At 63.1% G+C, this 54,540-nt stretch carries 56 protein-coding genes (1 of these 56 running past the window's edge); 26 read left to right on the top strand and 30 right to left on the bottom strand.

The window, feature by feature from the left end:
- Nucleotides 1–12: 12 nt before the first annotated feature.
- On the top strand, nt 13–783 hold the full coding sequence (locus NKI46_RS00860) for an isocitrate lyase/PEP mutase family protein (RefSeq protein WP_352744295.1): 771 nt from the start codon (nt 13–15) through the stop codon (nt 781–783).
- 1 nt (nt 784) lies between these two features.
- Here NKI46_RS00860 and NKI46_RS00855 read toward each other — a convergent pair whose 3' ends face one another.
- The 4 genes from NKI46_RS00855 to NKI46_RS00840 form a co-directional block, all read right to left on the bottom strand.
- Nucleotides 785–1,840: a succinylglutamate desuccinylase/aspartoacylase family protein gene (locus NKI46_RS00855; protein ID WP_352744292.1), complete on the bottom strand. Its 1,056-nt coding sequence runs from the start codon at nt 1,838–1,840 to the stop codon at nt 785–787.
- Nucleotides 1,841–1,931: 91 nt separating this feature from the next.
- Nucleotides 1,932–3,110 carry an MFS transporter gene (locus NKI46_RS00850; protein WP_023737782.1) on the bottom strand — a complete coding sequence of 393 codons (1,179 nt, stop codon included), beginning with the start codon at nt 3,108–3,110 and terminating at the stop codon, nt 1,932–1,934.
- Between the two features lie 115 nt (nt 3,111–3,225).
- Entirely contained in the window at nt 3,226–4,617 is a 1,392-nt protein-coding gene (locus NKI46_RS00845; protein ID WP_023737783.1) for an FAD-containing oxidoreductase, read from the bottom strand.
- The gene (locus NKI46_RS00840; RefSeq protein ID WP_023695827.1) at nt 4,614–5,075 is read right to left on the bottom strand and encodes a membrane protein; all 462 of its coding nucleotides are present in this window, start codon (nt 5,073–5,075) and stop codon (nt 4,614–4,616) included. Before NKI46_RS00840 ends, NKI46_RS00845 begins: the two co-directional genes overlap by 4 nt.
- Nucleotides 5,076–5,229: 154 nt before the next feature.
- Here NKI46_RS00840 and NKI46_RS00835 point away from each other — a divergent pair, with 154 nt between their 5' ends.
- Complete coding sequence (locus NKI46_RS00835; RefSeq protein WP_023683657.1) at nt 5,230–5,787, top strand: sugar O-acetyltransferase; 558 nt, start codon at nt 5,230–5,232, stop codon at nt 5,785–5,787.
- A 15-nt stretch (nt 5,788–5,802) separates the two neighbouring features.
- On the opposite strand, the gene NKI46_RS00830 is transcribed toward NKI46_RS00835, so the two are convergent.
- On the bottom strand, nt 5,803–6,252 hold the full coding sequence (locus NKI46_RS00830) for a hypothetical protein (protein WP_023713959.1): 450 nt from the start codon (nt 6,250–6,252) through the stop codon (nt 5,803–5,805).
- A gap of 35 nt (nt 6,253–6,287) precedes the next feature.
- Entirely contained in the window at nt 6,288–6,893 is a 606-nt protein-coding gene (locus NKI46_RS00825; protein WP_023683658.1) for a hypothetical protein, read from the bottom strand.
- A 179-nt stretch (nt 6,894–7,072) separates the two neighbouring features.
- Between NKI46_RS00825 and NKI46_RS00820 the strand changes: the two genes are divergently transcribed.
- Both NKI46_RS00820 and NKI46_RS00815 read left to right on the top strand, forming a co-directional pair.
- The gene (locus tag NKI46_RS00820; protein ID WP_156939272.1) at nt 7,073–7,285 is read left to right on the top strand and encodes a hypothetical protein; all 213 of its coding nucleotides are present in this window, start codon (nt 7,073–7,075) and stop codon (nt 7,283–7,285) included.
- Between the two features lie 226 nt (nt 7,286–7,511).
- A complete protein-coding gene (locus NKI46_RS00815) occupies nt 7,512–8,468 on the top strand; it encodes an SEL1-like repeat protein (protein WP_023713957.1) in 957 nt (318 codons plus the stop codon).
- Between the two features lie 73 nt (nt 8,469–8,541).
- Here NKI46_RS00815 and NKI46_RS00810 read toward each other — a convergent pair whose 3' ends face one another.
- A complete protein-coding gene (locus NKI46_RS00810) occupies nt 8,542–9,531 on the bottom strand; it encodes a helix-turn-helix domain-containing protein (RefSeq protein ID WP_023683660.1) in 990 nt (329 codons plus the stop codon).
- A gap of 128 nt (nt 9,532–9,659) precedes the next feature.
- Between NKI46_RS00810 and NKI46_RS00805 the strand changes: the two genes are divergently transcribed.
- The gene (locus NKI46_RS00805) at nt 9,660–10,295 is read left to right on the top strand and encodes a cysteine hydrolase family protein (RefSeq protein WP_023683661.1); all 636 of its coding nucleotides are present in this window, start codon (nt 9,660–9,662) and stop codon (nt 10,293–10,295) included.
- A 73-nt stretch (nt 10,296–10,368) separates the two neighbouring features.
- On the opposite strand, the gene NKI46_RS00800 is transcribed toward NKI46_RS00805, so the two are convergent.
- The 3 genes from NKI46_RS00800 to NKI46_RS00790 all read right to left on the bottom strand — a co-directional run bounded on the left by NKI46_RS00800 (nt 10,369) and on the right by NKI46_RS00790 (nt 14,806).
- Nucleotides 10,369–12,048 carry a formate--tetrahydrofolate ligase gene (locus NKI46_RS00800; protein WP_023683662.1) on the bottom strand — a complete coding sequence of 560 codons (1,680 nt, stop codon included), beginning with the start codon at nt 12,046–12,048 and terminating at the stop codon, nt 10,369–10,371.
- A 312-nt stretch (nt 12,049–12,360) separates the two neighbouring features.
- Nucleotides 12,361–13,485 (bottom strand): DUF2333 family protein, encoded by a 1,125-nt coding sequence (locus NKI46_RS00795; RefSeq protein ID WP_023705931.1) that lies wholly within the window; start codon nt 13,483–13,485, stop codon nt 12,361–12,363.
- 16 nt (nt 13,486–13,501) lie between these two features.
- Complete coding sequence (locus NKI46_RS00790; protein WP_023683664.1) at nt 13,502–14,806, bottom strand: DUF6638 family protein; 1,305 nt, start codon at nt 14,804–14,806, stop codon at nt 13,502–13,504.
- A gap of 127 nt (nt 14,807–14,933) precedes the next feature.
- Here NKI46_RS00790 and NKI46_RS00785 point away from each other — a divergent pair, with 127 nt between their 5' ends.
- Complete coding sequence (locus tag NKI46_RS00785; protein ID WP_023701543.1) at nt 14,934–15,071, top strand: hypothetical protein; 138 nt, start codon at nt 14,934–14,936, stop codon at nt 15,069–15,071.
- A gap of 68 nt (nt 15,072–15,139) precedes the next feature.
- On the opposite strand, the gene NKI46_RS00780 is transcribed toward NKI46_RS00785, so the two are convergent.
- From NKI46_RS00780 to NKI46_RS00755, 6 genes are all read right to left on the bottom strand, one after another.
- Nucleotides 15,140–17,050, bottom strand: coding sequence for an ATP-binding protein (locus NKI46_RS00780; RefSeq protein ID WP_023695821.1), 1,911 nt, complete (start codon nt 17,048–17,050; stop codon nt 15,140–15,142).
- Between the two features lie 24 nt (nt 17,051–17,074).
- Complete coding sequence (locus tag NKI46_RS00775; RefSeq protein ID WP_023751264.1) at nt 17,075–18,220, bottom strand: hypothetical protein; 1,146 nt, start codon at nt 18,218–18,220, stop codon at nt 17,075–17,077.
- Between the two features lie 27 nt (nt 18,221–18,247).
- The gene (locus tag NKI46_RS00770) at nt 18,248–19,336 is read right to left on the bottom strand and encodes a hypothetical protein (RefSeq protein ID WP_023669990.1); all 1,089 of its coding nucleotides are present in this window, start codon (nt 19,334–19,336) and stop codon (nt 18,248–18,250) included.
- Nucleotides 19,337–19,635: 299 nt separating this feature from the next.
- Entirely contained in the window at nt 19,636–20,019 is a 384-nt protein-coding gene (locus NKI46_RS00765) for a c-type cytochrome (protein ID WP_023737794.1), read from the bottom strand.
- 86 nt (nt 20,020–20,105) lie between these two features.
- The gene (locus tag NKI46_RS00760; RefSeq protein WP_023691608.1) at nt 20,106–21,284 is read right to left on the bottom strand and encodes a glycosyltransferase; all 1,179 of its coding nucleotides are present in this window, start codon (nt 21,282–21,284) and stop codon (nt 20,106–20,108) included.
- Between the two features lie 14 nt (nt 21,285–21,298).
- On the bottom strand, nt 21,299–21,910 hold the full coding sequence (locus NKI46_RS00755; RefSeq protein WP_023669993.1) for a thymidine kinase: 612 nt from the start codon (nt 21,908–21,910) through the stop codon (nt 21,299–21,301).
- Nucleotides 21,911–22,147: 237 nt separating this feature from the next.
- On the opposite strand from NKI46_RS00755, the gene NKI46_RS00750 reads away from it, so the two are divergent.
- The 3 genes from NKI46_RS00750 (at nt 22,148) to choV (ending at nt 25,252) form a co-directional block, all read left to right on the top strand.
- Nucleotides 22,148–23,083: a choline ABC transporter substrate-binding protein gene (locus NKI46_RS00750; protein ID WP_023686157.1), complete on the top strand. Its 936-nt coding sequence runs from the start codon at nt 22,148–22,150 to the stop codon at nt 23,081–23,083.
- 136 nt (nt 23,084–23,219) lie between these two features.
- Nucleotides 23,220–24,074, top strand: a complete 855-nt coding sequence (gene choW, locus NKI46_RS00745) for a choline ABC transporter permease subunit (RefSeq protein WP_023669995.1) — start codon at nt 23,220–23,222, stop codon at nt 24,072–24,074.
- On the top strand, nt 24,071–25,252 hold the full coding sequence (gene choV / locus NKI46_RS00740; RefSeq protein ID WP_023737796.1) for a choline ABC transporter ATP-binding protein: 1,182 nt from the start codon (nt 24,071–24,073) through the stop codon (nt 25,250–25,252). The genes choW and choV overlap by 4 nt, the downstream gene beginning before the upstream one ends.
- 97 nt (nt 25,253–25,349) lie before the next feature.
- On the opposite strand, the gene NKI46_RS00735 is transcribed toward choV, so the two are convergent.
- Nucleotides 25,350–27,380 (bottom strand): transcriptional regulator, encoded by a 2,031-nt coding sequence (locus tag NKI46_RS00735; protein WP_050593095.1) that lies wholly within the window; start codon nt 27,378–27,380, stop codon nt 25,350–25,352.
- A gap of 202 nt (nt 27,381–27,582) precedes the next feature.
- Between NKI46_RS00735 and NKI46_RS00730 the strand changes: the two genes are divergently transcribed.
- Complete coding sequence (locus tag NKI46_RS00730; protein WP_023825370.1) at nt 27,583–28,668, top strand: PLP-dependent cysteine synthase family protein; 1,086 nt, start codon at nt 27,583–27,585, stop codon at nt 28,666–28,668.
- Nucleotides 28,669–28,687: 19 nt separating this feature from the next.
- On the top strand, nt 28,688–30,163 hold the full coding sequence (locus NKI46_RS00725; RefSeq protein WP_352744283.1) for a pyridoxal phosphate-dependent decarboxylase family protein: 1,476 nt from the start codon (nt 28,688–28,690) through the stop codon (nt 30,161–30,163).
- A gap of 18 nt (nt 30,164–30,181) precedes the next feature.
- Here the strand turns inward: NKI46_RS00725 and NKI46_RS00720 are convergent, their stop codons facing one another.
- From NKI46_RS00720 to NKI46_RS00710, 3 genes are all read right to left on the bottom strand, one after another.
- The gene (locus NKI46_RS00720) at nt 30,182–30,586 is read right to left on the bottom strand and encodes a YciI family protein (protein ID WP_352744280.1); all 405 of its coding nucleotides are present in this window, start codon (nt 30,584–30,586) and stop codon (nt 30,182–30,184) included.
- A 93-nt stretch (nt 30,587–30,679) separates the two neighbouring features.
- Nucleotides 30,680–32,089, bottom strand: a complete 1,410-nt coding sequence (locus NKI46_RS00715) for an ATP-binding protein (RefSeq protein ID WP_023670001.1) — start codon at nt 32,087–32,089, stop codon at nt 30,680–30,682.
- A complete protein-coding gene (locus NKI46_RS00710) occupies nt 32,086–32,802 on the bottom strand; it encodes a response regulator (RefSeq protein ID WP_023670002.1) in 717 nt (238 codons plus the stop codon). Before NKI46_RS00710 ends, NKI46_RS00715 begins: the two co-directional genes overlap by 4 nt.
- A 258-nt stretch (nt 32,803–33,060) precedes the next feature.
- Between NKI46_RS00710 and NKI46_RS00705 the strand changes: the two genes are divergently transcribed.
- The 4 genes from NKI46_RS00705 to clpS all read left to right on the top strand — a co-directional run bounded on the left by NKI46_RS00705 (nt 33,061) and on the right by clpS (nt 34,574).
- Nucleotides 33,061–33,363, top strand: coding sequence for a hypothetical protein (locus NKI46_RS00705; RefSeq protein ID WP_023705925.1), 303 nt, complete (start codon nt 33,061–33,063; stop codon nt 33,361–33,363).
- A gap of 39 nt (nt 33,364–33,402) precedes the next feature.
- Complete coding sequence (locus NKI46_RS00700; protein ID WP_023670004.1) at nt 33,403–33,633, top strand: hypothetical protein; 231 nt, start codon at nt 33,403–33,405, stop codon at nt 33,631–33,633.
- Between the two features lie 154 nt (nt 33,634–33,787).
- Nucleotides 33,788–34,135, top strand: a complete 348-nt coding sequence (locus NKI46_RS00695) for a hypothetical protein (RefSeq protein WP_023728268.1) — start codon at nt 33,788–33,790, stop codon at nt 34,133–34,135.
- Between the two features lie 133 nt (nt 34,136–34,268).
- The gene (gene clpS, locus NKI46_RS00690; RefSeq protein WP_023705923.1) at nt 34,269–34,574 is read left to right on the top strand and encodes an ATP-dependent Clp protease adapter ClpS; all 306 of its coding nucleotides are present in this window, start codon (nt 34,269–34,271) and stop codon (nt 34,572–34,574) included.
- 44 nt (nt 34,575–34,618) lie between these two features.
- On the opposite strand, the gene NKI46_RS00685 is transcribed toward clpS, so the two are convergent.
- The 4 genes from NKI46_RS00685 to NKI46_RS00670 all read right to left on the bottom strand — a co-directional run bounded on the left by NKI46_RS00685 (nt 34,619) and on the right by NKI46_RS00670 (nt 41,651).
- The gene (locus NKI46_RS00685) at nt 34,619–36,703 is read right to left on the bottom strand and encodes a hypothetical protein (protein ID WP_352744276.1); all 2,085 of its coding nucleotides are present in this window, start codon (nt 36,701–36,703) and stop codon (nt 34,619–34,621) included.
- A gap of 207 nt (nt 36,704–36,910) precedes the next feature.
- Nucleotides 36,911–39,736, bottom strand: a complete 2,826-nt coding sequence (locus NKI46_RS00680; RefSeq protein WP_352744274.1) for a DUF4159 domain-containing protein — start codon at nt 39,734–39,736, stop codon at nt 36,911–36,913.
- Nucleotides 39,733–40,647 carry a DUF58 domain-containing protein gene (locus NKI46_RS00675; RefSeq protein WP_352744271.1) on the bottom strand — a complete coding sequence of 305 codons (915 nt, stop codon included), beginning with the start codon at nt 40,645–40,647 and terminating at the stop codon, nt 39,733–39,735. Before NKI46_RS00675 ends, NKI46_RS00680 begins: the two co-directional genes overlap by 4 nt.
- On the bottom strand, nt 40,647–41,651 hold the full coding sequence (locus NKI46_RS00670; protein WP_023670009.1) for an AAA family ATPase: 1,005 nt from the start codon (nt 41,649–41,651) through the stop codon (nt 40,647–40,649). Before NKI46_RS00670 ends, NKI46_RS00675 begins: the two co-directional genes overlap by 1 nt.
- Before the next feature lie 144 nt (nt 41,652–41,795).
- Here NKI46_RS00670 and NKI46_RS00665 point away from each other — a divergent pair, with 144 nt between their 5' ends.
- Genes NKI46_RS00665 through NKI46_RS00655 form a run of 3 tightly spaced genes read left to right on the top strand, consistent with a single transcriptional unit; the run spans nt 41,796 to nt 44,325 of the window.
- The gene (locus NKI46_RS00665; RefSeq protein WP_352744627.1) at nt 41,796–42,425 is read left to right on the top strand and encodes a DUF1285 domain-containing protein; all 630 of its coding nucleotides are present in this window, start codon (nt 41,796–41,798) and stop codon (nt 42,423–42,425) included.
- Entirely contained in the window at nt 42,425–43,057 is a 633-nt protein-coding gene (locus tag NKI46_RS00660; protein WP_023683684.1) for a CoA pyrophosphatase, read from the top strand. The genes NKI46_RS00665 and NKI46_RS00660 overlap by 1 nt, the downstream gene beginning before the upstream one ends.
- On the top strand, nt 43,054–44,325 hold the full coding sequence (locus NKI46_RS00655) for a CCA tRNA nucleotidyltransferase (RefSeq protein ID WP_031199225.1): 1,272 nt from the start codon (nt 43,054–43,056) through the stop codon (nt 44,323–44,325). Before NKI46_RS00660 ends, NKI46_RS00655 begins: the two co-directional genes overlap by 4 nt.
- A gap of 6 nt (nt 44,326–44,331) precedes the next feature.
- Here the strand turns inward: NKI46_RS00655 and NKI46_RS00650 are convergent, their stop codons facing one another.
- The 3 genes from NKI46_RS00650 to hemF all read right to left on the bottom strand — a co-directional run bounded on the left by NKI46_RS00650 (nt 44,332) and on the right by hemF (nt 46,162).
- Nucleotides 44,332–44,517 (bottom strand): DUF1059 domain-containing protein, encoded by a 186-nt coding sequence (locus NKI46_RS00650; protein ID WP_023670013.1) that lies wholly within the window; start codon nt 44,515–44,517, stop codon nt 44,332–44,334.
- Between the two features lie 231 nt (nt 44,518–44,748).
- Nucleotides 44,749–45,009 carry a DUF1344 domain-containing protein gene (locus tag NKI46_RS00645; RefSeq protein WP_023691597.1) on the bottom strand — a complete coding sequence of 87 codons (261 nt, stop codon included), beginning with the start codon at nt 45,007–45,009 and terminating at the stop codon, nt 44,749–44,751.
- A 238-nt stretch (nt 45,010–45,247) separates the two neighbouring features.
- On the bottom strand, nt 45,248–46,162 hold the full coding sequence (gene hemF / locus NKI46_RS00640; protein ID WP_023695814.1) for an oxygen-dependent coproporphyrinogen oxidase: 915 nt from the start codon (nt 46,160–46,162) through the stop codon (nt 45,248–45,250).
- Between the two features lie 275 nt (nt 46,163–46,437).
- Here hemF and NKI46_RS00635 point away from each other — a divergent pair, with 275 nt between their 5' ends.
- Complete coding sequence (locus NKI46_RS00635; RefSeq protein WP_023683688.1) at nt 46,438–46,695, top strand: hypothetical protein; 258 nt, start codon at nt 46,438–46,440, stop codon at nt 46,693–46,695.
- Here the strand turns inward: NKI46_RS00635 and soxR are convergent.
- A complete protein-coding gene (soxR, locus tag NKI46_RS00630; RefSeq protein WP_023691595.1) occupies nt 46,692–47,138 on the bottom strand; it encodes a redox-sensitive transcriptional activator SoxR in 447 nt (148 codons plus the stop codon). The two genes, NKI46_RS00635 and soxR, sit on opposite strands and share 4 nt — an antisense overlap.
- A gap of 146 nt (nt 47,139–47,284) precedes the next feature.
- A complete protein-coding gene (locus NKI46_RS00625) occupies nt 47,285–47,743 on the bottom strand; it encodes a tRNA (cytidine(34)-2'-O)-methyltransferase (protein WP_023670018.1) in 459 nt (152 codons plus the stop codon).
- Nucleotides 47,744–48,188: 445 nt separating this feature from the next.
- Here NKI46_RS00625 and NKI46_RS00620 point away from each other — a divergent pair, with 445 nt between their 5' ends.
- Genes NKI46_RS00620 through NKI46_RS00600 form a run of 5 tightly spaced genes read left to right on the top strand, consistent with a single transcriptional unit; the run spans nt 48,189 to nt 53,203 of the window.
- Nucleotides 48,189–48,596 (top strand): hypothetical protein, encoded by a 408-nt coding sequence (locus tag NKI46_RS00620; RefSeq protein ID WP_352744268.1) that lies wholly within the window; start codon nt 48,189–48,191, stop codon nt 48,594–48,596.
- Nucleotides 48,597–48,623: 27 nt separating this feature from the next.
- The gene (locus tag NKI46_RS00615; protein ID WP_352744266.1) at nt 48,624–50,519 is read left to right on the top strand and encodes an ABC transporter ATP-binding protein; all 1,896 of its coding nucleotides are present in this window, start codon (nt 48,624–48,626) and stop codon (nt 50,517–50,519) included.
- 10 nt (nt 50,520–50,529) lie between these two features.
- Nucleotides 50,530–52,413 (top strand): ABC transporter ATP-binding protein, encoded by a 1,884-nt coding sequence (locus NKI46_RS00610; protein WP_023806006.1) that lies wholly within the window; start codon nt 50,530–50,532, stop codon nt 52,411–52,413.
- A gap of 3 nt (nt 52,414–52,416) precedes the next feature.
- Nucleotides 52,417–52,893, top strand: a complete 477-nt coding sequence (locus tag NKI46_RS00605) for a GNAT family N-acetyltransferase (protein WP_023737805.1) — start codon at nt 52,417–52,419, stop codon at nt 52,891–52,893.
- 1 nt (nt 52,894) lies between these two features.
- A complete protein-coding gene (locus tag NKI46_RS00600) occupies nt 52,895–53,203 on the top strand; it encodes a DUF6665 family protein (protein ID WP_023670023.1) in 309 nt (102 codons plus the stop codon).
- 20 nt (nt 53,204–53,223) lie between these two features.
- Here NKI46_RS00600 and NKI46_RS00595 read toward each other — a convergent pair whose 3' ends face one another.
- Entirely contained in the window at nt 53,224–53,568 is a 345-nt protein-coding gene (locus tag NKI46_RS00595; protein WP_023670024.1) for a cupin domain-containing protein, read from the bottom strand.
- Between the two features lie 314 nt (nt 53,569–53,882).
- Here NKI46_RS00595 and petA point away from each other — a divergent pair, with 314 nt between their 5' ends.
- Both petA and NKI46_RS00585 read left to right on the top strand, forming a co-directional pair.
- A complete protein-coding gene (gene petA, locus NKI46_RS00590; RefSeq protein ID WP_023670027.1) occupies nt 53,883–54,443 on the top strand; it encodes a ubiquinol-cytochrome c reductase iron-sulfur subunit in 561 nt (186 codons plus the stop codon).
- 16 nt (nt 54,444–54,459) lie between these two features.
- Nucleotides 54,460–54,540, top strand: the 5' end (the start) of a protein-coding gene (locus NKI46_RS00585; protein ID WP_352744263.1) for a cytochrome b. The gene runs 1,263 nt beyond the window's last position; the window shows 81 of its 1,344 coding nt (coding positions 1–81); it begins with the start codon at nt 54,460–54,462; its stop codon lies beyond the right edge, outside the window.

Genomic DNA, 54,540 nt, shown 5'->3' with positions numbered 1-54,540 from the left:
GGGAAGACAGCAATGACCGAGCAGATCGAGCGCGCACGCACGTTCCATGCCCTTCATGTCAAGGGCAACCCGATCGTTCTCTACAATGCCTGGGATCCGGGCTCGGCCAAGATCGTCGAGAGGGCGGGCGCCAAGGCGATCGCCACCGGAAGCTGGCCGGTCGCGGCTGCTTTTGGTTATGCCGATGGCGAGAAAATTCCGCTGGAGCTGGCGCTGGACAACATCAGGCGCATCGTGGCGGCAGTCGACCTGCCGGTGACCATGGACCTCGAAGGCGGCTACGGCGTCGAGCCGGAGACTGTCGCCCAGACGGTGACACGTGCCCTGCAGGCCGGCGCCATCGGTTTCAATTTCGAGGACCAGATCGTCGGCGGCGCTGGTCTGCACGACATCGCGGTACAGGTGAAGCGGATCGAGGCGGCAGCGGCGGCGGTGAAGGCTTCCGGCATTCCCGCCTACATCAACGCCCGTACCGACATTTTCCTCAAGGCCAAGCCGGATGCGCATGACAGCGTGCTGCTCGACCAGGCCATCGAGCGGGCGCACGCTTATGAAAAGGCAGGAGCTAGCGGCTTCTTTGCGCCGGGGCTCGGCGACGAGGGTCTGATCGAGGCGCTGTGCAAGGCGACGGCATTGCCGGTCAACATCATCGCGCTGGCGCATGTGCCGCCGCGCCAGCGCCTGGCCGAGCTTGGTGTCGCCCGTGTCAGCCACGGCCCGGTGCCGTACCGGCAGATGGCCGAATGGCTGGAGGCCAAGGCGCGGCTGGCGATTTCGGGTTAGCTCAGTCCTCCAGCGTGCCTGACCTCGCGTCGGCGCTCTTCTTGTCGCCGACCAGCTTCAAGAGATCCTCGCCGGCGCGGATGATGCGGCGCGAGCGGCGGGTCAGGATGACGCCGTCCTGCGGCGCCAGCACTTCGGTGCGGCCGCCGGCCTCGCCCGGTGTGTGGACGATGGTGGCGAGGCGCGCGCCCTTGGCGACTCGGTCGCCGGGCTTGACGTCGTAGAGGATGGCGCCGGCCCGGGGCGCCGGCATCATGTCGATGTTCTCGAGCGGCGCGACGAGGCCCTTGAACGCGCCGGGTGCGGGAAGGGAGGTATCGGCGATGACGCCGCGCGCCGCCAGCAGCCGGTAAAGGCCTTCGGCATCGGAACTTGCCAGCGCGCCGTCGACATCCAGCATGCCACGGTATTCTACCGTGGTGGCAACGCGGCGGTCGAGCTTCGCCACGTTGGCGGGGACGTTCTGGTAGGGCATGATCGTGGCGCCCTCGAAGGTGCCGTCGGTGTCCTCGCTCCACAACACCACGGCGTCGATACCCATGGCGGCGGCGCAATCGGCCATCGCCGGCCACAGGCTGGCGTGGACGTAGAGATAGGCAAGGCCCTCGTCATCGCAATGCAGGTCGAGCACGATGTCGTGGCCGAGCGACAGCTGCACCAGACGGGTCTTCAATCGCTGGTCGGGGGTGCCAAGCGTGGTGTCGGGCAAAAGCTTGGCGTCCGGTGCTGCGAGCAACGGAAAGCCGCGGTTGAAATTGTTGCGGGTGCCGAGATGAAAGCGGCCCTGGTGCTCGCCGAAATGATATTGCGCGCGGCCGATCGGATTGGCCCAGGGCACGACCGTGATGCTGCCCTTGATGCGGCCTTCCGCTTCGGCCTTGTTCAGCGCCGGCATCAGCGCGTCGATGGCGACGACACCAGGCAATTCACCGGCGTGGAGTGCTGCCTGCAGATAGGCCGAGGGTGCGGCCTTATCAGTGCCGGCGAAGCGGAACACCGGGAATTCGTAGGAAACGCCTTCGGTGTCGCCGGCGATGCGTTCGATCGATTTCTGCATGGGATGCCTCCAGGATAAGAGGCAGAACACATGCACTTTTGCCGAAGGGCTGTCGATTGGTCCAGTTCGCGCCGCCATGGGCGCAATGGAATTATTCGGCGGCGGCCGGAACCGTCGTTATCGGCGCCGATCCTTCGAGCGCCTGCGAGACAACGGCTACGCTGACCGCCAGCAGGGCCAGCACCGCGCCGACCAGCGGCAAATGAGCATAGGAAACGCCGGCCGACAGAGCCACGCCGCCGATCCAGGCGCCGCTGGCATTGCCGATATTGAATGCGCCCTGGTTGAGCGTGGCGGCGAGGTTCGGCCCTTCCGAAGCCGCTTCGACGACGCGGATCTGCAGCGGCGGCACGACGACGAAGATCAGCAGTCCCCACAAGAAGACGACGCCGATGGCGACGCTGGCGATAGCGCCGAACTGCATGAAGCCGACAAACAGAACTGCCATCAAAAGCAGCGTGCCGATGACCGTCGGCATCAATTTCCAGTCGGCCAGCCGGCCGCCGATGATGTTGCCTATGGTCATGCCGGCGCCGAACAGCAGCAGGACCCAGGTGACCGCGGAGGTCGACAGGCCGGAGACATCGGTAAGGTAGGGCTTGATGTAGGTGAAGACGGCAAACAGGCTGGCCGAGGCCAGCGAGGCGATCAGCATGGCGAGCCAGACCTGCAGCTTGCCCAGCACGCGCAGTTCGCTGCGCAGGCCGCCGCCGCTCGGTTCGACGACATTGGATGGCACCAGCCAGGCGATGGCGGCAACAGAGATCAGGCCGATGCCGACGACGGCGAAGAAGGTGGAGCGCCAGCCGAAGGCTTCGCCAAGCGCGGTGCCGGCAGGAACGCCGAGAATGTTGGAGAGCGTCAATCCCGCGAACATCATCGCCATGGCGCTGGCGCGCTTGTTGCGCGGCACCAGGCTGGCGGCAACGACGGAACCAATGCCGAAAAAGGCGCCATGACCGAACGCGGTGAAGACGCGCGCGGCCATCAGAAGCCAGTAATTGGGCGCAATGGCGCAGAGCAGATTGCCGACGACGAACATCGCCGTCAGCGCGACCAGCACCGGCTTGCGCGGCAGATGCGCGGTGGCCATGGCGACGATGGGTGCGCCGAAGACGACGCCCAGCGCATAGCCGGTGACCAGCAGGCCGGCCGAGGGGATCGACACGCCGAGATCGGCCGCAACCTCCGGCAACAGGCCCATGATGACGAATTCGGTGGTGCCGATGCAAAAGGACGCAATGGCAAGCGCAAGGATCGGCAAAGGCATGGAAAATCCAGACTGAATCGGTTCAATTCAGACTGAACGAGAAGCCTTGCCGCGCGCAATGCACATTGCTGCAACGCACCAATGCAGAAAGCGCTGAGCTTGACGCGGAGCTATGTCAGGCGAGCGGCTTCAGCTCCTGGGCGATGGTTGGCAACAGCTCCGAGACGTTGGGGTGGATATGCACGGCGCGCGCCAGCGTATCGACCGGCGCCTTGGCGTACATCAGGTCGAGCACGCAGTGCACCGCCTCGTCGCCGCCGGGGCCGAGCACGGAGCAGCCGAGGATTTGCCTGGTGTCGGCATCGACCAGGATCTTCATGAAACCTTGCGTCTCGCCCTTTTCGATGGCGCGGCCGACGCGGGTCATTGGCCGCTGGCCGACCAGCGCCTTGCGCCCGGATTTCTTCACCGCCGCCTCGGTCATGCCGCAGCGGCCGAGCGGCGGATCGATGTAGAGCGCATAGGCCTCGATGCGGTCGCTGACCTTGCGCGGATCGTCGTCGAGCAGATTGGCGGCGACGATCTCATAATCGTTGTAGGAGGTGTGGGTGAAGGCGCCCTTGCCGTTGCAGTCGCCCATTGCCCAGATGCCGGGCACGCTGGTGCGCAGCTGGTCGTCGACGGTGACGAAGCCGCGCAGATCGACCGCGACGCCGGCCTTATCGAGGCCAAGATCGTCGGTGTTGGGGGTGCGGCCGAGTGCCAGAAGCACATGCGAGCCGACCGCCGGCGGCTTGCCGGATGAGAAGGTCACGGCGATGTCCTTGCCCTGTCTGGCAAAGCGGATGTCGTCGGCGCCGACATGGACTTCTATGGCTTCGTTTTCGAGGATCGATAGGATGGCCGCCGACACGTCCTCGTCCTCGCGGCCGGTCAGGCGCGAACTCTTCTCGATGACGGTGACTTCAGAGCCGAAGCGGCGAAACATCTGCGCGAATTCAAGAGAGATGTAGCTGCCGCCGACGACGATGAGATGGCGCGGCAAAACATCGAGATCCATCATCGAGGAGTTGGTGAGGTAGTCGACGTCGTTGACGCCCGGCAGGTCGGGCACCGAGGCGCGGCCGCCGGTGTTGAGGAAGATCTTTTCGGCGGTCAGAAGGTCGTCGCCGACACGCACGGTGTTGGCGGATTCGAAGCGGGCATGGCCGCGATAAAGCGTGCAGCCCTTCATGCCGGCGATCCACGTCTCCAGATTGCTGCGGGAGTCGTTGGTGACCTTGTCCTTGCGCGCCTTGATCCTCTTGTAGTCCACGCCGACAGGGCCTGAGAACGTCACGCCGTAGTCCGCGGCACGCCGCGCCAGATGCGCGGCATAGGCGCTGGCGACCATGGTCTTGGTCGGCATGCAGCCGGTGTTGACGCAGGTGCCGCCGACCAGCTTGCGCTCGATCAGCGCCACGCTCATGCCGGCTGACGTCAGCCGGCCGGCGAGAGGAGGGCCGGCCTGTCCGGCGCCGATGATGATGGCGTCGTATGTCTTGGCGTCTGAGGCTTGGGCAGTCATACCACCGCCGCCACGATCAGCAGGCCGCCGATGATCGCCACCGCGTCCTCGATGAGGGCGGCAGGCAAATCCTTGCCGAAGGCGGCGGCCAACCGGCCGCGCGCTTCGGCGCCGCCATAGGTGCCGATGACGGCACCGATGGCGCCGGCAATCAGGCCGCCAATGGTGGAACCGGCAGTGGCGCCGATCACCGCGCCGCTGAAGGCGCCAAGCAGGATGCGGGCGCCGAATTGCTGCGGCACCTTGCGGCTCGGCGTCGAGGGCAGCTGGTCGGTGACCAGTTCGACGATGGCGAGGATGGTGAAGATACCGACGGCGGCCCAATGGCCCATGAAACTTGCCCAGGTGCCGGCCACCGGCAGCCAGCCGAGATACGCGCCCCAGGCGATCGCGGCCGGCGCGGTCATGGCGCGAAGACCGGCAATGACGCCGATCAGAAGTGCAAGCAAATAGAGCATGTAGATCCCCTCGAAAGCAGGCCCGGGACTGGCCCACGAGGGCAAGCTAGCATAGGTCCTGCGTTTGACGAGAGTAGGCGATGGTGCTTCTTCCATCAGTGAGCATTGTACTTTGGTAAACAGTCGAACACGACGAGGGGACGGAGTCGCTGTGATGGCCGGAAGCGAACGCACAAGGATGATTGCAGGCGAATGGTACACCTGCATCGACGACGAACTGGAGGCGCTCCGCGTGATCGCGCTCGATGCGGTGTTCGAGCACAACGCGCTGCCGCCCCAGCAACGCGGCAATATCGGCCCGACGCTATTGGCGCTGCTCGGCAGCGCGGGCGCAGGCTCCCGGATCGAGGCGCCTTTCCACTGCGCCTACGGTTTCAACATCCATCTCGGCGACGGCGCCTTCCTCAATGCCGGCTGCACCATCCTCGACCCCGCGCCGGTGCGTATCGGCAGGCGGACGCTTCTCGGCCCCAATGTGCAGATCTACTGCGCCGAGCACCACAAGGAGGCCGCGGGCCGTCAGTCGGGACTGGAGATTGCCCGGCCGGTCACCATCGGCAATGACGCCTGGATCGGCGGCAGCGCCATCATCCTCGGCGGCATCAGCATCGGCGATGGCGCCATAGTCGGCGCCGGCGCGGTGGTGACGCGCGACGTGCCTGACAACACCACGGTGGTCGGCAATCCGGCGCGGATGGTCAGGCACGGCTGAGTTTGTGGCCAATTGTTATTTTGGGAGTTTATCGACGGATCGAGCGACAGCGCCGGGCGGAGTTGCGGACGAGAATTCTCCACAGTTACCGCTCGACGGAGCTAAGCCGCTGGCTTTGAGGGGCGTTGCTTCCCAATCGGTCAGAAAGCATTTCTGCTGCTCCTGGATAATCAGGGCGTCAGACCGCAAGCCGAGATCGGAGTACAGAACGGCCGCTTCTGAGGGCATCTTGGTGGAAGCCTTCACAACGATCACAGGGAGCAATGGATGCCCTACTTCATAACACCAAATCGCTATGCCGCCGAGAATGTCGCCCCAGCCTCTTGTAGCCACGCCGAACTTTCTGGAAAGTTCGCCGTAGGTGATTGTCCCCTTCCCTGTTGCCACTGCGGCGAGGAAACTGGCCACGTCTAAGCGAAACTTCGTTTTCATCTTGGCATAGTGCGCTTCAGAAATTTGCCCCATCCTCTGTCCTCCCGTGGTTTGGCAGCTATGTCGAGCTACTCGAATTCGAGGTCTCCGGCACCCCAGCTCAAATGCCCTCTTCGAGCTGCCTGAACCGGCTCGAAATCGGCTTCGCCCTCGACCTCGGGATTGCCAGGCACAATAAGGTCCTCCCTTTTCAAAGGAGTCCACCTCGGCATCGAACCAAACGTCATTGCGTCCAGAGATCCGATTTCGATGCCGGCGGCAGGGTAGCGCTCAGGATGCGGCAAGTCGTTGCGAAGCCGGCGGTCTTCCTCCTTGGTCACCGTGACCAGGGGGCACTTCTGAAGCGTGTCGGTGAAGTATGACACAATCTGCTCAAAGCTCACCTGGCTACCCAACGTGAGCATTTCGGCATACATCGCTTTCAGCGGGAGCATGTGCTCCAAGATGGTTCCCTTGCTGAATTCTGCCCTATTGGAAACAGCCATCAACTCTGCTGCATGCCGACTTATTGTCAGGTTGATGCCCTTTGCGAGCGTGCTCGCATAATACCGTCCAGAGAAGTGAAAGGCCTCTGTGGTGGTCCGCATAAGCCGGGCGACTCTGGACGTATAAGGAATGCGGGCCGAAACGAACGCATGAATGGCCCGAAGTTCGATTTCAGTCACAGGGTCCATATCGCCTTCCTGTTCTCTCCATGTCCAGATATTAGCGTTCGCTAAATCGACTGACAACAGGAACAGACCGCATCCAGTCGGCACATCGCCCCTCCGCTAACGCAAAGTTGATCTCCATCTTGGATTGACTTCAAAGAGGCGAAGCAAGTTCCTTCTAATCACGAGAAATGGAGGAAGGAATGGCTGAAGAGGTCAGTCCGAATAATCCTGCTGAGGCTGGGGCTGAAGTTACCAAGACCGACGGTATTACGCATGGTACCATTACTATCGATCAATTCTGGGATGATAACCCGTTCATTATGCCTTGGATGACACAATACCTCCCACGAAATCGTATGTGGAAAGATGGCATCTTTGTCATATATAATTGCTTTTCTCCGTTGTCGTACTAGTGATATTATCAAAGATAATTTTACTGCCGGACAAAGTTGTTTTTGCTCCCGGAATTATTTTGATAATTTGGGATTCGTATCTTTTGGCAAAGTTTAATACGAGAATGGCCCGTGCACAGGGAAGATTTATTAGAGCCAAGCTGAATGAGAGACCTTTTTCCGAGAGGATTCGGATCGGAGTGAAGGGAATCAAAGAATGGTTGAATCCTTAAATCGGAGGCCCACAATGCAGAGGTTTTCGAAGTCGCTTTGTTTCGTCTCCGGCATGCTTATGGCCGGCGTCGCCCATGCTGGACAAGCGGAACAGGCCTATAAAAGAGGAGATTACGCAACGGCTGTCGAATTGTGGAGCGTCATGGCTAAGACCGGTGATGCCCAGGCGGAGGACAATCTTGGCACCGCTTACGCCGAAGGGCATGGTGTCGTCCAGGATTACGTTCAAGCTGTCGCCTGGTATCGTAGGGCAGCGGACCAGGGCGATGCTCAAGCAGAGCACAATCTCGGCTCTCTTTACGACCGTGGGCTAGGCGTCAAGCAGGACTATGCCGAAGCTGCAATTTGGTTTCGTAAAGCTGCCGGTCAAGGATTAGCGGTCGCTCAGACCAATCTCGGGCTGCTGTACAGAGATGGAAGAGGCGTCCCGCAGGACTATAGAGAAGCTGCCACGTGGTTCCGTGAGGCCGCCGGCCAAGGAACGCCCATTGCCCAATACTTTCTGGGTTTGGCTTACGCCAAAGGTCAGGGCGTCGCCCAGGATTATGCCGAGGCAATCGCATGGTATCGCAAAGGGGCAGAGCAGGGAAACGCACTGGCGCAGCATGATCTTGGCGTGGCTTATGCGGAGGGTCTCGGAGTTACGCTTGACTATGCGCAAGCCGACTCGTGGTTCCAGAAGGCTGCGGACCAGGGGAATGCTGGTGCTGAGTACGACCTAGGTGTTTCGTACTACAAAGGGCTAGGGGTTCCTTTAGACTATGTGCAGGCCGTTGCCTGGCTGCGGAAGTCTGCCGACCAAGGGAACGCTAAAGCCGAGAATAGTCTTGGAGTAGCTTACCTGGATGGCCATGGTGTGAAGCAGGATACTGCCCAAGCTCTCATTTTGATTCGCAAGGCCGCTGATCGAGGAGATTCCACTGCCAAGGCCAATCTTATCAAGTTGGATCCGCCGGCAAAAAAGGCCTAAGATTCGCTATTTCTGAGAATTTCGAAGCTCATAACTGGTGGGCAACACCTGTTGAATACGTGTCCGCCGATGATCAATGAGACAGGGCGGACATCGCCTGCTCGCCGGTCCGCCTGGAGAATTCGCGCCGGTACTGCGCCGGCGAGGTCCGCAGTCGTGCGGCAAAATGTTGGCGCAGCGAGGTGGCGCTGCCGAAGCCGGCCTCGAAAGCCACCATGTCCATCGATTTCTCGGTCGCCTCCAGCAGCCGTTGCGCCAGTTCGATGCGCTGGCCGGCCAGCCACTCGCCAAAGCTGGTGCCCATCGATTTCTGGAAACGGCGGGTGAACGTGCGCCGGCTCAAGCCGGCGGCCTCGGCGACGCGGTCGAGGTTGTGGGTTTGTCCGAGCGTTGCCCGCACCGTGTCGAGCGCCAGGGTGAAGCGGTCGGTGGCTGGGGTTTTCGCCAGCGGGCGCTCGATGAACTGCGCTTGCCCACCCTGCCGGTGCGGCGACAGCACGATGTGCCTGGCCAGGCGCAGCGCTACCTCTGCGCCATAGCGGGCGCGCACAATGTGCAGGCAGCAATCGAGCCCGGCGGCGACGCCGGCCGAGGTGACGATGTCGCCGTCGTCGACATAGAGCACGTCGGCGTCGACTTCGATGTCCGGGTATAATGTCTGCAGCCGGTCGGTGGAGGCCCAATGTGTCGTCGCACGCCGGCCCGCAAGCAGCCCGGCGGCGGCAATGGCGAAGGTGCCGAGACAGAGGCCGACGATCACCGCACCGCGCCCGTGCGCGTGGGTGAGCGCTGCCAGGAGCGGCGGCGGAAGTGGGGCCTCGAGATCCTTCCAGCTCGGAATGATGACGATGTCGGCATCGTCGAATGCGGAAAGGCCATACGGCACCGCGATGGTCAGCCCGGCATCGGTGTGGATCGCTCCATCGTCGAGTGCGCAGACGCGAAAGTCGAAACGCGGCAGGCCAAGCTTGGTGCGGTCGGTGCCGAACACCACGCACGGCACGGAGAGGTGGAACGGGCTGATGCCGTCAAAGGCGAGAACGGCAATGATCGGATCGGTCATGAGAAGTATCCAGCAAGGAAGGGACAATTGTCCCAATTCTTTCGAATGATGTCAATCGGGACACTTTTGGCAACAGGGCGATCCGGCTAGTTTCGGCCCGTCCCATTCAAGCCTGAGAGGAAAACACCATGTCCGCCAACACCCCGCGCCGCGCGCTCATCGTCATCGATGTCCAGAACGACTATGACGGCGGCAACCTCGCCATCCAGTATCCGCCGTTCCGCGACAGCGTCGTCAATGTCGCGCGCGCCATGGATGCCGCCGCTGCGGCCGGCGTGAAGGTGGTGGTCGTCAAGCAGATGGCGCCCGAGACCTCGCCAGTCTTCGCCAAGGGCAGCCATGGCGGCGAACTGCATCCCGAGATCGCCCGGCGAAGCCGCGACCACTATGTCGAGAAGTCACTGCCTAGCGCCTTTGCCGGCACCGACCTCGAGGCGTGGCTGCGCGCCAATACCATCGATACGATAACGGTGATCGGCTACATGACGCATAATTGCGACCTGTCGACCATCATCCACGCTGCGCATGTCGGCTTTGCGGTCGAGTTCCTGTCCGACGCCACCGGTTCGCTGCCTTACGCCAACAGCGCCGGCTACGCCTCGGCCGAGGAGATCCACCGCGTGGTGTCCATCATCCTGCAGTCGCGCTTTGCGGCCGTGCTCAAGACCGCCGAATGGATCGATTGCCTGAAGACCGGTGCTTTGCCCGAACGCGACACGCCTTATGCGTCCAACCAGCGCGCGCTGGCGCGCAACGCTGCATAGGCAATCTGCGCCCGAAAAGCAAAAGGGCGGCCAGTGGCCGCCCTTCTTGGATCTCGCAACGATCTCGAAATTTTCAGAACAGGCCTTCGATCTGGCCGGCCTCGTTGAGGAAGATCTTTTCCGAGGACGGCGCCTTGGGCAGGCCGGGCATGGTCATGACCTCACCGCAGATGACGACGACGAAGCCGGCGCCCGCCGAAAGCCTGACCTCGCGTACCGGCACGGTGTGCCCGGTCGGCGCGCCGCGCAGGTTCGGGTCGGTCGAGAAGGAATATTGGGTCTTGGCCATGCAGACCGGCAGGTGCCCGTAGCCGGCCTGCTCCCAGGCATGCAGCTGGTCGCGCACCGACTTGTCGGCGATCGCCTCGTCGCCGCGATAGATGCGCTGGACGATGGTGTTGATCTTCTCGAACAGCGGCATTGCGTCGGGATAGAGCGGCGCGAACTGCGAGGCGCCGGATTCGGCGATCTCGACGACCTTGCGCGCCAACTCCTCAATGCCGGCAGAGCCATTGGCCCAATGCTTGCACAGGATCGCCTCGGCGCCGAGCGAGGCGACGAAATCCTTCATCGCCTGGATTTCCACCTCGGTATCGGTGGTGAAATGATTGATCGCCACGATCGCAGGCACGCCGAACTGTTTCACATTCTCGATGTGGCGGCCCAGATTGAGGCAGCCCTTCTTGACTGCCTCGATGTTTTCCTTGCCGAGGTCTTCCTTCTTGACGCCGCCATTCATCTTCATGGCGCGCACGGTGGCGACGATGACGGCAGCCGCCGGCTTCAAACCCGCCTTGCGGCACTTGATGTCGAAGAATTTTTCGGCTCCGAGGTCGGCGCCGAAGCCGGCTTCGGTGACGACGTAGTCGGCGAGCTTCAGCGCCGTGGTGGTGGCGACCACCGAGTTGCAGCCATGGGCGATGTTGGCGAACGGACCGCCATGGACGAAGGCCGGGTTGTTTTCCAGCGTCTGCACCAGGTTTGGCTGCATGGCGTCCTTCAGCAGCACCGCCATGGCGCCGTCGGCCTTGAGGTCGCGGGCATAGACCGGCGTCTTGTCGCGGCGGTAGGCGACGATGATGTCGCCAAGGCGCTTTTCCAGATCCTTGAGGTCGGTGGAAAGGCACAGGATAGCCATGACTTCCGAGGCGACGGTGATGTCGAAGCCGGCCTCGCGCGGATAACCGTTGGCGACGCCGCCGAGCGAGCAGATGATTTCGCGCAGCGCCCGGTCGTTCATGTCCATGACGCGGCGCCAGGCGACGCGGCGGGTGTCGATGCCGAGCTCATTGCCCCAGTAGATGTGGTTGTCGATCAGCGCTGACAGAAGGTTGTGCGCCGTGGTGATGGCGTGGAAGTCGCCGGTGAAGTGGAGGTTCATGTCCTCCATCGGCACGACCTGCGCGTAGCCGCCGCCGGCAGCACCGCCCTTGACGCCGAAATTCGGGCCGAGCGAAGCCTCGCGGATGCAGACGATCGCCTTCTTGCCGATGCGGTTCAGACCGTCACCAAGGCCGACGGTGGTGGTCGTCTTGCCTTCGCCGGCCGGCGTCGGGTTGATGGCGGTGACGAGGATCAGCTTGCCGTCCTTGTTGCCCTTCACCGATTTGATGAATTCGGCCGAAATCTTCGCCTTGTCGTGGCCGTAGGGCAAAAGGTGCTCGGTCGGGATGCCGATCTTGGCGCCGATCTCCTGGATTTGCTTTTTCTTGGCGCCGCGCGCGATCTCGATGTCGGACTTCACTTCGGCCATGACGGCTTTCCTTCGGATTGGACGGTGGAGGGGACGGGTTTGATCTCACTCGCAGGCATGTTGAACCCGGGCGCGGGCATGTTCTAACCCTGTCGCTCCCGCGGCGTCAACTTGCATGCAACTATGTTTCCTATGAAGAAAGTGTCTCCGCGGCCGGCCGACCTGTCGCCGGTTCTTCCTGGCTCCGTTGCCGCGCCGTATAGAAGCCAGAGGACGCGACGTTCCGCCGTCTCAAAACAGCCGCCCAATGCACGGAATGCGACAGAGGCGACGGCGCAAATTCGCCATCGCTCGCCGGGAAAGCTGTAGACGCTACTGAGTCAGGACGTTGCTGATCTCGACCATGTTGGAGCGCACGCGAAGCACGTAGAAACCCATCGTCGTCAGGTGCGTCGGCATGATCCAGCCATCCTCGCGGCCATTGGCGATGATGAAGGGCTGGATGCGCAGCGCCGAGACGAATTGCGCATCCATCGTGTCCCACAGATTGCCGAGATGCTTTTCCTTGATGACGTCCTCGAAGTCGGCCTGGGCGCCTTTCATCAGGCCGTAATAGGCATAGAGCTGGCCATAGGCGAACCAGAAGCGGTCATCGGCGCGGAAGTCGAACCAACCATTGTTGTGGTTTTCGGCGCGCTCCTTGAGGATCGCGGAGGTGGAACCGATGTCGGAGGAGATGCGGTCGATATACTGCTTCAGATTGTCGGCGCGGGCATCGAACGTCGCCTGGCAGATGCCGAGGCGGGCGTTGAAGGAGCGCAGCTTGGTGACGGCATCGCGATAATAGCTCGGCGTCGGCGTCTTGGGGCCGAACGGGTTGATGCCGAAATACCAGGTCTCCTCGTCGAACTGCAGATTGCCGCGCGCATCCTGCAGGTCGCCGTCGATCTGCGATGTGGTGCGAACACGGCCGAGATTGTCGGCAAGCTCGGTGGCGGTACGCCGCACCGCCTGGTTGATGCCGCGCTGGAACGAGGCCTTGTTGTCCATGAACGGCGTGTTGTCCCAGTCGATGCCGAACAGGCCGAGTTTGTAGAGGATCATCGACGAGATCCAGGCATTCTGGTTGACGTTGAAGTCCGTCAGGTCGGCCGCCACCTGGGCGATGCCCGAATTGCCGCAGGTCTTGGCGGTGTCGGTGCCGGCGCCGGCGGCGACCTGTTCGCCGGCGGAAATGTTGCGGTTCTCGAAGGTGTATTTGTCGACGTAGTTGGGATCGAACTTGTTCCACCACTGGGTGGCGTAGAAGAAATTGGCGTAGAGGCCGATCAATACCAGAAGCGCGAGGCCGACCACAGCCTTCAGGATCCAGCCGCGCTGCGTATACCAGCGCCCAGCCCAGAGGAACGGCCACAGGATCGCGCCGATGACGAGGCCGATGCCGCGGCCGATCCATTGGAAGATGCGGGTGAAGAAATTCACGATCGGATCAAGCATGGCTCTCGTTCACCCCTCAGTCAGTCAGGCCGTAAAGGCGCGTGCGAAACGCCACTTTGTCTTTCAAATATGTGGTTTTCAGAACGTCCACAACATGCGACCGCCAGGCGTCGCTGTAGCCGTCATAGTCCTTGTAGAAGCCCGGCTTGTTGAAGACGTAACGCGAGACAAAGTCCTGCGGCACGAAATCCGAGATCAGCTGGTTGGTCAGCCAGGCGTCGGGATGGTCGGGCTTGCCACGCACGACCAGGAAGCGCTGTTGCGGAAACACATCCTCGATCTTGAGATGGCCGAGCTGGGCGATCTCACGCTTGGCGGCGTTGAGAAAGGGGAAATTGCCGTCCTTGGTGATCAGATCGGCATGGCCATGGATCCAGGTCTGCAGCCAGACCTTGTCGACCTCGGTCAAATTGCGGTTCGGCTCTGTGTCGCGGATGAGAGAGCGCACCACCATCTCGGCGCGATGCTCGAGATAGCCCGAGCTTTCGACCCATGACGCGCGCGGCAATTCGATGCGGCCGGTGCTGGCCAGGAACTTGAACACCTTGTCGGCATCGTTGATCGAGAGATAGCTGACCTGCCAGGGCCGCGAACGGCGAAAGCCGGGGGCGGCCGGGTCGCCGATGACGGTGGTCATATCAGGATCGACGAAGACGTAGACGCCGCCGAAATGGCTGGTCCAGTAGGCGTTGTGGCGGAAGATCACCTGGTCGGGCACCAGCGCATTCTCACGGATATCGCCGCAGACCTTCGCCAGCTCCACCATACGGCTCAGCATGGTGTTGTCGCGCCAGGCATCGGGCTCCTGCTTCAGCCGGTCGACCAGCTTGCCGAGTTCGGCGGCCTTGCCCAGCACGTCCTCGGCCGAAAGCACCCGGAACTCGACCTGGCTGATCGACAGCAGATCCTCGATGTCGTTGACCAGGGGAACGGAATCCTCGATCTCGCCGTAGATGACATCCTTGATGGTCAGCGCATCGATGGCGCGCTGGTTCTTGGACATGAACTCGAACATCAGCTGCGAGGTGTTGGAAAAGGCGGTGTGCACCACCGGCAGATCGATCTGCGAAGGCGTCAGGATGATGAAGCGGCGGTTGACCTCATTGGGGTCGAGATAATCGTAATCGCCGCATTCCTCGGCCACTTCGGGCGAGAAGCCGGTGCGGTCGATCTGGAAGCTCTTCAGCTTGGTGGGCTTGAGGCCGAAGGCAACAAGCGCCTTGTTGTAGCGCTGGATGAGGTGCGACTCGTCGACGGTGAGCAAGCGGCCGTAGATCAGCTCATTGTCGCGGAGAAGGTCGGGTTTTTTGGCGTGGCTCATGCAGAACGTTCCGAGCGGCGTTGCCTGTTGTGGCGAAGCGCCAACGCTGACGCCTCCCTCTCCCCGTTCTTCACGGGGAGAGGGTAAGGGTGAGGGGCAGCGCTAGCATTCAAGGACATGTCTCCCCATGGCCTTTGGCGTCAATAAATCGAAGATCATTGGTCCGGATGTCCCGATCGAGGCGCTGTTCGATAGCTGCCAGTATGGTCGGAGCGATCTCTGGTCCACGCATGCGCCGCCCCTCACCCTTGCCCTCGCCGCGTGAAGGACGGGGAGAGGGGGGCGTCAGCGTTAGCGCCAAGCCTTTCAGCACCCGCGGGCAGCGAAGGAAGTTCACGCATTCCAGAGCCCCTTCTTCTTCATCTCCTCCATCTCGCGCCCCGCCCGTTCGCGCAGGCGTGCGTCGCGCAGCAGCTTCTCCACCGCGGCGTCGTCGGATTTGTCGGAATAGCGGAACTCCGAGTCGGCGTAGCGGTTGATCTCCTGCATGACCATGTCCATCGAGAACGGCCCCCGCAGTTCCTCGATCATGGCCTTCTTTTCGTCGTAGCCCTTGTGCATGAAGACTTCCGGCTTCTCGAACCAGTCGTCGGGCAGCTCGATGTCCATGGCGCGCATCTTGATGGCGTCGGTGACGTTCTTGATGGCTCGGCCGGTGAAGCGCGGCTCGGCATCCTTGATCAGGTGCAGATAAGTGCCGATGTCGGCCATCGATTTCGGCGCGCCATTCTCCTTCATGTAGCGCTCATAGACCTTCATCAGCCCGTCTTCCTGAGGCTTCTCGTGCTCCTCATAGGCTTCGGTCACCGCGCGCTGGATCTCCTGCGCGGCGTAGAGCTTGTGGTCGCCGAGTGGGATCTTGTGGTTCTTGCCGGCAAGCAGGACGAAGATGTCGATATAGTCGTCGCGGCTCTGTGGGCCGTCGACCAGCCAGCGGGCCCCGGCGCGCTGGCGCAGCGCATCGTCGACATTTTCGGGATAGTTGGAAAACATGCCGAACGAGCAATTGCCGCGCACCACCGTGCCGGCGCCGGCAAAGGCGTCCATCAAGACGCCGGTGATTTCCTGTTGGCCGGCCGAGGCGCGGTCGTCGGAGCGGCGGGCCGCCACCTGGTCGATGTCGTCGACGGTGCCGAAACCGATGACGCGTGGGTTCAAGACATTGTTGATGAACTGGCGGCAATTCTGGCCAGATTTGCCCTGGTAGGACGAGATCTGGTCGACGCCGAAATTCTCATAGGCGAAGGGATAGCCGGCAACCTGGCAATAATTGTTGACGAGGCCGGCGATCATCTGGATCAGCGTCGTCTTGCCGGTGCCCGGCGCGCCGTCGCCGATGAAGGTGAAGAGGAAGCCCCCGAGTTCGACGAACGGGTTCAACTCGCGCTCGAAATCGTAGGCCATCAGCATCTTGGCGAGCTTGACCGACTGGTATTTGGCAATGTGGTTGCCGACGACCTCTTCCGGCTTCTTGAAGGTCATCACCAGCGGCTTGGAGCGCTTGCCGGGCGCGACGTCGAAGCCGTCGAGGGTGAAATCGTCGGCGTCGATGCGGATATGGGCGTTCTCGAACGGGCCGATGCCGTCGAAGCGGCCTTTACGGGCCAAGAGCCCGTCAATGGCAACACGGGCGAAAGCACGCGCCCGGGTCGTCAGGTCGCCATCGTCCTTCGACCCGGTGATCGCCTTGTCCAACCCAGCCACGATCGACTTCACCGCGTCCTGCGGCGTGTCGAACAGGAAGTCGGGTTCGGGGATATCGTTGGGCGCCTCGCCATCGCTGTCGATCAGCTGGAACAGATAGGAGGCAAGGCTGAAGGCCGAAACGTAAGCAGAGGCTGACAGAAGCTTCTTGAAGGTCGCGGCTTCATCGCCTTCGAGCGGTGCGCGGGTGTTCTTGGCCTGCAGGCTTTCAAGGTCGGAGCCTTCGGCGAAGACATCGGAAATGGCGAGCGCAATCGCCAGGCCGCGGCGGGCGCGAAACAAAAGCGTGTGCTGCGGGATGCTCATCAACTGGTCGTCGGGATGGATCGCGGCGACGGTCTTGGTAAGCTCGACCTCGCGGGTACGGCGCACCGAGCCGACCGAGACTGTCGAGACAAAGCGGCGATTGGTGCCGGCAAGCGCGGTGCCGGATTCGCGTGAAGGATCCTCCAGCACGACGACGCGAGTGATGAAGCTTTGCGCGGTTGCGCGGTGCTTTTCGATAGCCGCTTCCGGAATGGTGGTCAGGCCGGTGTCCATGAAGGATGCTCCGCGATGTGACGGTCAGACATCTGAAATCACCTGCCCATTTGACAGGATGTGAACCTTGTAGCCGGAAAAGATCTTTTGAGCTTCGCCGGCGGCGTAGAGTGCTTGATAGGCTTCGTGCGAGATCAGGGCGTGGTTCTCGTAGCTCGACACACCCTGGCGCGCGGCTTCGAGATCGTCGGTGTTGATAAAGAATTCCTGCGTGGTCTTCTCGCTCGAAAACAGGCCCTTGCGGCCGGGTTTCTCGCCCTTGGAGTAGACCTCCTGGATGGTCCAGGTGAGCAGCCAGGCATTTTCCGGTTTGCGCACCTTGGCCAGCACCTCGGTCACGGTCGAATTGTTGTCCGTAATGCCTGCGGAATAAAAGGGGCCGAGCACGACGCGGCGCAGCTGCTTAGGGTGCAGCGGCTCGAAATCCTTGTCGAGATTGACCGCAATCGTTGCGGGCGAAAGCGTGTAGGCGGAATTCTTCTCGGTGAAATCGTCGAAGCGATGGGCGAGTTCGGGGTTGAGCAGGCCGTCCACCGGCAGCGGGATGTCGACCCGTTCATTGAGCTTGCCGCTGCTGTCAACGAGCTGCCGGATCATGCTTTCGGAGGAATCCTCCACCGTCACCATGTAGACCAGCGGCAGGTTGGCGCTGCCGTCGAAGCTCGCCCAGTGCACGAGGTAATAGGGGCGCCCGGTCTTTGGATTGACCGAGACCTTGGCCGTCTGCGCCAGCGAGAACGGGCCAAAAGTCTGTTCGCTCTTGACGTCCTCGAGATAGAGCCGCTCGGCCATCGACTTCTGCAGCGCTTCGGGGAATTCCTTGTGGCGCAGGATGAAGTCGGCCATTTCCTCGCGCAATTCGCCGGCCAGCGGAATGTTGGCCAGCCGCGCCTCGGCCTGGCGGCGGTCGTTTTCCAGTTCGAGCAGGTTCTGGAAGACGGGATAGCCGCTGTCGGCGCGCGAAATGCGGAACGTGTCCATGAAGCCGAGCCGGTTGCGCCAGCAGGAAAACGATTTGTCCAGCCGGGCAATGTATTCGGCGACAATCTTGGCGACGATGCCGTGCCGGTAAAGCGGCGAGCGGTCGTCGCGCATGAACACTTCGAGGCCGCTGAGTGCCGCCGTGATGGCGGAAAAATAGCGCGCCGCCGCTTCGTTTTCGGGAGTCATGCCGGTGTGCCCGCGTGCAGCCGCTCCTTACGACTGCACGTAGTTGGCCGAATTGTGCTTCTTCATCACGTCGTCGAAACGGCGGGCGAAGGCGTCGTCGGCGAGCTTCTTGCGGCGCTGGATGTCGGAGCTGGCGACCATGTTCTTCTCGTGCATTTCGAGAAGATCGCCGATGTGCTTTTGCGAGGCGGCGCCAATGCCGGCCATGGTCTCTTCGGCGGTGTTGTCAACCTGGCTGCCCAGCGTGTTGATCTTGTGGGCGACATCCTGCTGGGCGGCGGTCTTCAAGGAATCTTCCAGTGCCTTGTAGAGCACGATGCGCTGCTCGGTATCGATGGTCAGCTTGTTGATAAGCGTCGACTGGGCTGCGATCTGATTGTTAAGCGAATCGACGAAGGTCTGGAACATCGAGGTGTAGCGTTCCAGCGTCTGGCTCTCGGCCAGAAGCTCCTGCTCCTTGGCTTGCTTTTCATTGTATTCGGTCGCCAGTTTCGAGCGCTCGCCCTCAAGCTGCGTGCGCTCCTTCTGACTGGTAGAAGCGGCGATCTTGTTTTCGATGTCGAGCAGCAGCGGATTGACCTCCTCGATGCGCTTCTGCACCGCCTCGAGGTTGGTCATGGTGACCTTGCGGCGCTCGATCACCTGCGACAGGCTGTTTTCCGAGGTCTTGTAGCGCTGGTCGAGGACCTCTTTCTGCGCTTTCAGGATGCCGACGATGGTGTCGGACTTGACCAGAAGCTCCTGCAGATTGCCGGCCAGCGACATGTTGCGGACGCGGTCGGTGCGCATGCGCTGCTTGCGTTGCGCCGAGAAGACACCGACGAAGCTTTCCCAGCCGGTGTAGTTCTTCATGCTCTCGAATTCAGTGCCGAAGACGTTGGTGGCGTCTTCCAGCCCGATGATCAGGTCGGCGATGTTGCCTTCCATCACCTTCTGCTGCTTCAGCACGTCCTCGATGCGGGCATTCTCGATGTCGAAATTGGCGTCTCCGATCTTCTTGTCGGCGGTGGCCAGCGTATCAAGCACGGTGCCGGACTGCTCGATCTTGGAGCGCATGTCCTGCACGACCTGCCTGGTCTTGGCAATTTCGGCATCGAAATTCTGCAATGTCGCCATAGGGGCCTCCCGCTTCGGCTTCCGGTCGCTGGCTGCGAACAGCGGCGAATATATGTGGGGTATCAGGGGATTGAAAGACGCAAGACAAGACCCGCCCCGAAAACAAAAACATACGCGGGCGTCTTGAAAGGCAATGAAGGCGGGGTCATGGCGTGATTAACCAGCCGGCCAAGTGTCGTTCAACCGTCATTGAACTTTGGCGTCTGCGAAGCAGTCGATCTCGGACAGTGTAGGTGTCCCGAATTCGATAGAGGGCCCAATGAGTTGCAAGCGCGAGATCACGCTACGCATCGCGCCGTTCAAGGCTTCGGATCGGCCTTCAGATAGGCGATGACGTTGGCGATGTCCTCGTCGCTGCTCAGGCCGGAGAAGCCCATCCTGTTGCCGGGTACTTTCAGCTTGGGAGCGCCAAGATAGGCTTTGAGGTTGGCTTCGTCCCAGACCAGGCCGGCCGCGCCGGCGTCCTTCATGGCCTGCGAATAGTTGAAATTCTGGGCGGTGCCGGCGGTGCGGCCGACGATACCGAGGAGATGCGGGCCGACCTTGTCGCGGTCGCTTGCCGCCTCGTGACAGGCCATGCAGCGGTAGAATACTTTCTTGCCAAGTGCTGCATCGCCGTCGGCCTGCGCGGCGAGGATACCGGCCAAGTAAATGACAAGGGCTGATGAAATGGCTCGAAGCATGGCGGGTCCCGGCTGGCTCTTGTTGAGGGCAAAATAGGCAGCAGGCCTTAACAAACGCAGTATGGCGGCTGGATAGCGGAACGGGCTCAATCCGTGCGCGGGATCGCCGCAACCGCCTGCTTGACTTGCTTTTCAATCGCCGCCGACGAATGGTTATCGCGCACGAAAGCGCGGCCGATCTCCGCCATCTCGGCGGCCGCTTGCGGGCGTGTCGCGAGATCGATGATTTTCAATGCCAACTTGCCGGCATCGTCGCTGGACAGGAAATGCCTGCCCGCCTGCAGGCCAAGCCCTTCGACGGCCTTTTCGGTGGCGGCGACGACAAGGCCCGCCGCCATCGCCTCCAGCACCTTGATGCGGGTTCCGCCGCCGAAGCGCAGCGGGATCGGCGCATAGCCGGCACGCCCAAGCAATTCCGGCAGATGCGGTGGGTTCTCGATCAACCGCAGACCATGCCTGGTGCATAGACCGCGCACGACATCGCGCGGGTTTCTGCCGGCGACGGTGATCGACCAGGGCCGGCCGGAGGCGGCGAGGCGCGGCGCCATCGCGCGGCCGATCTGCTTGACGGCGTCGATGTTTGGGAAGTAGCCGAGATGCCCGATGAAGCACAGGCTGAGCTCACTGAAGCGCTCGGCAGCAATCGGCAGGGAAAGCACGCTCTCGTCTGGAATAGGGTTGGCGACGAACCTGACGTCGTTGACGGGGCCGAGAGCGGACAGAAGCGCTTCGTCGGCCCGCGAACAAACCCAGACCTGGTCGGCCAGGGCAGCCGCACACCTGTCGGCTTCGCGCGCCTCTGCCTTCCTTCGCCTGTTTTGGCGCCAGTCACGAATTTGCTGCCACAGCGTCAGGCCGGCGATCCGGTCGGACACCGTCCGGGAATCGATGTTGTGCTGGTCAAGGACGGTGCGCGCGCGATGCTTCGGCGCCAGCGTCAGCAGCTGCGAAAGCACGATCTCCTCGATCACCACGAGATCGGGCGCGAATTCCCTCCAGATGGCGTCGGCTTCGGCCAGCTCGTCGTCCGGCATCATATGCACGGTCGGGTGCGGGCTGCGCCTGCCCCAGGGCGCCCTGCCGCGCGCTGCCTCGATGATCCGGTGACGGATGTTCGGCGGTGTGGAGGGTGCCGGGGCGCCAGTCAGGCTTACCGTCAGGACCTCGCCCATCGATGCCAGGGCGCGTGCATTGGCGGCGTTCCGGATCTCTCCGCCGGAGACCGGCGGAAACGGGCAATCGACTGTGAACTGCAGAATTTTCATGTTGTCCCGGCCGTTCAGCCTCTGGTGAAGCCAATGAAATCGTCGGGCGCGGCGCGGCCCATTTCCTCTTCCCAGTGGCGGCGGCAGAGCGAGACATAGACGTCCTTGCCGATCGCCACCTGTTCGCCTTGTCTGGCCACCTTGCCGTCAGCGCCGAGACGCACGACCATCGTCGCCTTGCGGCCGCAGCGGCAGATGGTGCGCACTTCGCGCAGATCGTCGGCGATGGCCAGAAGCGCTCGCGAACCGGAAAACAGATTGCCCTGGAAATCGGTGCGCAGGCCGTAGCACATCACCGGGATGTTCAGCCGGTCGGCGATACGGGCGAGCTGCCAGACCTGCTCTTCCTCGAGAAATTGCGCCTCGTCGACAAAGATGCAATGCACCGTCGTATGTTCGTGATGCTCGGCGACGCGAGCGTAGAGATCGTCGCCGTCGCGGAACATCTCGGCCTCGGTCTCCAGGCCGATGCGCGACGAGATCAGCCCGGTGTCGCCCTTTCTGTAGTGGCCGGCGACGAACAGCATCGTCGTCATACCGCGTTCGCGATAATTGTAGGACGCCTGCAGCAGCATTGTCGTTTTGCCGGCATTCATCGTCGCATAGTGGAAGTAGAGCTTGGCCATGCCGTCCTTTTAAGCCGAGTTGGCGCGGCGCGGGGAGAGGGCACCGCTGCATTTGATGGGAAAAGCCGTCTGCAATCGAAAAAGCGGCGGGCGTGTCGCTGTTTGGCCAGTCCGCGCCGTTGATCGTGATTGTCTTAGCGCTTGAAACCACACCAGAATGGTGTTTGGCTGACGAAACAAGGCGGGCAGAGAAACCGTAACTACGCTTCGCCAAAGAATCACAATGGGAGACTGCCAATGTCGCGTATGAACACCTTCGTCGCCGGCCTCGGCCTGGCGACTTTTCTGTCCACGAGCGCTGCACTTGCCGGCGATCCGGAGAGCTGCAAGGCGGTGCGCCTTTCCGATGTCGGCTGGACCGACATCCAGGCAACCACCGGCGTCGCTTCGGTGCTGCTCACCGCGCTCGGCTACGAGCCGCAGACGATCCAGCTATCGGTACCGGTGACCATGGCGTCGCTGAAAAACAAGGATCTCGACGTCTTCCTCGGCAACTGGATGCCGTCGATGACCAACGACATCAAGGACTACACCGCCGATGGTTCGGTCGAGACGATCGGCACCAACCTGACCGGCGCCGGCTACGGCATCGTCGTACCGACCTATGTCGCGGAGGCCGGCGTCAAGTCGCTGACCGACATCGGCAAGTTCAAGGACAAGTTCAACGGCAAGATTTACGGCATCGAGGCGGGCAATGACGGCAACCGCATCATCCTCGACATGATCAAGAACCCGAAGGACAATCTCGAAGGCTTCGAGCTGGTCGAGTCCTCGGAAGCCGGCATGCTGACGCAGGCCGAGCAGTCGATCAAGAACAATGAGTGGATCGCGTTCCTCGGCTGGACGCCGCATCCGGTGATGGGCGCCATGAAGCTCACCTATCTCGACGGCATGGGCGACAGCGGCTTCGGCGCCGCCACCGTCTACACCAATGTGCGCAAGGGCTACACCACCGAATGCCCGAATGCCGGCAAGTTCATCGCCAACCTGAAGTTCAACCTGGACATGGAAGGCGAGATGATGGACGCGATCCTGAAGGGCGGCGACGCCAACACGGTCGCAGCCGACTGGCTGAAGAAGCACCCTGACGCGGTTGCGCCGTGGATTGCCGGCGTCACCACCTTCGATGGCGGCGATGCGGCAGCGGCGGTCAAGACCGCGCTCGGAAGCTGAGCCGACTAATTCGGCCAAGCCGAACCAGGAAGGGCAGCCAATCTAGAAAAGGCTGCCCTTTTTCATATCCTGTGAGAAGATGACCTAATGAGAGCGGAGGCCGGAAGCAGGCGGTCTCTCGCATGAGAGGGGCGATATGGATCCGATTTCGAAATTCATGGTCGATCACAAGATACCGATCGGCGCCTGGGGAAAGGCGTTCTTCGGTTTCCTCACCGACAATTTCGACACCGTGTTCAGGGCCTTCTCGAATGGCCTCAATTTCCTGCTCGACGGGCTGGTTGGCATCCTTTTGATGGTGCCGCCGGTGCTGCTGGCGCTGATCATCGCCATCATCGCCTGGCTGCTGCAGCGCTCGCGCCCGCTGGCCATAGGCGTCTTTCTCGGCCTGATCTTCATCATCAACCAGAACCTCTGGAAGCAGACGGTGCAGACGCTGGTGCTGGTCGTGGCGGCCGCCGCCATGGCGATGGCCATCGGCGTGCCGCTCGGCATCTGGGCCGCGCACAAGCCGAAGGTCTACCGCATCATGCTGCCGGTGCTCGACTTGATGCAGACGCTGCCGACCTTCGTCTACCTGATCCCGGTCCTGACCCTGTTCGGTCTCGGCAACGCGCCCGGCCTCATCGTCACCATCATCTTCGTCATCCCGACTGCGGTCCGGCTCACCCATCTCGGCGTCGTCTCGGTGCCGAAGTCGATCATCGAGGCAGGCGAGGCGTTCGGCGCCACCAAACAGCAATTGCTTTGGAAGGTCGAGCTGCCCTCGGCCTTGCCGACCATCATGGCCGGGCTGACGCAATCGATCATGCTGTCGCTGTCGATGGTGGTGTTTGCAGCACTGATCGGCGCCGGCGGCCTCGGCACTGAAATCAACCGCGCGCTCGGCTCGCGCCGCATCGATCTCGGGCTCGAGGCGGGCCTCGCGATTGTCGTACTCGCCATCGTGCTCGACCGAATGACGCGTATCGGCGTTGGAGGCAAGAAATGACCGTCGCCGTCGATTTCAAAAATGTCGATATCGTCTTCGGGTCCGACCAGGCCGGTTCGCTGGCGCTGATCGATGGCGGCGCCACGCGCGCCGAAATCCTCGAAAAGACCGGCAATGTGCTGGGTTGCGCCGGCGCCAGCCTGACCGTCCATGAGGGCGAAATCTCGGTGCTGATGGGCCTGTCCGGCTCGGGCAAGTCGACCCTGCTGCGGGCAGTCAACCGGCTGAATGTGGTGTCGCGCGGCCAGGTGCTGGTCAGGGACGGGGACAATATCGTCGATGTCGTGACCTGCGATCAGGCGACGCTGCGGCGGCTGCGCCAGAAGCAGGTGGCGATGGTGTTCCAGCAGTTTGGCCTGCTGCCTTGGCGTACGGTGGAGGAGAATGTCGGCCTTGGCCTCGAACTTGCCGGCGTGCCGGAGCAAGAGCGCAAGGAGCGCGTGCAACGCCAGCTGAAACTGGTCAATCTCGACCAGTGGTCGAGGAAATACGCGCATGAACTGTCCGGCGGCATGCAGCAGCGCGTCGGCCTGGCCCGTGCCTTCGCCACCGAGGCGCCGATCCTGCTGATGGACGAGCCGTTCTCGGCGCTCGATCCGCTGATCCGCACCAAGCTGCAGGACGAATTGCTGCAGCTGCAGGCGGAGCTGAAGAAGACCATCATCTTCGTCAGCCATGATCTGGAAGAGGCGCTGAAGATCGGCACCCATATCACCATCATGGAAGGCGGGCGCATCGTGCAGACCGGGGCGCCGGAAGACATCGTGCTCAAGCCCGCCAATGACTATGTCCGCGACTTCATCGCCAATGTGAATCCGTTGTCGGTGCTGACCGCCTGGAACGTCATGCGCGACAGCCGCGACCTCGAGCACGGCGATAATGGCTGGGTGTGGCTCGACCGGCGCAAGACGACGCGCTTCAAGATCGACGAGCACGGGCTGGTGGCGGCGGCGGAACGCGACGGCAAACCGGCGGTATGGGTTTCATGCGCCGATGTCGAGGCGCAGCCGGAGGAGACGGCGCAAGTGTTCTGGGCCAATCCCGGGACCTCGCTGAAGACGGTGATGCTGGCCATGCACCGCTCGCAGACGGCACCCGTGGCGCTGTTCGACGACCAGTCGCGCTTTGTCGGGGCGATCGGCATACGCGACGTGCTGAGCGCGGTGTTGCGGCGCTAGATCATGATGAGATTTGGTTGAAATCTCATCATGACCTAACCCTTTGTTGGAGCATGATCTTTTCCAAGAACCGGTACCCACTTTTTGGGATCATGCTCTAAGCCAGACCGATGCGCGTGGCGCCGAGCTTGAACAGGGCTGTGGCATCCCGGTCGAAGCGGAAGGTGTGGATGAAGTCGTCCGCACGGTAGTCCGGAAGCGTCTTGCGGATGGCGGCGGCGAAGTTTTTCGCCTCGTCCAGCCGCCCAGCCAACGCCAGGCAGTGAGCGGCGATCGACAGGATGATGACATGGGCGTTGGGGCGGGCAGCCGCTTTCAGCGCCCATTCGGCTGCCTCGTCGAACTGGCCGAGGCGGACATGCGCCATGGCGCGTGCGCCCAGCATGCCGAACAGCATCGGGTCGAACGGCGACAGATGGCGCGAATGATCCGACGACCCGATCGCCGCTTGCGGGTCGCCCGACTGCGAATGCACGAAGGACAGCGCATAGTGGCCAAGCGCGAAGTTCGGGCTGAGGTCGACGGCTCTTTGCAGTTCGAGCACGGACGCGTCACCCTCGCCGCGTAGCCACAGCGCCCGGCCCATCGCCCAGTGCGCGGCGGGATTATGATCGTCGACCAAAAGGCTCTGGCCGGCCGCCTCAAAGGCAAGCACGCTGTCCTGGTCGCGGTCGCCCCAGCGCTGGAAGGCGCTCTGCCAGTGGGTGAAGGAGAGGCCGGCATAGGCGCGGGTGAAGGTCGGATCCTGCCTGACAGCAATGTCGAAGAAATGCCGTGCGAGGTCGTTCTCGCTGCGGGTGAAGCGATACATGTGCCAGAGGCCGCGATGGTAGGCCTCCCAGGCGTTAAGTGAATTGGGCGCTTTCAGCATGGCGCGGTTGCGCTCGACGGTCTCGATCTCGGATGAGACCGAGGCCACGATGCTGTTGCCGATATCGTCAAGCACGGCGAAAAGATCGTCGGGCTTGCGCTCGAAGGTCTCGGCCCAGACGATCCTGGCTGTGCGGACCTCGACGAGCTCGACGGTGACGATCAGGCGGCCGGTCAAGCTGCGCACCGTGCCGGTGGCGACATAGTCGACATTCAGCCTTCGGCCGGCATCTTCCGGCGCGATGTTCCTTTCTGCCAGCGCAAAGACCGAGCCCCGGGCGATGACAAAGAAGTCCCTGAGCTTGGCGAGGCGGGTGATGATGTCGTGGGTCAAGCCATCGGCCAACCCGCCACGAACGCCGCTGCCGGCGTCTTCGCCAAATGGCATCACGGCCAGCGCAGCCTTGTGCGGCGTCGCGGCTTCGGTGGCGGCAAGCGCGATCGGACTGTGGCCCGCCACCGGCGCAACCGCAGGCTGTGCCGGCAAAGTGGCGCAGTGACGTTCCGCGCGAATGGCAAGCCACGCCTGGCGCACGGGGCCGAAATCCAGCTCTTCCGATTGGAAGAGCGATGCTGCTGCGGCAAGATGGTCCTCGCAGGCACGGAACTGGCCGCGCCGCGCCAGCCTCACCAGGAGTGCGACATGGGCGCTGCTGTCGAACGGGGTCAATTCCAGCCATTTTTCGAGATGGGCGGAGACGTCTTCGGAATCGGCCGGCAGCGTCTTGACCAGATGTTCCAGTATAGCCGCGTAGCAGGAGCCGAAACGGCGGCGCTGCGCGGTCAGCCAGCTGTTGAAGAGAGGGCTGCGGTCGATCTCCAGCCCTTCGAGGAAGTCGCCGACGAACAGGTCGGAGAGCAACTGCAGTCGCGTCGGCTCGAGCGTTTCGATGCCTGCGGCAGCCGCCGCCGCGACATCCAGAACGTCGACTGAGATGCCGTCGAGGTCGAGCGCGATCGTATCGCCCGATGTTTCGATCCTGCGGCGGCCCGGTTCGTCGAGCGCGGCCCGCAGCTTGCTCAGGCACCAGCGAAGCTCACCCCTGGGATCATTTGGAATATCCCACAGCAACTCGCAGAGCTTGCCACGTCCGACCGGATGGGGCGCCAGCGCCAGATAGGCCAGCAGCGCGCGCAGCTTGCGCGATGCCGGCAAGACCACCGGGACGCCGTCGCGCGCAATCGTCGGCGGCCCAAACAGGCGCACGACAACACCTTGATGGCTGCTCGCCAGGCTCGATTCCACGCCAGATACCACGCCTGCTCCCACGCTGACCTGCCGGCCCCTGCTTTACCACCGAGCACGACAAAGTGCACCCGGCTCGCAAAATTTGTGCGCCGAATGTGGTGTTTACCACACTGCCGTACGTCAAGGACCTGTAGTGCGGCAAGGTGTCGAAACCTCGTCGCCCAAACCGCCGGTGTGTAACCGGCCCGTGACCAAAACCAGGAGTTTACCCATGTTGCATCAGCAGAAAATCAGAACCACGGCCGGCCGCGGCCGCCTGTTCGACAGCATTCTCGACACCATCGGCGACACGCCGGTCATCCGCGTCAATAATCTCGGACCGGCGCACGCCACCATCTACGTCAAGGCCGAGTTCTTCAATCCGGCGGCGTCGGTGAAGGACCGGCTGGCGCTCAACATCATCGAGGAAGGTGAACGCACCGGCGCGCTCAAGCCAGGACAGACCATCGTCGAGGCGACCAGCGGCAACACGGGCATCGGTCTTGCCATGGTCTGTGCGCAGAAGGGCTACAAGCTGGTGGTGACGATGGCCGACAGTTTCTCGGTCGAGCGCCGCAAGCTGATGCGGATGCTGGGCGCCAAGGTGGTGCTGACGCCGCGCGCGGAGAAAGGCTTCGGCATGTACAAGAAGGCGGTGGAACTGGCCGAAGCCAATGGCTGGTTCCTGGCCCGCCAGTTCGAGACCAAGGCCAACGCCGACATCCATGAAGCAACCACGGGACGCGAGATCGTCAACGATTTCGCCGGCTCGCGGCTCGACTATTTCGTCACCGGCTACGGCACCGGCGGCACCGTCGCCGGCGTGGCGCGGGTGCTGCGCCGCGAGCGGCCTGAGACCCGGATCGTGCTCACCGAACCGGCCAATGCGCAGCTTGTCGGCAGCGGCAAGCCGCAGATGCGTGGCGCCGGCGGAGCGCCGGCCGCCAGCCATCCGGCTTTCGAACCGCACCCGATCCAGGGCTGGACGCCGGATTTCATCCCGCACGTCCTGCAGGAGGCCATCGCTGGCAACTTCTATGACGAGGTGATGCCGATCGCCGGGCCGGAGGGCATGAAATGGGCCAAGGCGCTGGCGCAGCAGGAAGGCATCTTCACCGGCATTTCCGGCGGTTCGGCTTTTGCCGTGGCGCGCCAGATCGCCGGCACAGCGCCGGCCGGATCGGTGATCCTGTGCATGCTTCCCGATACCGGCGAACGCTATATGTCGACGCCGCTGTTCGATGGCATTGAGGCCGAGATGAATGCGGAAGAGCTTGCTCTCTCGCGCTCGACGCCCGGTTGCCAGTTCCCGGCATGATGACGCGGGAGCAATCTGCATGGACGCGATGCCTGGACACTCGGCTACCAGTACCGAGGAAACGCTTGACCCCTCGGACTGGGCCGATGTGCAAAGCCTGTCGCATCGGATCGTTGACGATGCCGTCGCTTACCTGCGCGATGTCAGGCAACGGCCGGTGTGGCAGGAGATGCCTGGAGATGTGAGGGATTTCTTCACCGCCTCGCTGCCGCAATCGCCGACCCCGCTTGCCGACATCTATGGCGATGTCGTGAACAAGGTGATGCCCTATCCGATGGGCAACATCCATCCGCGCTTCTGGTCCTGGTATATGGGGTCGAGCAACTTCACCGGCGCGCTCGGCGATTTCCTGGCGGCAATCCAGGGCTCCAATCTCGGCGGCGGCAATCATGCCGCCGCCCTGATGGATGGACAGGTCGTCGACTGGTGCAAGCAGATTACCGGCATGCCGGCTTCGGCTAGCGGCACGCTGGTCAGCGGCGGTTCGATGGCCAACATCATCGGGCTGACCGTGGCGCGCAACACCAAGGCCGGCATCGACGTGCGCGAGCACGGCGTTGGAGCCATCGAAAAGCCGTTGCGTTTCTATGGCTCGGACCAGGTCCATTCCTGTCACCGCAAGGGGATGGAAGCGCTCGGCCTCGGCAACAAGGCGCTGCGGCGCATTGCCAGCGACGCCGGACTTCGCATCGACATCGAAGCTTTGCGGGCGGCGATATCGGAAGATCGCGCGGCCGGGTTCAAGCCGGCCTGCATCATCGGCAATGCCGGCACTGTCAACACCGGCGCCATCGACGATCTGCAGGCGCTGGCCAAGCTGACGCATGAGGAGGATCTCTGGTTCCATGTCGACGGCTGCATCGGCGCGCTGATCGCGATCGCGCCCGAGAATGCGCATCGCGTCGCCGGCATCGAATGGGCCGATTCCATCGCGCTCGATCCGCACAAATGGCTGCATGCGCCGTTCGAGGCAGGCTGCGCGTTGGTCAGGGATGCCTCGGCGCATCGCAAGACCTTCGCGGTGACGCCGGAATATCTGGAATCGACACCGCGCGGCCTCGCCTCCGGCCAATGGCTGCACGACTATGGCCTGCAGACGACACGTGGCTTCAAGGCACTCAAAGTGTGGATGGCGTTGCGAGAACACGGTGTCGAAAAATTCGGCCGCCTGATCGACCAGAACATTGCGCAGGGGCAGTATCTCTCAGGGCTGATCGCGGCCGAGTCAGCGCTCGAACTGACGGCGCCGACCAGCATCAACATCGTCTGCTTCCGCTATCGCGCGGATGGTCTCGATGGCGAGCGCGCGAAAGCGCTCAACACCGAGATCATGCTGAGGCTGCAGGAAGACGGAACCGCCGCCATTTCCGATACCACGGTGCAAGGCCGGCATTGCCTCAGGGTGGCGATCAACAACCACCGGACCCGGCGCGAGGATCTCGACCTTCTCGTCGCCGAAACGGTCCGCCTGGGCAACGAGATCGCTTCTGCCTGACCGGCCATGGGGTAGTTCTCAGCCACTGGCGGCCTCCTTTAAATCGCTCTCCGTAGCGGGAAACGTCACGCCGGGAAGGTAAAATGTGATCGGCCGGATTTCGTAGACTGCCGAGGGATTCACGCGGCGCAAGTCGCGCGCAGCCGCAATCGCCGCCTCCTGCGTGGCGCAGTCGAGGACATAAAGACCCAGCAATTGTTCCTTGGTCTCGGCAAACGGCCCGTCGATGACGGTGCCTTCGCCCGGACCGCGCAGCGTGACGGCCTCGGCGGTCGCGCCCAGTCTTGCCGCCGGCCCAAGCTTGCCTTCGCGGGTCAGCCTGGCGTTGACTTCGAGCAGGTCGTGCATCAGCGCCGCATCCTGCTGCGGCGTCAGGGACTGGATGGTCTGTTCGACGTGATAGGCCAGGATGGCGTAAAACATGCGGCGATCTCCTCCTGTTCGAGCGGCCGCACTATTGCAAGGGCGGGTTGGTTGATCCACCCCCGGAGCCCATCGAGACGCTAGTCTGCTGCCTTATGCCGCCAGCGGCAGGCTGAGCTCCGTCAGCAGGCCGCCGCGGGGATGGTTGGACAGGTTGACATCGCCGCCGGCGGCACGCGCAATGTTGCGGGCAATGGTCAGGCCGAGGCCGAGGCCGCCGGTCTGGCGGTTGCGCGATTGCTCCAGCCGCACGAAGGAACCGAACACCTGATCGAGCTGCGCCTGCGGTATGCCCGGCCCCTCGTCGCGGATAACCAGCGTGACCGTGCCGTCCGACTGCCGCAGGCTGACATGGGCTTTCTTGCCGTAGGTCACGGCATTCTGGACCAGATTGTTGACGCAGCGCTTGAGCGCCACCGGCCGCGCCATGCAGATCATGCCACGCGGCCTGGCGCCGTCATGGTCGAACGTGACGTCCTCGAAACTGTCGGCGATGGATTCCACCAGCGACCAGAAATCGATCCGCTCGCTCTTCTCCTCGGTGACTTCGAAGGTGGCGAAGTCGATGACGGAGCTGGCGATGCTCTCGATGTCGGCGAGGTCGTGGGCGAGCGCCTCGCGCGCCGTCGATCTGCGCAACAGTTCGAGGCGCAGCCGCATGCGGGTCAGCGGCGTGCGCAGATCGTGGGCGAGCGCGGCGGCCAGATGTTCGCGGTCCTCGACATAGTCGCGCAGCCTCACCTGCATGGCGTTCACGGCTTTGGCCGCGGCGCGGATTTCGCGGCTGCCGGTCTCGGCGATCGGCGGGCTCTTCAGGTCCGTGCCGATCCGGTTGACCGCCGTTTCCATCATCCGATAGGGCGCCGTCAGCCGGCGCAGCGACCAGATCGACATGATCACCACCAGGGCCGCGATCAGCGAATAGAGCGGCAGGCTGTCGAAGCTCAATATCGGTCCGACCGGCGTGTTGGGCTCGGTGAAATTCAGCCATTGGCCGTCGGCGAAGCGGACAGATGCCGTCAGCTTGTCGCTCTGGGCGAAGCTGGCCGCCAGCGATAACAGGTCACGCTCCACCGCGCCGACATCCTTGGTCACGGCCACACCGCCAGGCGCGTTGGCTGCCTGGGTTGCCGGATCGCGTCGGACGCGGGCGTCGGTGATGCCGAATTTCGACAGCCGCCCGACCAGGATGTCCTCGAGTTCGGCCAGTTCGTCGTCGCCGGCGATCGACGAGGTGACCGCGGGCGTGTCCGACACGGTCAGCGCATAGGTGGCGTTGAACAGACCGGAGGCCGTCAGCTTGCGCTGCTCCGGCGTGTCGTCATGCATCAGCTGCACCAGCGAATAGGCGCGGTCGTTAAGCCGGTAGAGATCGACCTCGTCATTGGCGACGGCGCGATCGCGCGAGACGATATAGAGCGTAGCGACCTGGCTGATCAGCAGGCCGGCAATGACGATGAGCAAAACCCAGACCGGCAGGGTTTGCGGCAGGAACCGTCTCATTCGGAGGTGGTCTCGGGCAGGAACTGGTAGCCGCCGCTGCGCACGGTCAGGATCAGTTTCGGCGTCTTGGGGTCGTCTTCCATCTTGCGCCTGAGACGGCTGACCAGGATGTCGATACTGCGATCGAAGGAATAGTCGCTGTCACCGCCGGAAAGCTCGATGAGCTGGTCGCGGGTGAGCACGCGCTGCGCGCTTTTGACGAAGGTCTGCAACAGGTTGAACTCCGCCATCGTCAGCTCGACCCTGACATCGCCCGGCGCCATCAGCCGCCGGCGCGAGCAGTCCATCGTCCAGCCGGCGAAATGGTAGATTTGCTTGGTGGTGGCGCGCTTCGGCTCAGCAGCACCATTGCGCCTCAAAACGGCGCGGATGCGGGCCAGCAGCTCGCGCGGATCGAAGGGTTTGGGCACATAATCGTCGGCGCCCATTTCCAGGCCGACGACGCGGTCGGTGGTCTCGGTCACCGCCGTCAGCATGATGATCGGCGTCGAGTAGCTGGCGCGCAGGTCGCGGCAGAGCTCCAGCCCGCTCTTTCCCGGCAGCATCACATCAAGCACGATCAGGTCTACCTGCGTGCGGCGCAGTATGTCTTCCATCTCGACGCCGTCGGCGGCAACCGTGGTGCGCAGGCCCCGCTTCTGGAAGAATTCCTGAAGCAGGTCGCGAATGCCCTTGTCGTCGTCGACGATCAGTATGTGCGCATCGGATTTCACGGCGATCCTGTCATTGCTGGCGGCCGGTCGGCGGCTGCCTTCTGAGTCTGCTTCTGTGGCGTCACCCACACGATAGAATTCTGGCCACATGTTGGCCAGCGGCGATGATCGCCCGCAAAGCCGATTTGCCAGAAACAGTCCAGAAACAAAATTCTATAGTCCGGAAAAAGTCCCGAAAAGAATCAAGGGCATAAAGGGTGCCGTGGCGGTCAGGACATCGGCTGCGACGCGAAGTCTCCGGAGTAACGGACATTACCGATGCACAGGTTCACGATCAGCTTGATGGGTGCGCTGCTCAGCATTCCGCTCGTCACAGCCGCGATCGGAGCCACAACCGCAAAGGTGACGCCGATCACAAGGAGCGAGCGCTGCATCGATCTCAATCGCCAGGTAGACGAAGCCCTCGAAACCCATGCCGCGGCAACGCAGGTCACCGCGGCGAAAGCACTGCAAAGAAAGGGAAACCGGTTCTGCGCCAACAAGAAACAGGCACAGGGTATCCGGATGCTCGCGAACGCTTTGAAGCTGCTTGGAGTGACACCGATCGACCCGGTTCAGTGACACTCGAAACTCGACCCGCACAAAGAAGGAAATGAAGCCATGAAAAAGTCCATCCTCTCCGCCACCGGTCTCGCCGTCGCTCTCGCTTTCGCAATGCCGGCTCTGGGCAATGCCGCTGCCACCACGACCGCTGCTCCGGCTGCTTCCACGACCACCGCTCCGGCGACCACGACCGCCAAGCCCCCGGTGAAGAAGGTTGTCGCCAAGAAGCCCGTCAAGAAGCACAAGAAGGCGAAGAAGGTCGTCAAGACGGACGCCCCGAAGGCCTGATCCAGACAGCCAACAGGCTTGTCTGTAACAAGGCCGCTCCAGCACCCCCCGGCTGGAGCGGCCTTGTCGTGTGAGAGCATGATTACCCGTTGATGGGTGCCGGCCACCCAGATCTTTAACCCGTTTGCAATGCCGGTCCGGTAGGACAGCCCGCATGAAGAAGCGGCTTTCATCCATTCTGCGCTCGATGGCCATCGGCGGCCTTGTCGCCTCGGCAATGGTCAGGGTGCTGGTCCAGTTTACCGCCAGCCCGGTGCCCGATCCGGTGAGCGGGCGCACGGAGCCGTCGCTGTTTGCACCGGCAATCTCCAGCAGCTGGCAATACATCACACCATGGCAAAGCCTGCTGCTTACCGTGATCACCGGCGCGGCGCTGGCCTGCTTCTTCGGCTGGCTCGCGGTCGCCTGGGTCGAATACAAGGCGGCCGGATCAAGGCCGGATGCGGCATCCAGCGCACGGCAATTCCAGGCTCGTCGCGTCGCCAATCGCCAGGGCCGTTGAACCGCAGCATACACTTCCTAAATTTGTGAACGGCAGCACTTCCGGGAAGCCGGTTTGGCGCGCCGATCAAAATGGACGACGGCTTTCCCCCATGACAAAGTGAGAGCGACCCCTCGCGCGATACCGGTTCCCGATGCCTGAAATCAGTTCCAAACCCCGCACCAAGACCAAGCCGCAGACCGAGCGGCCGAAGCTCTACAAGGTCATCCTCATCAATGACGATTTTACGCCGCGCGAATTCGTGGTGACGGTGCTGAAGGGCGAGTTCAAGCTCAGCGAAGACCAGGCTAACCGGGTGATGATCACCGCGCACCGGCTCGGCGTTTGCGTCGTTGCCGTCTTCACCAGGGATGTCGCCGAGACCAAGGCGACACGGGCTACCGATGCCGGCAAGGCCAAGGGCTACCCGCTGCTGTTTACGACGGAGCCGGAGGAGTAGGTTGAGCGTCTTTCTCCCCCTATAGTGACGGGGAGAAGGGATCCTCACCTTCCTTCTCTATACCACATCGCGCCCATGGCCAGCAGCAGCAGGCAAAGGCCGAGGAAGCCGCCGAACAGGGGTACGCGCGAGACGGCTTTGAGCACGCTGTCGTCGGTGCTGCGCAGGCCGATCCAGTCTGCGCCCGAGGCCGCACCGGAGGCGCGGACCGGGACGATGGAGGGCAGGGCGACACTGCCGGTGAGCTGGCCAAGGGTGGAGGAGGCCGCCAGCCGGCGCACGCTGCCGCCGGTGGCCTCAGTCGGAGCCTTCAACCGGTCCTCGGTGGAGACGACGTCGGAGAATTCCGGCGCGTTGACCGGGCCGACATGGGCGAGTGCGGTCAGGTCACCATTGCCGATCTGGTAGAGGCCGATCTCCTTGGTCTCGATGCTGCCCAGGAAAACGCCGGGTTCGGACTTCTCCAGCTTGACGATCAGCGCCTTGCCCGAAGGGGTGATCACCTGCGCCGGGCCGGGATCGTCGCTCATCGTCTGGCGGCGGATTTCAAGCATCATGCCGCGGCCGTCGGCGGTCAGCCGCTCTTCCTCGAGTTCAGGTTCCTTCATCAGCCAGTGGGCGATGCGGCGGTAAAGCTGGACATGCGGCCCGCCACCCTCGAAGCCGCGCGCCCATAGCCAGCCCTGATCGGACAGAAGCATGCCGACGCGGCCTTCGCCCTTATGATCGAGCAGAAGCAGCGGGCGGTTGTCGGCGCCCTTCATCACCACTTCGCCTTCGGGGTTCTGCACGCCGATGGTGCGGAACCAGCGGCTCCAGCGCGGCGGCTCGGTCGCCGAGCCGTCGAGGCCGCGCGTCACCGGATGGCGCTGGCCGAGATCGGTGAGGCGCGGATAGAAGGCCTTGTCGATGACTTCGCCGGTCGGCATTGCCGGCAGCGACGACATTAGCGGGGTGCGGGCGATCGAGGCGTCGCCGGCATATTCCGGCCCGGCGGCAATCAGCAGCGCGCCGCCCTTTTCGACATATTCGGAGATGTAGTCGTAATAGAGGATCGGCAGCACGTCGCGGTGCTGGTAGCGGTCGAAGATGATGAGATCGAAATCCTTGATCTTCTCGACGAACAACTCGCGGGTCGGGAAGGCGATCAGCGACAGTTCGTTGATCGGCGTGCCGTCCTGCTTTTCCGGCGGCCGCAAAATGGTGAAATGGACGAGATCGACCGAGGCGTCGGATTTCAGCAGATTGCGCCACGTGCGCTCGCCGGCATGCGGTTCGCCGGAAACCAAAAGCACGCGCAAGTTCTCGCGGATGCCGTCGATCAGCGCGATGGCGCGGTTGTTGGCGTCGGTCAGTTCGCCCGGCTCGCGGTCAATGGAGAGTTCGACGATGTTGCGGCCGGCGCCGGGGATGGTCACCTGCAGCGGCATCGCCTGGCCGATGGTCGCCTCTTCGACCGCGACCTGCTCGCCATTGACCGAGACGCGGACATCGACCGGGCCGGTTTCGCCGTCGGTGGCGATGACGCGGTAGGTCATGTCGAGCGGCTTGCGGACGAGGCCGAAGCGCGGCGCGTTCTCGAAGCGGATGCGGCGGTCCTTCTCGTGCTCGTTGCCGGTGATCAGCGCGTGCAGCGGCGCATTGAAGTCGGGGGCGGCCGGTGCGTCATGCACCTCGCCATCGGTGATCATGATGGCGCCACCGATGCGCGAGGGCGGCACGTCGCGGAAGGCGCCTTCAAGCGCTGCAAAAAGCTTGGTCTCGGTGCGCTCGTCGGCGGCTTCCGACTTGCCGGCCTCGACGACGCGGACGTCGAACTGCTTGAAGCGGCCAAGGCGCTGCTGCAAACCGGCAAGCGCTTCGTCGGTCTGTTTGGTCCGGTCGCCGATATCCTGGCTCTGGCTGCGGTCGACGATGACGGCAACGACGCTCTTCAGCGCCTCGCGCTCCTCGTCGAGGAAGACCGGATTGAGGAGTGCTGCGCCCAGCGCAATCAGCGCCGCGAAGCGGAAGATCGCGCCGCGCTGGCGAAACCACAAGCCGACAGCCGCCAGCACCAGCAGCGGTGCGAGCACCAAAGCCAGCAAGGGCCAGGACAGCAGCGGTTCGAAGGAAATCGACCAGTTCACCGTTTACCCTCCCCCTTGTGGGGAGGGTCGATCCGCGTAGCGGAGCGGGGTGGGGGTAGGCGACAGAGCGCTAGCGCTGCACCCCCACCCCGGCTCACTGTCTTCGCTTCGCTGCGGTAGCGAGCCGACCCCCCCCACAAGGGGGAGGGTGAGGCTGCGCCGCCGGCGCCAGACAGGATCGAGACGAAATTAGCCAATGCCGCCATCCTACTGCCCCAGCCGTTCGAGCAGGATCGGCACGTGCACCTGGTCGGATTTGTAGTTGCCGGTCAGCATGTACATCATGATGTTGACGCCGGCGCGCAGCGCATAGATGCGCTGCATCGGATCCGATGGCACGGTCGGCAAAAGCGGGTCACCATTCTCGTCGACGGCCCAGGCGCCGGCAAAATCATTGGCGGTGATCAGGATCGGCGAGACGCCGTCGCCGACGCGTACCGGCCGATTCTCGGCGTTGCTGGCCTCGAGCGAGGCTTCCACCCAGAGCGGGCTGCCGGAGAAGCGGCCGGGAAATTCGGGCAGGATGAAGAAGGATTTGGTCAGCACATGGTCGGCGGGCACCGGCTCCAGCGGCGGCACGTTGAGATTGCCGAGAATGTCGCGCAACCGTTCCGTCGCCGGGCTCGCCGAATCCGCACCGATGCCGTTGGCGAACTGGTCGCGCGTGTCGAACAGCACCGTGCCGCCCTGCTGCATATAGGCGTCGATGCGGGCGATCGCGGCTTGGCTCGGCATCGGCGCGGAGGGATCGATCGGCCAGTAGATCAGCGGATAGAAGGAAAGCTCGTCCTTCGAGATATCGACGCCCGCCGGCGCGCCCGGCTCGAGCGCGGTCTTCTCGATCAGGAAGCGGGTCAAGCCTTCGAGCCCTGCGCGGCTGATCGAATCGTCACCGGGCACACCGGTCAGCACATAGGCGATGCGGGTTTTGGCAATGTCCTCGATAGCGGCGGCATCGCCGGGCTTGGCGTCGTCAGCGCGGGCGAGGTCGGCATGGCCAAACAGCATGCCGAGGCCAAGCAGCAGCGCAGCCGTCGTTGCCGCGGCCGATCGGGCGCGGCGCGGTCGGCGCGACATCAGCCCGCCCATCCAGAACACCGCCAGCGTGTCGAGCAGCATAAGCACAAGGGCCCCTGTGACCAGCGATCCCTTGAGGTCGCGCGATTCATCGAAAGCGTACTGGATATTGGTCACCGGCACTGTGAATTGCGGGCGCACCAGCGGCGCGAAGGCGGTGGCCGGGTCGAGCAGATTGTGGGCGAAAACGCCGGTTTCCGAACCATAGAGGCCGGGCGGGTTCTCGAACGTCACCGGCAGCGAGCCGGCGCCAGGGACCAGCGGTCGTGCGTCCGGCGTCGGCGGCACCAAAGTGCCGTCGGCGGCTATCATGCGATAAGGCGCCAGCGACGTAGCAGCGGCTTCAGCGTTGGCAACCGCCGCACCCTGGTTGCGCGACAGTTGCACAATGCGCCGCAGCATCTCGACGAAGCTGCCGGAGATCGGCAGCGTCGACCATGTCGCTTCCGGGGTGATGTGGAACAGAACCAGCGTGCCCTTGCCCTTCTTCAACCCGGTCACCAGCGGGGTGCCATCGGCAAGAGTTGCCCAGGTGCGTTCGACGATGTCCGGCGTCGGTTCGGCCAACACCTGCCGGCTCACCGTGACCTCGGCCGGCGGTGCGAGGTCGGCGAACAGGCCGTTCTTCGGGAATTCGGTCACCGCTTGCGGCGTCGTCCATGACAGCGCGCCGCCAAGCGAGCGCTCGCCGGTGCGCAGCCTGACCGGCAACAGATCATCGTCATTGCCGGCGGCGGCCAGCCGCGAACCGGCAAAGCGCACCAGCGTGCCGCCATTGTCGACCCAGTCGACCAGCCGCTGATGGACCTGCGGCGGAATGGTACCGATATCGGCCATGACGATCATCGCCGGCTTCTGGTCGAGAAGCTGCGGGATGGCGTCGGCGAGATCGACGCTCGACGGTTCGACCAGATCGGCGAAAGGCTGCAGCGCGCGCCTGATGTAATAGAGCGGCGACAGAAGCGGCTGCGCTTGGTCGGCCTCGGCCTGCGATAAAAGTCCGACGCGGCGGCGCTTGGAGCTTTCGTCGAGCACGCGCACCGCACCTGCCTGGCGTTCGCCGTCGAGCGCGATCGAGGCGAAGTCGTTGCGCAGTTCGAACGGCACCGCCATCGTGCCGGTGGCGGTGGTCTCACCCGGCGCGAAGGTCAGCGTCGCGTCGGCGATGCGGCGGCCCTTGTCGTCGAAGGCGCCGGCGGTGACTTGTGCCGGCGCCGGGTCGCCGGGCGCGCGGATGGCGGTCAGGGCGAAGCCGTCGACCTCGTTCTCGGCGCCGGTGAGCCCAGTCAGCGCCAGCCGGTCGGAATCGGCCCAGACGACACGGGCGGCGTTTTTCGACAGCAGTGTGTTGAAGGCGGCCTCGTCGCCTTTTGCCGCAAGGCCGTCGGCGAGAACGGCAACGCTGGCGCCGGGCAAGGTTTCCAGCACGCCGGCGACGCGGGCATAGACAGCGGGTCGGTCGGTCGGGATCGGCCTCGGCTTGGCGGCGCGCAGCCGGTCGAGGGCAGCCGCCGCATCGAAGGGGCCGATCTCGGCGTTCGGCTTTTCGGCGGTGAAGGCGATGACGACCGGTACGCCGTTCGAACCGGCATCGGCGATCAGCCGCTGGGCGGTGGCGACGCGCTTGCCCCAGTCGGCGGCACTCGCCCAGTCATTGTCGATGACGAGCGCCAGGGCGGCGCCCTCGGCCGGCAATTTTTCGCGCGGATTGAAAACGGGTTCGGCTAATGCCGCGACGACAAGGGCTGCCATCAACAGCCGCAGCAGCGTCAGCCACCACGGGCTCTGCTGCGGCGTTTCCTCGCGCTTCAGCACGCGAGCGAGGATCTTCAGCGGCGGAAAGATTTCGGACTGCGGCTTGGGCGGTGTGAGCCTGAGCAGCCACCAGATCACCGGCAGCGCCAGCAGGCCCCACAACACCATGGGAGCGCCAAAGGAGAGCGGCAGCCAGCTCATGCGCCGGCCTTTCCCACGAATGCGCCATCGGCGGTCATCGCCATGTGGATGCGCACCAACGCCTCGGAAGCGAGGCGGTCGGTGTGGTTGACGGTGTAGCTCCAGCCGAGGCGCTTGCACCAGCTGGCCAACTCCTGGCGGCGGGCGGTGTAGAGCAAGCGGTATTCGTCGCCGAGCATTTCGGCGCGGCCGGCGGTCAGCTTGTCGCCGGTCTCGGGATCGGTGAATTCGGTGCGGCCGGCATAGGGAAAGGTCTCCTCCGCCGGATCGGCAACCTCGATCAGATGCGCACGCACGCCATGCCGCGCCAGCACATCGAGCCATTCCATGGTCTCCTCGACCGGGTCGAGGAAATCGCTGACGACGACGATGTCGCAGAAGCGGCGGATGGCGGACAGGTCAGGCTTTGCCGGCGGGTCGGCGGCGTGCATCAATTGCGCCGCGATGCGCTCGGCGCCGTTGCGGGCGGTGAACGGATCGGTCAGGCCGGGCCAGGCGATGCGCTCGCCGCTGCGAGATAGCAATTCGGCCATGGCCAGTGCCAGCACCAGCGCGCGCGATTCCTTGGAAACGCTGGCGCCAGTCGATTTGTAGAGCATGGAGGGCGATGGGTCGGCCCAAAGCCACACCGTGTGGGCTGCTTCCCATTCGCGGTCGCGCACATAGGTGTGGTCGTCGCGGGCCGAACGGCGCCAGTCGATGCGCGAGGAATCGCCTTCGACATAGGGGCGGAACTGCCAGAAATTCTCGCCGATGCCGCGCTTGCGGCGGCCATGCCAGCCGGCAATTACCGTGTTGACGATACGGCGCGCCTCGACCAGCAGGTCCGGCACCAGCGAAGCCCGCAACCGGCCCCTGGCGAGCGCGTCGCGCGTCGCTGCCGGTGCCTGGACTTCGCCGATACGCGCCATCAGATTCCTTTGGCCAGTTTCGCCACCACGTCGCGCACGGTCGTGCCCTCGGCGCGCGCGGCAAAGGTCAGCGCCATGCGGTGCTGCAGCACTGGTTCGGCCAGCGCGCGGATATCGTCGACCGACGGCGCCAGCCGCCCGTCATAAAGCGCGCGCGCACGGGCGCACAGCGTCAGCGCCTGGCTGGCGCGCGGGCCGGGACCCCAGGCGACATGCTTGTCGGTCTCGGCATTGCCCTGGCCGGGACGCGCCGAACGCACCAGTTTGAGGATGGCGTCGACGACGCTTTCGGGCACCGGCATACGGCGGATCAGCGTCTGGATTTCCCTCAGCCGCGCCGGCTGCAGCACGTTTTGCGCCTTGGCGTCCTCGATGCCGGTGGTCTCCAGCAGAATGCGCCGCTCGGCCTCGATTTCGGGATAAAGGATGTCGACCTGCATCAGGAAGCGGTCGAGCTGCGCTTCGGGCAGGGGATAGGTGCCCTCCTGCTCCAGCGGGTTTTGCGTCGCCAGTACATGGAAGGGCGCGGGCAGGTCGTGGCGAATGCCGGCGATGGTGACGTGATATTCCTGCATCGCCTGCAGCAGCGCCGACTGGGTGCGCGGCGAGGCGCGGTTGATCTCGTCGGCCATCAGCAATTGCGCGAAGATCGGGCCGGAGATGAAGCGGAAGGAGCGCTTGCCGGCCTCGTCCTGTTCCATCACCTCTGAGCCGAGAATGTCCGACGGCATCAGGTCGGGTGTGAACTGGATGCGGCGCGAATCGAGGCCGAGCACGACACCGAGCGTTTCGACCAGCTTGGTCTTGGCAAGGCCGGGCACGCCGACCAGCAGCGCATGGCCGCCGGCAAGCAGCGCCACCAGCGTGCGCTCGACCACCACTTCCTGGCCGAAAATGACGCGGCCGACGCCGTCGCGCACCCTGGAAATATCGGCCAGCGCCGTCTCGGCCTGGGCGATCATGTCCTTTTCGCTGATTGGGCTTTCCTTGACCATTACGCTCATGCCGCATCGATCCTTGTGCTGGAAGTACCGGCTTGCACTGTAGAGCCTTAGAATGCCGCGATTCGGCTTCGCCTGGCGCCTACGAATGAATTTAAATCACAGACTTAGGCTGACAAGCGGAACAACAGTGACTATTTCGTGACCATGACGGAGCGCTCCGAACATCGCGAACACAGCCTTGCTGCCGCAACCGAGGCGCGCGGTCTCGAAGCGTTGATCTCGCGTGCGGCTCGCGCCGGCAAGGGCGCGGCGCCGGTGGAGCGCTGGAACCCCGACTTTTGCGGCGATCTCGACATGGAGATCAAACAAGACGGAACGTGGTTCTATCTCGGCACGCCGATCGGCCGCATGCCGCTGGTGCAGCTGTTTTCCAGCGTGCTGCGCAAGGACGAGGATGGCAGGACCTATCTGGTGACGCCGGTCGAACGGGTCGGCATCCGCGTCGTGGACGCGCCTTTCATCGCGGTTGAAATGGATGTTTCCGGCGCCGGCGCCGAGCAGACCATCACTTTCCGCACCAATGTCGGCGATGTCGTCGAGGCCGGACCTGGCCATCCGCTGCGCTTCGTCGACGAGAACGAGACCGGCGGCCTGAAGCCCTATGTGCTGGTGCGCGGGAGGCTGGAAGCGCTGGTGGCGCGGCCGGTGATGTACGAACTAATCGAGCATGGCGAGGAGATCGATATCGGCGGCAAGACGATGTTTGCCGTGCGCTCGAAAGGCGAAATCTATCCGATCATGCCGGCGGAAAAACTGAAGCGGCTGAGCGCATGATGGATCAGGTGAGGCCGCCGCCGTTTTCCACAGCGGATTTTCGCGCGCGGGTCGCGGCGCAAGCTGAAGCCCATGCCGGCGACGATTATGGCGATCATCGCTTCAACCCCGGCCATCCACGGTTGACGCAGCTCAAAGCGCTGCGCGACGCCGCGGTGCTGATCCCGGTCGTCGATCATGGACGCGATGCGACCGTGCTTTTGACCAAGCGGGCGGAAAAACTGCGCAGCCATTCCGGGCAGGTGGCTTTTCCTGGCGGCACCATTGATCCCACCGATGCGACCCCGGAAGCAGCGGCCTTGCGCGAGACCTTCGAGGAGATCGGCCTCGGCCATGACCGCATCGAGATCATCGGCCGCATGCCCGATTATGTCGCCGGCAGCGGCTATCGCATCGCGCCGGTGCTGGCGATCGTCGAGCCCGGTTTTACGCTGTCGCTCAATTCCGACGAGGTCGACGCCGCCTTCGAAGTGCCGCTTTCGTTCCTGATGGATCCGGCCAACCACACCAGGGACAGCCGCATGTGGAACGACCTGGAATGGTTCTTCTACGATATGCCCTATGGCGGCCAGCGCATCTGGGGCGTCACCGCCGGCATCATCCGCACGCTCTATGAAAGGCTCTATGCTTGAGTGATCCGATATCGCTGGCGGGCAGAGCCGACTGGCTGGGTGAAAAGCATCTGCAGCGGCTGCTTGCCGTGCTGGCGCAGGGCGGCGAGGAAGCCCGCATCGCGGGCGGCGCGGTGCGCAATGCGCTGATTGGGCAGCTGGTCGCCGATATCGACGTTGCTACCACTTGCCTGCCCGAGGAAACCGTTCGCCGCGCCGAGGCGGCGGGCTTCAAGGCGGTGCCGACCGGCATCGAGCACGGCACGATCACGGTGATTGCCGGCGGCGCGCCCTATGAGGTCACCACGCTGCGCGCCGACATCGAGACCGATGGCCGCCGCGCCAAAGTGTCGTTCGGCCGCGACTGGAAGGCCGACGCCGAACGGCGCGATTTCACCATCAACGCGCTCTATGCGGAGGCTGACGGGACCGTCGTGGACCTGGTCGGCGGCGTCGGCGATATCGAGGCACGAAGGCTGCGCTTCATTGGCGATGCCGAGCAGCGGATCCGCGAAGACTATCTGCGCATCCTGCGTTTCTTCCGCTTTTTCGCCTGGTATGGCGAGGGTCGGCCCGATGCCGAGGGATTGAAGGCCTGCGCCCGGCTCAAGGACGGTCTCGCCCATCTCTCGGCCGAACGCATCTGGTCCGAGCTGAAGAAGTTGTTATCGGCCCCAGATCCGTCGCGCGCCTTGCTGTGGATGCGCCAGGCCGGCGTGCTCACCAGCGCCCTGCCGGAAAGCGAGAAATGGGGCATCGATGCCATTCATGGGCTGACCAAGACAGAGAAGGATCTGGGCTGGGCGCCGGACCCGCTGCTCAGGCTGGAGGCGATCGTGCCGCCCGATGCGGCGCGGATGAAGACACTGGCCGAGCGGCTGAAACTTTCGACCACTGAGGCGGAGCGCCTGCGCCACTGGGCGCTGACGGCTGCCGTCGAGCCCAAGACAAGCGAAGCGGAACTGGCCAAGAAACTCTATTCCGGCGAGCGCCAGGGTTTTCTCGATCGCCTGCGGCTGTCGCTGGCGTCGGCGCGAGCGCGGGCTCTCGAGGACAATGACGCGCTGGTTCAGGCCGGCGGGTTTTCGCGCCTGCTCGCTTTTGCGCTGAAATGGGAAAAACCGGTGTTCCCAGTCAAGGGCGGCGATCTGACGGCGCTTGGCGCGTCGCCGGGGCCAATACTCGGTGCGATCCTGAAAAACCTGGAAAAGGAATGGATCGGGTCCGGCTTTGCGCTCGATCGCGACGCGCTGCTGGAGCGCGCCGCGGAAGCCTTGAAGGCCAGATAGGACTGCTCAGGCCGCGTCGCGAACTTTCTCGATGCGCGAGCGGATCGCCTCGATCATCGTCTCGCGGATGACCGTTTCGCCATGTGTCTCGCGCATATGGTCGACGGCGCGGCGCATGACCTCGGCTTCCTCACCGGCACGCGTGTGCCACTCACAGCCGGGAACCAGCGAGCCGCAATGGAATTCCTTCATGGGATTTTCTCCTTTTCCTCCTTGGAGCCTGTGCCTCTCATGGGCACACGAAGCTCGCCATCTCTGTTCCGCGCCCTGTCACAGCAGTCAGTTTCGGGGGCGCGCACGGGGGAGTTAGCATAACACGGTTCCACGAGTTTGGTTGCCGTGGGGGCGAAAAAGGCGGAGCAGCGCTGCTCCGCCCCCTCTTGTCAGGCTAAGCCAAGGCAAGACAGTTCGGTCTTGTCCCCATCACTTCACGATCTTGACGGACTCGGCAACCTTGTTCTTGCCGCTCATGTCCCAGGAAACGCGGACCTTTTCGCCGGCCTTCAAGCCTGGATCCTTGAAGGTCTGGGGCAGCGTGAAGGTGGATCCATCGTCCAGAACAAGGCTCATGGCCGTGCCGTCATAGGTCTTGACCGTGCCCGTGGTGTGCTTGACCGCGGCAAAGGCAATCGAGCCGGAAGCGAGAAGGGCAGCGGCGGCTGCCGAAACAATGAGCTTTCGCATGTAATACTCCTGGAAATGCGGGCATCCGTTTGGAAAATGCTCCGCCTTGTTCAGGGCCGTCCGGTAGCGTCGTGTCGCGGTTCGGGACTGAACCGCCGGCGCTTCCCGGCCCGAAACGACAAATAGTCGTTTTATTTCAATTGCCTATTAGACGAAAAAGATAATGGCGATGCCACATTGGCTGCCCAGATTCGGCGAATGGGACGTCAATGCGGCTCACGTTTCGCTCACCGATTTTTTACGGCCACCTGACCTCCGGCGGCAGGCTGGACAGGATCGAAGCGACATTGCCGCCGGTCTTCAGGCCGAAGATGGTGCCGCGATCGTGAAGAAGGTTGAATTCGACGTAACGGCCGCGGCGAATGAGCTGCTCGTCGCGGTCGTCGTCGGTCCAGTTCTCGTTGAAATGGGCGCGAACCAGGTGTCCGTAGACGACAAGGAAAGAACGCCCGACATCCTGGACGAAGTTCAAATCGGCATTCCAGCCGCCTTTCTCCTCCCCCGAATGCAGCCAGTCGAAAAAGATGCCGCCGACGCCGCGCGGCTCGTGGCGGTGCGGCAGATAGAAATACTCGTCGCACCAGGCCTTGAATTTGGGGTGGTCGGCGATCGCAGCGTTCTTCTCGCAGGCGAACTGCATGGCTCGATGGAAGGCGACCGTGTCGGGGTGATCTTCCGTGCGGTTGCGGTCGAGCACCGGCGTCAGATCGGCGCCGCCGCCAAACCAGTGGCGCGACGTCACGACCATGCGGGTGTTCATGTGCACGGCCGGCACGTTGGGGTTCCAGGGATGCGCGATCAACGAAATGCCTGATGCCCAGAAGCTCGGGTCTTCCTCGGCGCCGGGCATCTGCTTCCTGAATTCGGGCGAGAATTCGCCATAGACGGTCGAAGTATGGACGCCGACCTTCTCGAAGACGCGGCCGCGCATCATCGCCATGGCGCCGCCGCCGCCCTTTCCATTGTCGCGTTCCCACGGCGTCTTCTCGAAGCTGCCGGGCGACCATTCGGCCAGTGGTCCCTGCAGTTCCTGTTCGATCTGCTCGAAGGTTGTGCAAATGCGCTCGCGCAGCGTCTCGAACCAGAGCCTAGCCTTCATTTTCTTCTGTTCGATGTCGGGTGGCAGGCCTGCCGGTATTTCTGGTCGTTCCAAAATGCTGTCTCCGGTCGCGGCCGACAAAGGACCTAGTGGAGTGAATTTGACATTTGCACACAGCGTGGCGCAGGGCACGATGCAAATGTCAAATTCGAAAACTCCACCAGAAACATAAACTTGCTAGTGGTCCTTGTGATTCCAACATTCGCAACGGCGCCTGGGGATTAGGGAGGCGAATGTTGGAATCGGACCACTAGCCTTTTCCGGGCGCGATCCCTAATCTCTTAGGGGCAAGGGTCAAGTGTCATCTGGTTCGGCCCAGGAGTTCTTTCATGCGCACGCCGGCAAGACCGCCGCTGCATGGCCTGAAGAAAAGGCTCGATCGTTCACGCGCCGAGCGCGAGCGCATGCCGCGTGACGGGTTTTTGCGCGAGACCTTCGTCCTGCCGCGCCCGGATGCGCGGCTCAAGGCCAAGGAATGGTTCGAGCGTTTTCCCAAGCAGGCCTACTGGACCGAGATCGAAAGCTGGTTCGAGCGGCCGGGCGACGTAATCGAATTCACCATACGGCGGCTGCCCGCGGCGGATTAGGATTCCACAAGCAGTCGCCTTGCGCCCGGCCCTTGCGCACTCAAGCGATCTTCCCTGTTTCGCAGCGGGCATTTGTCGATCGACATGCAGCCGCAGCCGATGCAGTCGGTAAGGCCGTCGCGCAGCTTCTTTAGCTGAGTGATCTTGCGATCGAGGTCGTCGCGCCAGCCGGTCGACAACAGGTTCCAGTCCTCGCGCGTCGGGGTACGGCCTTCTGGCAGCGATTCAAGTGCGGCGCCGATCTCGGCCAGCGAGATGCCGACCTCCTGGGCGATCCGGATGATCGCCACCCGCCGCAGCACGTCGCGGCCATAGCGCCGCTGGTTGCCCGACGTGCGGTGGCTGCGGATCAGCCCGCGCGCCTCGTAGAAATGCAGCGCCGACACCGCCACGCCGCTGCGCATGGCCAACTGGCCGACCGTCAATTCCTTTACCGGAGCCATCTCGATTTTCCGCTTGACCTCAACTTAAGTTGAGCTTGTAGCCAGGAAATGTCGATAGGGCAATTGAGGAGAAGGCGATGTGCGCCTGGGTGAGAATGATGCAAGACGCAAGGGCCGTTGGCGGTGACGACAACGCGTTGAAGGTTCTAGCCGAGTTGCCGGATGGCTTCACCGGCGACCATGGCGACGGACAGCGCGACGTTGATGCTGCGCGTGCCCGGCTGCATCGGGATCGTCAGCCGCGCATCCGCCGCCTGATGGACAGGATCCGGCACGCCGGCGGATTCGCGGCCGAACAGCAGGATGTCGCCTTGGGCGAAGCTGAAGCCCGTATAGGGGGTCGCGGCTTTGGTGGTGAGCAGCACCAGCCGGCAGGCTTGGCCCTTGCGCCAATCCTCGAAGGCGTTCCAGTCGACATGCCGGGTCAGGGCAGCCATTTCGAGGTAGTCCATCCCGGCGCGCTTGAGCGCTTTGTCGGAGAGCGGAAAGCCGGCTGGTTCGATAATGTCGACGCCAAGGCCGAGGCAGGCGGCGAAGCGCAGGATTGTTCCGGTGTTGCCGGCGATGTCAGGCTGGTAGAGGGCGATGCGGAGACGGTGGTTCATTTCCGCGTCTTTCTAATAAGTGGCAGATCGGCCACAGCGGGTGGCTGGTTTTGGAAATTGCTGGACCTGCGGGTGGCCATTTTCTGCGAAGTCGATTATACCGCACGCATTGTCAACCCGAACCGATGGAGGGGTATTTCATGATGACCATGCACATCCAGCGCCCCTCCCGTGGGCTTACCTGCCTGCTGGCGGTTTCGGTACGACGATTTACCTGATTTCTTAGATCTGATCGCACCGATTCCCGCCGAACCCGATTTTCGGCTCTCGAAGGAATCCTGCGATGTTTTTCAACCGGTTAAAGGGGCCAAGCGCCCCAGCTGAGCATGTCGCGACCGAGGCCTATCCTCGAGTCCCGACGGATACAATCCGTGCCTCCGGCCGAACGCCGGCGCACGACATTGCTTCGCCTTTTTATGTCTATTTTCACATGGAGGACGGACCGATGTTCGATCCCTATAAGATACCGGGTTCAAGAAGCCTGCACGAACGCAAGACGGCGACCTGGGCGTTGCTGGTCGGCGAGACCTATTCGTCGGCGGTTCACGCGCAGACCCGCCGGCGTCCGCATCGCGGCATGTTGCCGGATGTCGATTTCTCGCGTGCGGTTCCCGACCACAGCCGGCCGTCGCTGGTGCGCCGGATCATCCGGCTGATCCGGCCGGGCGCGAAAAACCGGACTGGCGGCGGCGTGCCGTCAGTTCAGTCGAACGCTTCTGTCGGTGAAAAGCCCGCAAGTCCCTATATTGCGCGAAGCAGGACCGATGGCCCGGGTGATTCCGGGCCGCCGGTCCCCGCCGACGTACGGTCTGGGGACGCGGAGCGCCCCGGGGATTTTTCCCGCGCCGCATGAGCGGACAAAAGTTTTGTGAGCATCACTATGTTTAGCTGGTTTGAAAGAAGGCTCGATCCGTTCCCCGCAGCGGAACCGGTCGAGCCGCCGAAGACGCTGGTTGCCTTCTGCGTGCACTATACGCGCGGCGCCTGGCCATACATCATCGTCGACGCGGTGCTGGTGACGGCGATTGCCATCGCGGAAGTGTGGATGTTCGGCTTCATGGGCCACATCGTCGACTGGCTGTCCGGGCAGAACCGCGAAACCTTCCTGCAGACCGAGAGCTGGAAGCTCGCCGGCATGGCCTTCGTCGTGCTGTTCGCGCTGCCAGGTACAGTATGGCTGCATTCTTTGCTCAACCAGCAGACGCTGATGGGCAACTACCCCATGCGCATCCGATGGCAGGTGCATCGTTATCTCTTGAAGCAGTCGATGAGCTTCTACCAGGACGAATTTGCCGGCCGCATCGCCACCAAGCTGATGCAGACGGCACTCGCCGTGCGCGAATGCGTCATCAAGGTGATCGAGGTGCTCAATTACGTCATCGTCTATTTCCTCGGCATGCTGTTCATCGTCGGCTCGGCCGACTTGCGGCTGGCGGCACCTCTCGGCGTCTGGCTGCTCGGCTATATCGGGTTGTTGCGCTATATCATCCCGAAGCTGGGCAAGGTCGGCGAGGCGCAGGCCAATGCGCGCTCGACTATGACCGGCCGCGTCGTCGACAGCTACACCAACATCCAGACGGTCAAGTTGTTTTCCCATGCACGGCGCGAAGCAACGTTCGCGAGAGAAGGCATGGCAGGCTTCCTTGACACGGTCTACCGGTCGATGCGGCTGGTGACGGTGCTTTACGGCCTGCTCTATATCCTCAACGCGCTGCTCCTGTTTTCGGTGACGGCGACGGCGCTGTGGCTGTGGCTCGGCCAGGCGGTGACGATCGGCGCCGTCGCCGTGGTCATCGGCCTCGTGCTCCGTATGTGGGGCATGTCGCAGTGGATCATGTGGGAAATGTCGAGCCTGTTCGAGAACATCGGCACGGTGCAAGACGGTATCGCCTCGATCTCGCTGCCGCGCCTGGTCGAAGACCGGCCGGGGGCGAAGGACATTGCCGTCACCAAGGGCGAGATCCGCTTCGACGACATTCGTTTCCACTATGGCAAGCAGAAGGGCGTCATCGAGAACCTGTCGCTGACGGTGAAGCCCGGCGAGAAAGTCGGCATTGTCGGGCGCTCGGGCGCGGGCAAGTCGACGCTGGTCAATCTCCTGTTGCGGTTCTACGACCTCGAGAACGGCCGGATCCTGATCGACGGCCAGGAGATCGCTTCGGTGACGCAGGATTCGCTGCGCGCGCAGATCGGCATGGTGACGCAGGACACTTCGCTGCTGCATCGTTCCGTGCGCGACAACATTCTTTACGGGCGGCCCGATGCGACGGAGGAAATGGTTGTCGAGGCAGCCGGGCGGGCTGAGGCGCTGGAGTTTATCGGCAGGCTTTCGGATCACACCGGACGTAAAGGGCTCGACGCTCATGTCGGCGACCGCGGCGTCAAATTGTCCGGCGGCCAGCGGCAACGCATCGCCATTGCTCGCGTTATGTTGAAGGACGCACCGATACTTATCCTTGACGAAGCGACGTCGGCGCTGGATTCCGAAGCCGAGGCCGCCATCCAGGAGAATCTCTACAAGCTCATGCAAGGCAAGACCGTCATCGCCATTGCGCACCGGCTGTCGACCATCGCGGCGATGGACAGGCTCGTCGTCCTCGACAAGGGCCGTGTCATCGAGGAGGGGTCGCACGAGGAACTCGTCGCCAGTGGCGGGCTCTACGCGCAGCTCTGGCAGCGCCAGTCGGGCGGGTTCCTGCTCGATGACGGTCCGGTCGATGCCGCCAATGACGCTGTTGCCAACGACATCGGCGTGAAGGGTGAAGCCGCAGAGTGATGACGTCAGCATGATGACAGCCGTCTATCGCTGGTTCGAGGACTGGGTCTATCCGTTCAGGGAGCCGGCGGACCTTCGGCCACCGTCAAGCGTCGGCGGCTTCCTCTGGCACTATGTCGGCCAGGCGAAGTTCGCCTTCTTCGCCATGCTTGTCATCGGCGGCATCGCGCCGCTGATCGAGGCCGGGCTTTTCTACTTCGTCGGGCGGCTGGTCGATATTCTCGATCAGCTTCCCGGTGAACGCAGCTGGGACGCGCTGTGGACCGCCGCCGGGCCTGAGCTTGTCTTCATGATCGCAGTGGTGCTGGTCATCCGCACCATCGTCGTCGGCCTGTCGGCGCTGGTCAACGAACAGACGATCACGCCGGGCTTCTACAATCTGGTGCGCTGGCAGGCGCACCGGCACGTATCGCGCCAGTCCTACACCTTCTTCCAGAACGATTTCGCCGGCCGTATCGCGACAAAAGTCTGGCAGGCGGGGCAGGCGACCGGCGACCTGATGGAGAGCTTCATCGAGGTCATCTGGTTCATGCTCATCTATACGGTGACGACCTTGGCGCTGGTCGCCGGGCTGGATCTGCGCCTGGCCGTGCTGGTGGTGATCTGGATCCTCGCGTTCGCCTGGCTGGCCAAGCTCTATCTGCCCTCGATCCGCAGGCATGCCGAGGCCACGGCTGAAGCTGGCTCGATGATCAATGGGCGCATCATCGATTCCTATTCCAACGTGCAGACGCTGAAGCTATTCTCGGCCGACGGCGACGACCGCTACATCAAGAACGGCTTCGACATCTATCTCGATGCACTACGGCCCTTCACCCGCCGGCTGACCGGCGTGCGCATGGCGCTGACGACGCTGTCGGGCATCATGATCACCGCGATTGGCTGCTTTGCCGTCTATCTCTGGGTCGAAGGGTCGATCACCGTCGGCGCCGTCGCGTTCACGCTGTCGCTGGTCTTGCGGCTCAACATGCTGCTCGGGCGCGTGATGATGCAGCTCAACGGCATATTGCGAAATCTCGGCGTCCTGGAAAACTCCAAGGCGCTGATCTCGCAGCCGCTTGGCCTTGTCGATGCGCCGGATGCGAAAGAGCTTGTCGTCGCCGGCGGCCGCATCGAGGTGAAGAATGTCGAGTTCCACTACGGCAAGGGTTTTGGCGTGCTGAATGGCATCGACCTTGTGGTCAAGCCTGGCGAGAAGGTCGGGCTGGTCGGGCCGTCCGGTGCGGGCAAGACGACCTTAGCCAATCTCATCCTGCGCCTCTACGACCTCGAGAGCGGGAAAATCCTGATCGACGGGCAAGACGTCGCCGAGGTGACGCAGAACTCGCTGCGCGCCAATATCGGCGTGGTCAGCCAGGACACGGCGCTGTTCCACCGCTCGCTACGCGACAACATCAAGCTCGGCATGCCGGATGCAACTGACGCCGAGGTGATCGCGGCGGCGAAGAAGGCCGAGGCGCACGAGTTCATATTGGGCCTGCGCGACAACCGGGACCGTACCGGCTACGAGGCTTTTGTCGGCGAGCGCGGCGTGAAACTGTCGGGCGGCCAGCGCCAGCGCGTCGCGATCGCCCGCGTCTTCCTCAAGGATGCGCCGATCCTGATCCTCGACGAGGCGACCTCGGCGCTCGATTCCGACATCGAGGCGGCGATCCAGGAGAATCTGGCCAGGCTGATGGAGAACAAGACGGTCATCGCCATAGCGCACCGGCTGTCGACCATCGCCGCGCTCGACCGTCTTGTGGTGCTGGACGGAGGCCGCATCGTCGAACAGGGCACGCATGACGAGCTGGTGGCGCTCGACGGGCTCTATGCGCGGCTGTGGAAGCGGCAGTCCGGCGGCTTCCTCTACCACGAGGAAAGCGTGCTGGAAGAGACACGGCCGGCGGAGTAGGGCATGGCAGCGTCGCCTGATATCGGCTACGTCCTCAAGCGGCTGCGGCCAACCGCGCCGGCCTTCGATGCGCTGAAGGAGGAGAGCCGGCTGGAAGGCTACTGGATGCTGGTGCGGCTGGCGGATGGCTGGGCGGGCGGCCGCAACAAGTTCCTGAAACGAGGCGAGGCGCTGTTTGGTGCATGGCATGGCCGAGAACTCGCTGGTGTGTGCGGGTTGAACATCGATCCTTATTTCGAAGGCAGGGACCACGGCCGGGTCAGGCACCTGTTCGTCAGCGCGCGTCATCGCCGCAGCGGCGTTGGCCGCATGCTGGTCGAGACCGTCATTGACAGGGCACGTCAGCATTTTGCCGTGCTGAACACCCGCGCGCCACAAGGAGCCTTTGGGTTCTATGAACGGCTTGGCTTCCAGCCGGTGGTGGGCGAAGAATTCGTCACGCACCGCATGATGCTCTCTCAAGACAGAAAAGGAGGCTGAGATGTCACTGCGTCCGCCATCCCTAGGCGCCTCGGCTGCCGAAGCCGCGTTCGACGCCCTCGGCCATGAGATACTGGCTGAAAAGGCCGCAGCGCTCGGCCGTGCCGGCCAACGGGTCGAGGAAACGCTGGCCAAGCTCCGTCAGAACAACGGCGACGAGGAGCAGCGACCGCGGCTGCTCAAGGAGGCTGCCGCGGCGGTGCACGCCTATTTCATCCAGCGTGAACTCTGCGGCCTGCGCCGGCATGAGTCGGCCATCCGCGAATACGATATCCCAAGGGCCGTGCTGGTCAGGCTCGGTGCAAGCTAGAGGTCACCAGCCGGCAACAATCATTCCAGCCATTCGGTGATGAAGCTGCCGTTTTCGTGGATGTCGGTCGTTTCGAGCGGGCCTGGGCCAAGATTGGTGAATTTGTGCGGCGTATCGGGCGGCACGATCAGGATCTGGCCGGCCGTGGCCTCTATCTGCTGGTCGCCGATCGTGAACAGGCCGATGCCTTGCCGGATGATGAAGATTTCACAATAGGGATGCGTGTGCAGGCGCGGGCCGCCGCCAATCTCTTCCTGATAGTTGAAAATCAGGCAGGAGTTGGAGTCGTAGGCGCCGCATTGCAGTTCGCCCTGCCAGCGGCCGGGCGTCCTGGTCCAGGTCTCGCGGTCGATGATGTGTGCCATGCCGGCGAGACTAGATCACGGCAACCTGTCCTGTCGAGACAGGCGGGGAGCCTCGGATTTGCTGATATTTCCCTGTTGTTTAGCCGCCTTTGCCGACCTTTGGGCATCTGGCCAACTGACGCGCTGTTCTGTCCCCGCGACAATCTGCCCTTGTGGCCTCAGCCCGCTGGACAAAAACGGGCTTCACGCATAAACCGAAATCCAAATGCCGGAGGAATTCGCTAGCTTGTTCGCCATGCGCTGTCGGGCCGGCGCGATGGAGCGGGGACAAAGCTCGGCCGCCGGCTCGGAAGAGGCGAAAGGATCAGGCACCCGTGAGCGCAACCGACACCCAGGATCCCAACCGTCGTGATTTTCTCTACGTCGCCACCGGCATGGCCGCAGTCGTTGGCGCAGGCGCCGTTGCCTGGCCGTTCATCGACCAGATGCGCCCCGATGCCTCGACGCTGGCGCTCGCCTCGGTCGAGGTTGATGTCGCCTCGCTGACGCCTGGCATGTCGCTGATTGTCAAATGGCGCGGCAAGCCGGTCGTGGTGCGCAATCGCACCGAGCAGGAGATGAAGGACGGCGAAGCCGTGAACCTTGCCGACCTCAAGGATCCTATCGCCCGCAACGCCAATCTGCCCGCCGATGCGCCGGCGACCGACGCCAACCGCACCACGCCCGGCAAGGAAGCCTGGATGGTGATGGTGCAGGTTTGCACGCATCTGGGCTGCATTCCGCTTGGCCAGGAAGGCGATTTCGGCGGCTGGTTCTGCCCGTGCCACGGTTCGGTGTACGATACCGCCGGCCGCATCCGCAAAGGCCCGGCGCCGGAAAATATGGCCGTGCCGGTATTCAAGTTCATTTCCGATACCAAAATCCTCATCGGTTGAGGCAGGGGATAATTCGATGAGCGAGGGACACTCGACCTATACGCCCAAGACCGGTATCGAACGCTGGTTCGACGCCCGCATGCCGCTGCCGCGCATG

The sequence above is a fragment of the Mesorhizobium sp. M0615 genome, assembly GCF_040320805.1.
In the GTDB taxonomy this organism is placed as follows: domain Bacteria; phylum Pseudomonadota; class Alphaproteobacteria; order Rhizobiales; family Rhizobiaceae; genus Mesorhizobium.
Note: the sequence above shows the minus strand (reverse complement) of the source record. Positions and strands in the feature narration are given on the sequence as shown.

Excerpts from the sequence above, each read along its gene's own strand:
- NKI46_RS00860 (WP_352744295.1), top strand. The coding sequence starts at position 13 with ATGACCGAGCAGATCGAGCGCGCACGCACGTTCCATGCCCTTCATGTC.
- NKI46_RS00855 (WP_352744292.1), bottom strand. The coding sequence starts at position 1,840 with ATGCAGAAATCGATCGAACGCATCGCCGGCGACACCGAAGGCGTTTCC.
- NKI46_RS00850 (WP_023737782.1), bottom strand. The coding sequence starts at position 3,110 with ATGCCTTTGCCGATCCTTGCGCTTGCCATTGCGTCCTTTTGCATCGGC.
- NKI46_RS00845 (WP_023737783.1), bottom strand. The coding sequence starts at position 4,617 with ATGACTGCCCAAGCCTCAGACGCCAAGACATACGACGCCATCATCATC.
- NKI46_RS00840 (WP_023695827.1), bottom strand. The coding sequence starts at position 5,075 with ATGCTCTATTTGCTTGCACTTCTGATCGGCGTCATTGCCGGTCTTCGC.
- NKI46_RS00835 (WP_023683657.1), top strand. The coding sequence starts at position 5,230 with ATGGCCGGAAGCGAACGCACAAGGATGATTGCAGGCGAATGGTACACC.
- NKI46_RS00830 (WP_023713959.1), bottom strand. The coding sequence starts at position 6,252 with ATGGGGCAAATTTCTGAAGCGCACTATGCCAAGATGAAAACGAAGTTT.
- NKI46_RS00825 (WP_023683658.1), bottom strand. The coding sequence starts at position 6,893 with ATGGACCCTGTGACTGAAATCGAACTTCGGGCCATTCATGCGTTCGTT.
- NKI46_RS00820 (WP_156939272.1), top strand. The coding sequence starts at position 7,073 with ATGGCTGAAGAGGTCAGTCCGAATAATCCTGCTGAGGCTGGGGCTGAA.
- NKI46_RS00815 (WP_023713957.1), top strand. The coding sequence starts at position 7,512 with ATGCAGAGGTTTTCGAAGTCGCTTTGTTTCGTCTCCGGCATGCTTATG.
- NKI46_RS00810 (WP_023683660.1), bottom strand. The coding sequence starts at position 9,531 with ATGACCGATCCGATCATTGCCGTTCTCGCCTTTGACGGCATCAGCCCG.
- NKI46_RS00805 (WP_023683661.1), top strand. The coding sequence starts at position 9,660 with ATGTCCGCCAACACCCCGCGCCGCGCGCTCATCGTCATCGATGTCCAG.
- NKI46_RS00800 (WP_023683662.1), bottom strand. The coding sequence starts at position 12,048 with ATGGCCGAAGTGAAGTCCGACATCGAGATCGCGCGCGGCGCCAAGAAA.
- NKI46_RS00795 (WP_023705931.1), bottom strand. The coding sequence starts at position 13,485 with ATGCTTGATCCGATCGTGAATTTCTTCACCCGCATCTTCCAATGGATC.
- NKI46_RS00790 (WP_023683664.1), bottom strand. The coding sequence starts at position 14,806 with ATGAGCCACGCCAAAAAACCCGACCTTCTCCGCGACAATGAGCTGATC.
- NKI46_RS00785 (WP_023701543.1), top strand. The coding sequence starts at position 14,934 with ATGGCCTTTGGCGTCAATAAATCGAAGATCATTGGTCCGGATGTCCCG.
- NKI46_RS00780 (WP_023695821.1), bottom strand. The coding sequence starts at position 17,050 with ATGGACACCGGCCTGACCACCATTCCGGAAGCGGCTATCGAAAAGCAC.
- NKI46_RS00775 (WP_023751264.1), bottom strand. The coding sequence starts at position 18,220 with ATGACTCCCGAAAACGAAGCGGCGGCGCGCTATTTTTCCGCCATCACG.
- NKI46_RS00770 (WP_023669990.1), bottom strand. The coding sequence starts at position 19,336 with ATGGCGACATTGCAGAATTTCGATGCCGAAATTGCCAAGACCAGGCAG.
- NKI46_RS00765 (WP_023737794.1), bottom strand. The coding sequence starts at position 20,019 with ATGCTTCGAGCCATTTCATCAGCCCTTGTCATTTACTTGGCCGGTATC.
- NKI46_RS00760 (WP_023691608.1), bottom strand. The coding sequence starts at position 21,284 with ATGAAAATTCTGCAGTTCACAGTCGATTGCCCGTTTCCGCCGGTCTCC.
- NKI46_RS00755 (WP_023669993.1), bottom strand. The coding sequence starts at position 21,910 with ATGGCCAAGCTCTACTTCCACTATGCGACGATGAATGCCGGCAAAACG.
- NKI46_RS00750 (WP_023686157.1), top strand. The coding sequence starts at position 22,148 with ATGTCGCGTATGAACACCTTCGTCGCCGGCCTCGGCCTGGCGACTTTT.
- choW (WP_023669995.1), top strand. The coding sequence starts at position 23,220 with ATGGATCCGATTTCGAAATTCATGGTCGATCACAAGATACCGATCGGC.
- choV (WP_023737796.1), top strand. The coding sequence starts at position 24,071 with ATGACCGTCGCCGTCGATTTCAAAAATGTCGATATCGTCTTCGGGTCC.
- NKI46_RS00730 (WP_023825370.1), top strand. The coding sequence starts at position 27,583 with ATGTTGCATCAGCAGAAAATCAGAACCACGGCCGGCCGCGGCCGCCTG.
- NKI46_RS00725 (WP_352744283.1), top strand. The coding sequence starts at position 28,688 with ATGGACGCGATGCCTGGACACTCGGCTACCAGTACCGAGGAAACGCTT.
- NKI46_RS00720 (WP_352744280.1), bottom strand. The coding sequence starts at position 30,586 with ATGTTTTACGCCATCCTGGCCTATCACGTCGAACAGACCATCCAGTCC.
- NKI46_RS00715 (WP_023670001.1), bottom strand. The coding sequence starts at position 32,089 with ATGAGACGGTTCCTGCCGCAAACCCTGCCGGTCTGGGTTTTGCTCATC.
- NKI46_RS00705 (WP_023705925.1), top strand. The coding sequence starts at position 33,061 with ATGCACAGGTTCACGATCAGCTTGATGGGTGCGCTGCTCAGCATTCCG.
- NKI46_RS00700 (WP_023670004.1), top strand. The coding sequence starts at position 33,403 with ATGAAAAAGTCCATCCTCTCCGCCACCGGTCTCGCCGTCGCTCTCGCT.
- NKI46_RS00695 (WP_023728268.1), top strand. The coding sequence starts at position 33,788 with ATGAAGAAGCGGCTTTCATCCATTCTGCGCTCGATGGCCATCGGCGGC.
- clpS (WP_023705923.1), top strand. The coding sequence starts at position 34,269 with ATGCCTGAAATCAGTTCCAAACCCCGCACCAAGACCAAGCCGCAGACC.
- NKI46_RS00680 (WP_352744274.1), bottom strand. The coding sequence starts at position 39,736 with ATGAGCTGGCTGCCGCTCTCCTTTGGCGCTCCCATGGTGTTGTGGGGC.
- NKI46_RS00675 (WP_352744271.1), bottom strand. The coding sequence starts at position 40,647 with ATGGCGCGTATCGGCGAAGTCCAGGCACCGGCAGCGACGCGCGACGCG.
- NKI46_RS00670 (WP_023670009.1), bottom strand. The coding sequence starts at position 41,651 with ATGAGCGTAATGGTCAAGGAAAGCCCAATCAGCGAAAAGGACATGATC.
- NKI46_RS00665 (WP_352744627.1), top strand. The coding sequence starts at position 41,796 with ATGACGGAGCGCTCCGAACATCGCGAACACAGCCTTGCTGCCGCAACC.
- NKI46_RS00660 (WP_023683684.1), top strand. The coding sequence starts at position 42,425 with ATGGATCAGGTGAGGCCGCCGCCGTTTTCCACAGCGGATTTTCGCGCG.
- NKI46_RS00650 (WP_023670013.1), bottom strand. The coding sequence starts at position 44,517 with ATGAAGGAATTCCATTGCGGCTCGCTGGTTCCCGGCTGTGAGTGGCAC.
- NKI46_RS00645 (WP_023691597.1), bottom strand. The coding sequence starts at position 45,009 with ATGCGAAAGCTCATTGTTTCGGCAGCCGCCGCTGCCCTTCTCGCTTCC.
- NKI46_RS00635 (WP_023683688.1), top strand. The coding sequence starts at position 46,438 with ATGCGCACGCCGGCAAGACCGCCGCTGCATGGCCTGAAGAAAAGGCTC.
- soxR (WP_023691595.1), bottom strand. The coding sequence starts at position 47,138 with ATGGCTCCGGTAAAGGAATTGACGGTCGGCCAGTTGGCCATGCGCAGC.
- NKI46_RS00625 (WP_023670018.1), bottom strand. The coding sequence starts at position 47,743 with ATGAACCACCGTCTCCGCATCGCCCTCTACCAGCCTGACATCGCCGGC.
- NKI46_RS00620 (WP_352744268.1), top strand. The coding sequence starts at position 48,189 with ATGTTCGATCCCTATAAGATACCGGGTTCAAGAAGCCTGCACGAACGC.
- NKI46_RS00615 (WP_352744266.1), top strand. The coding sequence starts at position 48,624 with ATGTTTAGCTGGTTTGAAAGAAGGCTCGATCCGTTCCCCGCAGCGGAA.
- NKI46_RS00610 (WP_023806006.1), top strand. The coding sequence starts at position 50,530 with ATGATGACAGCCGTCTATCGCTGGTTCGAGGACTGGGTCTATCCGTTC.
- NKI46_RS00605 (WP_023737805.1), top strand. The coding sequence starts at position 52,417 with ATGGCAGCGTCGCCTGATATCGGCTACGTCCTCAAGCGGCTGCGGCCA.
- NKI46_RS00600 (WP_023670023.1), top strand. The coding sequence starts at position 52,895 with ATGTCACTGCGTCCGCCATCCCTAGGCGCCTCGGCTGCCGAAGCCGCG.
- NKI46_RS00595 (WP_023670024.1), bottom strand. The coding sequence starts at position 53,568 with ATGGCACACATCATCGACCGCGAGACCTGGACCAGGACGCCCGGCCGC.